The organism is Mycolicibacterium lacusdiani (assembly GCF_021916785.1).
Lineage (GTDB): Bacteria > Actinomycetota > Actinomycetes > Mycobacteriales > Mycobacteriaceae > Mycobacterium > Mycobacterium lacusdiani.
Genome location: NZ_JAKCFC010000005.1, coordinates 1 through 57,671, shown reverse-complemented (window position 1 = coordinate 57,671; position 57,671 = coordinate 1). Strand labels below are relative to the sequence as shown.

The following is a 57,671-nucleotide window of genomic DNA, read 5'->3' as shown; positions in this document are numbered from 1 at the left end:
CGTTCGGCGCCGATGGTGGTCTTCTCGCCGTGCCCGGGCAGCACCACGGTGGAGTCGTCGAGGACCAACAGCTTCTCGACGATCGACGTGTAGAGGTCGCGACCGCTGCCGCCCTCGAGATCCGTGCGGCCGATCGACTTCTTGAACAGCGTGTCGCCGGTGAACGCCATCTCCGCCGGTCCGTTGGCCCACGACATCCCCGAGTCGCTTCGCTCCTGCCCGCCGGCAACCCGGAACGTCACCGACCCCCTGGTGTGCCCCGGGGTGTGGTCGACGGTGACGGTCATGCCGCCGAGTGCGATCTTGTCGCCGTCGCGGTCGAGTTCGACGACCTGCCGCGGCTCGGTGAACATCACTCCGACCGCCAGTTGGGCCAGCCGGGGACCGAAGCCCTTGATCGGGTCGGAGAGCATCGCGCGATCCTCCGGGTGGATGTACGTCGGGCACCCGTAGGTGTCCGCCACCTTCTGCGCAGACCAGACGTGGTCGATGTGGCCGTGGGTGAGCAGCACCGCCGCCGGGGTCAGCCGGTTCTCGTCGAGGATCTTGCGCAGCCGCGGCATGGCCTTCTGACCGGGATCGACGATGATCGCGTCAGCGCCCTGACTGGGGGCCAGGACGTAGCAGTTGCACTGCAGCCATCCCGCAGGGAAACCGGTGATCAACACGGAGTCCAGTTTCCCACCTCGTGGTCAGCTGCCGGTCGTGCGGGTCGCGGGACCCCTTTTCAGGCATTCCTGGCACACTCGGTGCCGAATGCGAGTGAGGTCGCCGTCCCGGCGACACCCCGTTCACCGAAGAACGAAGCGATCACCAGGAGGACAGCGGCGGTGCCGACCAACGAACAGCGGCGAGCAGCGGCCAAGCGCAAGCTCGAACGGCAGCTGGAACGCAGAGAAGCACAGGCCAAGCGGCGACGCCAGTTGACGATCATCGGCTCGGCCGTCGGTGCGGTGGCCCTGGTCGCCGCGGTGGTGGCCACCGTCGTCATCACCAACCGCGACTCCGGCAGCACCACCGCCTCGGCCGCCACGACCACCAGCGGTGCGGCCAGTTCGACGCAGGAGCCGCCCGCCGACGGGTCCACGCTGCCCGCGTTCAAGCCACCCGCCGATCTCGGCGCGGACTGCCAGTACCCCGCGGCGGAAGCGGCGAGCAAGAAGAACAACCCGCCGCGGACGGGCAAGGTGCCGACCGACCCCGCCCAGGTCAGCGCCAGCATGACCACCAGCGAGGGCAACCTCGGCCTGCAGCTCGACAACGGCAAGGCACCGTGCACGGTCAACAGCTTCGCCAGCCTGGCGCAGCAGGACTACTTCAACGACACCCCGTGCCACCGGCTCACCACCGGCGGACTCGCGGTGCTGCAGTGTGGCGACCCGACCGGCAAGGGCACCGGCGGCCCGGGGTACGAGTTCGCCAACGAGTATCCGACCAATCAGTTCCAGCCCGACGACCCCGCGCTGCAGCAGCCGGTGATCTACCCGCGCGGCACGCTGGCTATGGCCAACGCCGGGCCCGGAACCAACGGCAGCCAGTTCTTCCTGGTCTACCAGGACTCGCAATTGCCGCCGAACTACACCGTGTTCGGCACCATCGACGAGACCGGCCTGGCCACGCTCGACAAGATCGCGGCCGCGGGCGTGCAGGGCGGCGGGGGCGACGGACCGCCCGCGAAGCCGGTGCAGATCAAGACCCTCGGGCTGGACTGACACCACCGGTGTCGACCCCGTGACCGTTCCGCCCCCGGCACCACCGGGACCTCCGCAGCCAGCCCCGTACGGCGACCCACAGCCGTACGGGGGTGGCTACGGGTATGGGGCCGGGTATGGCTATCCACCACCACCGCCGACCGGAACCAACGGTCTGGCGATCGCGTCGCTGATCTGTGCGTTCCTGTTCGCGCCGCTCGGCATCCTGTTCGGCCACCTCTCGCTGTCCCAGATCAAGCGCACCGGCGAGCAGGGGCACGGCCTGGCGTTGGCAGGCCTGATCCTCGGGTACGTCCTGACCGCTCTCGGCATCCTGTTCCTGGTCGCGACCATCGTCGTCGCGAGCCTCGCGATCCGGGCAGTCGACGACTACCGAGCCCAGGACCCCGGTTTTCCTGGCACCACGGCCGGCCCGCTCCCGCAGAACGGTCTGCCGCCGTTCAAACCGCCTGCGACGCTGGGCTCCAACTGCCAGTACCCGGCGACCACCGAGGACGCCAGCAGGCCCAATCGGCCGCCGCGCACCGGAAGGGTGCCCACCGCACCCGCGGTCGTGGACGCCACGCTGATCACCGACTCGGGTGCGATCGGCCTGCGGCTCGACAACGCCAAGTCGCCGTGCACGGTCAACAGCTTCGTCAGCCTCGCGCAGCAGGGGTACTTCGACGGCACCCCCTGCCACCGGCTCACCACCTCGGAGTCGCTACGGGTGCTGCAATGCGGTGACCCGTCGGGCACCGGAAGCGGCGGGCCCGGCTACCGCTTCCCCAACGAGTACCCCACGAACCAGTACCGGATGACCGATCCCGCGTTGCAGCAACCCGTGCGCTACCCGCGCGGGACGCTCGCGATGGCCAACAGCGGTCCGGGCACCAACGGCAGTCAGTTCTTCGTCGTCTACGAGGACTCGGCCATGCCCCCGACGTACGCGGTGTTCGGCACGGTCGACGAGACCGGTCTCGCGGTGGTCGACCGGATCGCGGCCGACGGGGTGGAGGACGGGTCGGACGACGGTGCGCCTAATTCGGCAGTGACCGTCGAATCCGTGCGTCTGGATTAGGTGCCCCGTCTCCCCCGCCACCGCCAATTGGGGTCAGCGCTGAGCCGTTTGCATGCGGGTCGATAACCCCGCCAGCTGCTGTTGAACGTCCTACTCTTGGCCAATCGAGGTGGATGCCCCCCGAGATCGGCGGTATTTGGATGACAACGGGACTGGCATGCGGATCATGCGGCACCAGCCTGTGGCAGAAAGCCAAGTTCTGTGGGCAGTGCGGTACCGCGATTCCGAAGCCGGGTGAAGCAGCCGAGTACAAGCAGGTGACGGTGCTGTTCGCCGATGTGGTGCGCTCGATGGACCTCGCGGCCAGCCTCGACATCGAGCGGTTGCGCGAGATCATGAACGCGCTCGTGGAGCGGTTAGCGACAGTGGTACGCCGCTACGGCGGCACCGTCGAATACAACGGCGACGGGGTGATGGCACTGTTTGGCGCCCCAGTTGCACTGGAGGATCACGCTTTCCGCGCTTGTCTGGCCGCGCTGGACATCCAGCAGGAGGCCGAACAGTTGGCCGCCGACGTGCACCGCCGTGATGGTGTGGCTTTGCGGCTGCGGGTGGGCCTAAATTCGGGCCGGGTCATCGCCGGCGAGATCGGCTCGGGGACACTGGGCTACGCCGCGACCGGCCAGCCGGTCGGGTTCGCGCAGCGGATGGAATCGGCGGCTCCCCCAGGCGGCGTCATGCTCTCGGAGTCGACGACACGGTTGGTCGAGCACACGGTAGTGCTCGGTGAACCGGAGTGGGTGGACGTCAAGGGCGCCGACGAACGGGTGCGCGCCCGGCGACTGACCGGCATCAAGCCCCGAGACCCCCTGGCCGGGCGCTCGGAGGCCAGCCTGGTTGGTCGACGTTCGGAGATGGCAGTGCTCGACACGATGTTGGAACGCACGATGGCCCGCCGGGGCGGCGTGGTGAATGTGGTGGGGCCGGTCGGAATCGGTAAGAGCCGGTTGGCAAGGGAGTCCGCGGCCTTGGCCGCCGGTCGCGGGGTGGAGGTGGTGTGGGAGTTCTGCGAGTCGCATACGCGGGACATCCCATTCCACACTGTCACTAGGCTGCTGCGGGCGACCACCGACGTGAGGGACCTCGACGACCAGACCGCACGCGCGAAAGTGCGTCAGCAATATCCGAATGCCGATCCACGAGACCTACTACTGCTCGATGACCTGTTGAGCATCGCCGACCCGAAAGTGCCTCCGCCTCAAATAGACCCTGAAAGGCGGCGGCGCCGGTTGACTGAACTGGTCAACACGAGGGCGCTGACCCGAAACAGGCCGGCGCTGTTCATCATCGAGGATGTGCATTGGATCGATGCGGTCAGCGAGTCGATGTTGGCCGACTTTCTGGCAGTGATCCCGCGTACGGCGTCGATGGTGCTGATCACTTCCCGACCCGAGTATGAGGGCGCGCTGCTGCAGATGAGTGGCGCCCAAGCGATAACGCTTGCCCCATTGGACGACTCGGATAGCACCGCGCTGCTGGATGAGCTGCTGGGGCCGAGTCCATCGGTCGGCGAGCTGGCGCGGGTCATCGCCGAGCGTGCCGCAGGCAACCCGTTCTTCATCGAGGAGATGGTGCGCGAGTTGGTGCAGCGCGGAGTGCTCACCGGCGAGATTGGTGACTATGTCTGCGGGGTGGATGTCGCCGAGGTGAACGTGCCTGCCACGGTGCAGGCCACCATCGCGGCACGCGTCGATCGGCTCAGCGGCCCGGCGAGGCGGACGCTGAATGCCGCGTCTGTGATTGGGAACCGCTTCAGCGCGGACCTGTTGTTCGCATTGGGCATGGACGCGACGTTCGACGAGTTGCTCGGCGCGCAGCTGATCGATCAGGTGCGGTTCACCCCGAGCGCCGAGTACGCGTTCCGACACCCGTTGATTCGCGCGGTGGCGTACGAATCGCAGCTGAAGTCCGATTGCGCCGAGGCCCACCGGCGCCTGGCCTCAGCGATTCAAGAGCAAGCGCCGGACTCGATCGAAGAGAACGCAGCGATGATCGCCGAACATCTGCAGGCCGCCGGCGATCACTACGCGTCGTATGGCTGGCACATGCAAGCCGGCGCGTGGCTGACTAATCGCGATCTCGCCGCCGCCCGGCTCAGTTGGGTGCGGGCAAGCGACATCGCCGATGGGCTACCGGGCGAAGGATCCGACCAACTGTCGATGCGCATCGCCCCGCGCACCATGCTGTGCGCCACCGACATTCAGGCCAGAGAGATCCGAGAGAGCCGGGCCCGCTTCGCGCAATTGCGAGAGTTGTGCAACGCGGCCGGCGACAAGGTCTCGCTGGCCATCGGCATGAGCGCGATCGCCACCGAGGCGTTGTATTTCGGGCGAGCGCGTGAGGCCGCGCGACTGTCATCCCAACAGGTGGTGCTGCTCGAGTCGATTGAGGATCCCACCCCGACGATGGGGTTGGCTGCCGTCGCCTTCTGCAGCTGGCACGGTGTCCTCGACTTCGGCGAAGTCGTGCGCTGGTCGCAGTCGATCGTCGACCTGGCGGACGGTGACCCTGTCAAGGGCGCCGGCTACGGCGTGGGATCACCGCTGGCCATCGCGTTGGCATGGCGCGGCACCGCTCGGTGGTGCCTGGGCTATCCCGGGTGGCGTAGAGACCTCCATGACGCTGTCGCGATGGCTCGTGGCAGCAACGCGGAGACATATTCCAGTGTCATCGCGTGGGCCTACGGTATCGCGATGCAGTACGGAGCGCTCCGCGCTGATCTCTCCCTCCTGGGCGCCAGTGAAGAGGCGCTTCAGACCGCCCGGGGAGCGAGCAACGATCGCGCGCTGGGACTGGCCGGGTACACGTTGGCCGTCTGGCTGCTCAACCAGGACGCTGCGGCCGCTCGTGACCGTGGGCTCGAACTCATGATGCAGACCCGCGACGTATGGCTGCGCAGGAGCGTCCTCTTCCTCATCCCGGTGACCGACGTGTGGGCCGCCCGCGAAACGGCGAGGAGCGGTGACCGCGATGCTGCCATACCAGTGATACGCCAAGCCGTCGGTGAGCTGCGCGAGGGATACCCCTGCTATGGCGTTTGGAGTTCCGGGGTTCTGGTGGAGACGCTCCTGGAGCGCGGCGCCCAGGGCGATCTGGCCGAAGCCCAAGAAGCGATCGAATGGGTGGCGAACCTCCGGGCCGATCAAGATTCTGCGATGCTCGATATCACGCTGCTGCGGCTGCGCGCGCTGCTGGCCGGGGCCCTCGCCGACGACGACGCCTACCGGGGCTTGCTGAGTCGCTATCGCGCGATGGCGAAATCGCTTGGCTTCGAGGGACACATCGCCTGGGCCGAGGCGATGGTCGACGCCCTGCAGTCTGGCGAGAGCCACTAGGAACGGTCGCCGTCCGACGAGCCACCGCTCAAGGGGCTGCTGGCTGACGACGATTTGGCTGATGACGATTCAGTGGCCTTGGAGAATTCACCGGTCGCGGCCTCGTCGCCCGCAGTGGCGATCCGGGTGGTCGATTGGTCGTCTTCGCCGGGCTTGGACCGGGCGGAGAGCGGGTCCGCCCGGCGTGAATCGCGCACCAGCGGCCTCGCCGGTTTGGACGTCGATGCGTTAGACGCCGCACCCTCGGATGCCTCAGCATCGGCGTCTGGTGGCGGTGACGTTGGCAGGTCGGTTTCGGTCACCGATGTCGTCGATGGCGTTGATGGCGTTGATGTCGAAGTCTCGGTGTCCGTCGATGTCTGGCCCGTGTCGACCACAGATTCCCTCGATGGGACCTGTTCGGTTTGGGTCAACGGGTCTGTCGACGTCACCCGGTCGGAGGTGTCGGCGTCGGCCGTGTCTCTGGTCGCCGCCCCAAGTGCGACCGGCGCAGGAATCCTCGGAGGCGGCGAGCTGATGAGGGTCGCGGCGTTGTTGATGCCCTCACCGATCGCCGCGACGAGATCGCTCGTCACAGTCACGGGATTGAGGGTCGGTATCAGCCGTGCCGGGGTGGGTTCCCACGGCGGGATGCTGCGGTCGTACCCCAGTTCAACCAGCACCCGGAAGAACGGCTCGACAACATCGATCAACGCCTCGGGCACCCCAAGACTGCGCAGTGGTGCAAACAACGGCAGGTTCTCGGTCTCAAAGAAGTAATAGCGGGTGTCGCCATGGGTGCCCTGGTACGCCTGCGACGTCGTCGGATCGGCAGGCAGGCTGACGTCGAACGGGTGCGTGTGCAGGTACACGAAACCCAGCAGTGCGTTGAGGGACGCGACCACGTTGAGCGGATACAGGGGAAAGTCGGACGCCCCGTCGTACTGGCGGTTGATTTCGATGGTGTCGAATTGGGTGCCGGTTGGCGCGGGCCCGTCGAAACTGAGGTCGAGGATTGGAATGTAAAGGCCCGGGAACCGCGAACTTAGGCCGCCGTTGGGATGATTCGGGTCACCCTGCAACACGAAGTCGATATCGGGTGCTGGGGTCCCCGCCGGATACTGCTCGGCCAGCTTGCGCTTCTCGGTGTTCGCCACGGTAGCGCCCTGGGAGAGTCCGTAGATCACCAGATGGTCGTTGCCATGCTGGGCCATGGCTTGTTCGAGATCGGCGACCCCGGCCCGGATCGACCGATCGATCGTGAGATCGAACAGCCCGGTGAGTTTCCACCACGGCTCATCCGGCCACCCCGGACCACCCGGCCCCCAGATGGTGGGATCACCGACCGCGAATCCGACGAGGCGAAATAGACCGGTGATGGGCCAGTACTCCTGTGGTGTGGTCACCGCGACCGGCGTGGTGGTCTGGCCCGGATGGGTGGGTGCGATGAACTGGTTCATGATGCGCTCGACCCAGATGGCGTCGGGCGTCGGGCAAGTCGTCCCGCACACGATCAGCGCGGTCGAATCGGCTGACAGTTCGACCGCCTGCGACTGCGTTGATACCGGCGCCGACGCGGCCGTCACCACCAGTGCCGCGACGCCAATCGACACCGTCATCCGAGTCGAGGCGCGCCGAACTTTCCCTACTCCCAGCGCGACCGCGAGCGCCCCGACGCGACCGATGTGCGTTGCGTTGACCATTGTCATTCCTCCATGCCTGTCGTGGCGGAACGATCGCTACCGGTGGTTCGGTCGGGTTCCGCGATCCGAATCGTCGCCCCCGTACCGTTCGACGCGCGCAGTGGCGCGACACTGCATTTCAACCTCATCGGGAGTCGCCGGAGTCCCCGCCCGAGGAGTCCGCGCCCGAGGACCTGCTGTCTGACGAGTCGCCGGCCGCTGCCTCTCCATCGCCGCCACCGGCGGGCTCGCTCGTCGCATCGCCGCCGTTGCCACTATGCGGCCGATCGGTCGGCGAGTTCTCCACGCCGAGCGAATCGCGCACCACGGCACCGGTGGCCGTCCTCGGTTCGGTCTTGTTCACAGGCACGGACGCGGGTTCGGTGGACAACGGCTCGGGGACACCGGCGGCCACCGGACCCGTAGACTGTCGCTCCGCGTCGGGTGTTTCGGTCGCCCGGTGCGTCCCCGTCACCTGATGCGCCGAGGCCACTGTGTCGGTCGACGTCTGTTCATTGCCGGTCGCGGGTTCAGAGGGCGTCACCGCAGGAGAGACCGCCGCCTCGCCCGGCCCGTTTTCCACCGGTCCCCCTGCCACCGGGGTGACGGGCTCAACATCACTCAACGCTGGCTCGCTGGCGAGCGCTGAGCCGGCAATTGCGTTTCCTGCGTTGTAGAAGTAGTTCTGGATTGCCGAAACCACCAAGATGATGCCGAAGAACGCGAAGGCGAACGGTATCAACAGCGCAGTGACAATGGTCTTGTACACGTTCTCGACAACTGCGGCCGCCACGACCTGTGGGGTCGATATCGCCGGAGCGAGGACCGATTCGGCGGTTGCGCGGATCGCTTGCGGCACCGAGCCGGTCGGTTGTGAGACCCGAGACGATGTGAACCGAGCCCTCGCGAACGCGGTGATGATGTCCTCGGCGTCAGCGGAGACCAAGCCCGCGACGGGTGCGAAGGTGTGCCCCTGCTCGCTCGTGAACTTCTCCAGCGCACCCAAGAGTACGGGCGGGGACGGCGCCGCCAACGCCGCCAGTTGTACCTGACGGACTTCAGTCCCCGCGCGACGAACGTCCGGCGGTGCCGTCACGAGACCCAACGCGAGGATGCCAGCGCTGGCAACCGTGACCCCCTTGGCGACAGGGTGGAGGACCGACGGGCAATGCCCAGGTGCGAGTGTCGTGCTTGCGTATCCCATCATCGTTCCTTTCAAGATGCCTATGGCGGAACGCGGAAAATGAGTTTGGTGTCACGCTCCGCGCCTGGAATCGTCGCTCGCGCTCAGTCGCACGAGCGCAGTAGCGCACCACTGCAATCTGACGGGGCAGGCCCCTGCGTCGTACTACCTGTCGCTTTGGCGCGGTAGTAGAGCGGCGAGTTCTTCGCGGCTCCTGGTTCCGGTCTTCGCCATGGCCCGGTAGACGTAGCTCTCGACGGTGCGGGGGGACAGCATCAACCGTGCGGCGATTTCGTTGTTGTGCAACCCATGGCGGATCAGGTTCACGACTTCGAGTTCGCGATCGGTAAGTGGCAAGGGTTCGGCGGCGTGACGGAACGCAGGGGTGCTGATGGCCCAATCTTCGGCGATGGCCGACGCGCGCGCCGAGCAGCTCAATGCCGATCCCCGCCGGCCCTTGCTGCGGTGCACCAGTGCGGCCTGCGCGGCCGCATCGACGGCCGCGACGAGGTCACCCATAGCCTCGTAATCCTCAGAAACGAGAACCAATTGGTCGGCATCACCGTCTCGCATCGCCACGGCGAACCGAGCGGCGAGACCGACGCGCGGTCCCTCGACGACCGCTTCGAGTTCGCACAGCCGAGGTGCACATGACCGATCGCCGAACTGAGTTGCGGTCTGCAGGCACATCACTTCGGCGGCGAATCTGCCTTTGCCGGCGGCTCTTTCGGCCGCCGACAGCAAGACGACGATCGCCTCGCTGACGGCACCTTGGCAGGCAACCACCCATGCCCTGGCAAGGCTGCGCTCATAATCCAGTGATCGAAACGGACGCCGAACCGTGTCGATCACCGACAGTCCAGCGGCGGCCTCGGCGGATGAACCGCGTATCGCGAGCGCGGTCACGCTTGAGACGCGATACCGGAACCCCCAGCCGATGGCGTAGCCGGCAGCGGACAGCGCAAGGGCTGTCTGTTCCAACGACACACTCGCGGTTTCCGTGTCGCCGGCACCGAGTGCGGCGCGGCCCGCGACAGCAGGTCCCAGCAAGTGGGCCGCGCCGGGTAGATCCGCCGCCTGCTGGCGCGTGCGCTCAGCCGCTTTGAGGGCTTCCCCAATCCTTCCGGCCAACAGCAGCGCACTGACGTGCGCGTCGGCGATGTTGAACCGCATGTGCGGTGCGTCGAGTGAGCGAGTCGCCGCGGTGTATCCGGCTTCGGCGATCGCCAATGCCTCGGTGGAGCGCCCTGCGTCCCCTGATATGACGGCGAGCGCGCTGGCCATCTCAGCGCCAACGACTTCGGGCAGCTCGTCCAATGCGAGGCCCTGCGACGCCTGCATCGCCAGATCCGGTTGATCCACTGCGAACCAGTACACCGTGAGGAAGGCGTCGACATAACTGCGGGCGCGAGCTGTCGTGACGGGTGACGCGTCATCGATGATCGCCTTTGCCCGCGAGGGATCGCCGAGCGCCCAGAGCATGTTGCTGGCACGCAAGAATGCGAGCCTGGCACGGTCGTCGACGGTCAGCTGGCCGGTGTCGATTTCGGCGAGAATCGCCTCAGCCTCTTCACCACGACCCACCCAAGAAAGTGCATGTGCGCGAATGAATCTGGAGTCCAACCCTGCTCCTGCACGAATTGCCGCCTCGGCGATCCGGGCGGCGAGAGGGAGATCCGCCAGCCAGACGGCCCCGTTCGCAGCTCTGACCAGCAGGTCGGGTTCCGGGGCGAGGTCGGAGTCCAGGCTCAACGTCGCGCGACGCACGACGACTCGCATGTCGTCGTGATCCCTTGATGCCGCGAGTTCGGCGGCGACCAGTCCGCGCAACCGCCGCAGCCGGGTGGCCGGCGCCCGCCTGCGGCGTACCTCACCGTAGAGCGGATGCGCCACCCGCACCTGCGCCCCGCCAACCGCGGGCTCGACCGTAATGAGGCCACGGCTGTCAGCTTCCTCGACGGCCGCCGGATCGGTGATTCGCTGCAACGCGGCCAACTCGATCGGCTCACCCACAGCTACCGCGTCGATCACCTCGCCGACCGGCATGGGTAGGGCGCCTATGCGGGATTCGATCAACTCGACGAGGCCCGGTGGCATGATCGGGTCGCCGGTCCACCGCCAGAGGCCGAGATGGCGAGCGATCCGGCCATCGGCCAACTCCTGCTCGACGATGTTGCGTAGGTACAGAGTGTTGCCGAGAGTCAGCTGCCACAGCCGTTGCGCGGTGTCCGGATCCACCGCTCCGGCTAGTGTCGCCGACAGCAGGGCGGTCGTCGCCTCGAGCGACAGCGGCTGCACCTCGAGCCGATCGAACCGGCCGCCCTTCCAGATCTCCTGTACTGCTGGGGGCGCCGGCTCACTGTCGCGCACGGTGAGCACGAGCTTGGCCAGGCCGCGGTGCACGATCTGCTGCACGACGAATATCGACAGGTCATCGAGCAGATGCACGTCATCAACACCCACAACCACAGTGGTGCCAGCGGCCGCAGTGGTCAGCGACGCGATCACCCCGCCAAGGAGCTGCACAGAGTCGGTGACGCCCGACTCCGCCCACGCGCTGAAGGCACCCAGTGGAACCGACCGCGCCGACGACGTGCCCACCGCCCACCGGACCTCGCATCCCTGCGACGCCGCTACCGACAAAGCCGCGCGGGCGATCGTGCTCTTCCCCACGCCCGCCGCACCACTAACGACGACCCCAAAGACATCCGAAGTCGAGATGGCGGCTTCAATAGCGCCCATCTCCTGCGAGCGACAAGTCAACGGCCACGTCAACTGCACTTGCAGAGCCTAGAAGCGTCACCCCTGGCGACACGTGATTTTGGCGACGAGCGCATGAAACTGAGCGGCACACAAGCGCAGCGCCAGACCTAGGCCGATTCGACCTCCCGGTTCGCCTTCTCCACGACGGACGCCAGCAGACCGGGGACCGCGCGGTCGACGTCGTCGACCCGCAACCGCTGATGGATCTGGCCGTCGTGCACCAGACGTTCGGTGAGACCGGCCTCGCGCAGGATCTTGAAGTGGTGGGTGGCGGTCGACTTGTTGATGCCGTCGTAGAGCAGCGCGCACGGTGTCGGCTCGCCCGCGTTCATCAGTCTGCGCACCATCTCCAGCCGGACCGGGTCGGCGAGGGCGGACAGGATCCGGTGCACGCCGGCGACGGGCGCGGCGTCGAGGTTCCCACCCGTCACTGCGTGCCCTCCGTCACAACCGGTTTGATGACCATCGAACCCGAGCGTACTCTCGATCGAGTTCGACGTCCGTCAAACCTTGCACAGGAGGCACCGTGACAGTGGCCCCGACCGACCGGCTCGCCGGTGAGTCGCAGCGCTGGGCGTACTCGCTGCTGCTGGTGCTGTCCGGCGTCGCGCTCGGCGTCTCGGGGCTGCCTGCCCCGCTATACCGAATGTACGAAGAGGTCTGGCACCTCTCGCCGCTGTCCACGACCATCGTGTTCGCCGTCTACGCCGTCGCCGCGCTCGGTGCGGTCCTGGTCTCCGGACGTATCTCCGACGTCATCGGCCGCAAGCCGGTGCTGCTCGGCGCACTCGCCGCGATGATCGTCGGCCTCGGCGTGTTCCTCATCGCCGACAACATGGCGCTGCTCATCGTCGCCCGGGCCATCCACGGCGCCGCCGTGGGCTCCATCGTCGTCGCGGGCGCCGCGGCGTTGCTGGACCTGCGACCCGACCACGGCGTGCGCTCGGGGCAGCTCAGCGGCGTCGCCTTCAACATCGGCATGACGGTCGCCATCCTCGGCTCCTCGCTGCTGGCCCAGTACGTGCCCCACCCCATGCGCACCCCGTATGCGGTGGTCGCCGTCGTCTGCGCGGTCGTCGGGGTGGGCGTGATCGCCCTGCGCGAACCGCACTCCGCGCGGTCGTCGGGACCGATCCGCATCGCCAAACCCTCAGTGCCGCGCGAGATCCGCGGCGACTTTTGGTTCTCCGCCCTCGGCGTCATCGCGTCGTGGTCGGTGCTGGGCGTGCTGCTCTCGCTCTACCCCGCGCTGGCATCGGCGCAGACCGGCGTGCACAACCTCGTCTTCGGTGGCGCGGTCGTCGGTGCCACGGCCTTCTCGGCGGCCATCGCGCAGCTGTTCGCGACGCGCGTGCCCGCACGGCGGGCGGCCATCATCGGCGACGTCGGCATGGCGGTGGCGCTGGGGCTGACGATCCCGGCCCTGGCCACCCACCAGTGGCACCTCGTCCTGGGCGCCGCGGCCCTGCTCGGCGCGACGTTCGGGCTCAGCTTCGGCGGCTCGCTGCGACATCTGTCCAACGTCGTGCCCGCCGACCGCCGTGGCGAGACCATGTCGGCGTACTACCTGCTGGCCTACACGGCGATGGCCGTCCCGACGCTCGTCGCGGGCTGGGCGGCCACGCAGTGGGAACTCGGCGCCGTGTTCCCGTGGTTCGCCGGCGCCGTCGGCGTGGCCTGCGTCGCCGCTGCGGTGGTCGGCGCCGTCAGTACGCGACGCGCGGCGAAGGTCGATCCGAGCGGTCAAGCCGCCGACGTCACGCGGTAGACGTCGAACACGCCCTCCACGTTGCGCACCACGTTCAACACGTGGCCGAGGTGCTTGGGGTCGCCCATCTCGAAGGTGAACCGGCTGATCGCCACGCGGTCATTCGACGTGGTGACCGACGCCGAGAGGATGTTGACCTTCTCGTCGGCCAGCACCCGCGTTACGTCCGACAACAGCCGGTGCCGGTCCAGCGCCTCGACCTGAATGGCGACCAGGAACACCGACGACGGGCCCGGCGCCCACTTCACGTCGATGAGGCGTTCCGACTGCTGTTGCAGCGACTCGGCATTCGTGCAGTCGGTGCGGTGCACGCTGACACCACCGCCGCGCGTCACGAACCCCATGATGTTGTCGCCAGGCACCGGCGTACAACACTTGGCCAGCTTGGTCAGCACGCCTGCCGCACCGGGAACCGACACGCCGACGTCGTCGCTGGTGCGCTGGCGCACCGGCATCGTCGCGGGAGTCGACCGCTCGGCGATCTCGTCCTCGGCCTCCTCGTCACCACCGAGCTGGGCCACCAGGCGCTGCACCACGTGCCGCGCGGAGACGTGCCCCTCGCCGACCGCGGTGTAGAGCGCCGAGACGTCGGTGTACCGCAGCTCGCGCGCCAGCGCGGCCATCGATTCGGCATTGACCAACCGCTGCAACGGAAGTCCGCCGCGGCGCACCTCACGCGCGATCGAGTCCTTGCCCGAGTCGAGCGCCTCCTCGCGGCGCTCCTTGGCGAACCACTGCCGGATCTTGGCCTTCGCCCGCGGCGACACCACGAACGTCTGCCAGTCCCGTGACGGACCCGCGTTGGGCGCCTTCGAGGTGAACACCTCGACCGCCTCACCGTTCTCGAGCTTGCGTTCGAGCGCGACGAGCCTGCCGTTCACCCGAGCTCCGATGCAGCGGTGCCCCACCTCGGTGTGCACGGCGTAGGCGAAGTCGACCGGCGTCGAACCCGTGGGCAGCGTAATGACGTCACCCTTGGGGGTGAACACGAAGATCTCTTGGACGGCAAGGTCGTAACGCAGCGACTCGAGGAACTCGCCGGGGTCGGCGGCTTCCCGCTGCCAGTCCAGCAGTTGGCGCATCCACGCCATGTCGTCGATCTCGGCGGCGGCGTTGGTCGCCGGTTGACCGTTGCGGCCCTTGGCCTCCTTGTACCGCCAGTGCGCGGCGATGCCGAACTCGGCGGTCTTGTGCATCTCCTGCGTGCGGAGCTGCACCTCCAGCGGCTTGCCCTCGGGGCCGATCACGGTCGTGTGCAGCGACTGGTAGACGCCGTACCGGGGCTGGGCGATGTAGTCCTTGAACCGGCCCGCCATCGGCTGCCACAGCGAGTGCACGACGCCGACGGCCGCGTAGCAGTCGCGGATCTCGTCGCACAGGATGCGCACGCCGACCAGGTCGTGAATGTCGTCGAAGTCGCGGCCCTTGACGATCATCTTCTGATAGATCGACCAGTAGTGCTTGGGCCTGCCCTCGACGACCGCGCTGATCTTCGAGGCGTTCAGCGAGGCGATGATCTCGCCCCGCACCTTCGCCAGATACGTGTCGCGCGACGGCGCCCGGTCGGCGACCAGGCGCACGATCTCCTCGTACTTCTTCGGGTGCAGGATCGCGAACGACAGGTCCTCGAGTTCCCACTTGACCGTCGCCATCCCGAGCCGGTGGGCCAGCGGAGCGATCACCTCGAGCGTCTCGCGCGCCTTGCGGGCCTGCTTCTCCGGCGGCAGGAATCGCATCGTCCGCATGTTGTGCAACCGGTCGGCGACCTTGATCACCAGCACGCGCGGGTCGCGCGCCATCGCGATGATCATCTTGCGGATGGTCTCGCCCTCGGCGGCCGAACCCAGCGCGACCTTGTCGAGCTTGGTGACGCCGTCGACGAGGTGGCCGACCTCGGTGCCGAACTCGGCGGTCAGCGCTTCCAGCGTGTAGCCGGTGTCCTCGACCGTGTCGTGCAGCAGCGCCGCGATGAGCGTGGTGGTGTCCATGCCCAACTCGGCGAGGATGTTCGCGACGGCCAGCGGATGGGTGATGTACGGGTCGCCCGAGCGGCGCATCTGATCGGCGTGCCGCTGCTCGGCCACCTCGTACGCACGCTGCAGCAGCGTGAGGTCGGCCTTCGGGTAGAACTCCTTATGCACCGCGACCAGCGGCTCGAGCACGGGGTTCACCGCGCTGCGCTGCGCGGTCATGCGTCGTGCCAGCCGGGCCCGCACGCGCCGCGACGCGCTGGAGGTCGACTTGGGCGGGTCGACGGCGTCGGCCGGGATGACCGGCATCGGCTGCGTCTGTGTCAGGGCATGATCGTCAGCCACGTCACCACCTCCTGACCTCTGCCGGCATCTCGAGGATATCCCTCAGTCTGCGCTGCTCTACGCGCGAGCGCTCATCGCACCACCGTCAGGCTCGTCACCTTCAACGCACCCACGACCTCGCGCCCGCCGAGCGCCGCCAACTCGAGCAACACCGCGGCGCCCACGACGACCGCCCCCGCCCGCTCCAGCAGCTTCACCGTCGCCGCGACCGTGCCGCCGGTCGCGAGCACGTCGTCGATCACCAGAACACGCCTGCCGGTCAGTTCGATTCCATCGGCGGGGATCTCCAGCGTGGCGGTGCCGTATTCGAGCGTGTAGGTCTCGCTGAACACCGGCGGCGGCAGCTTGCCGCCCTTGCGCACCGCTAGCACGCCCGTGCCGAGCCTGATCGCCACCGCCGCCCCCAGCAGAAAGCCACGGGCGTCGATTCCTGCCACCATGTCGCAGCCGTCGGCGACCTCGGCGAGCGCGTCGGTGACCGTGGCCAGCCCGGCAGGGTCGGCGAGCACGGGCGTCAGGTCCTTGAACTGGATGCCCGGCTCGGGGAAGTCGGCCACTTCCCGGGTCAGCGACGCGATGGCCTGGGCCGCCGCCGAGGCGCCCGTCCCCTCGTCGCTCACGATTCCAGCGCCCAACGGTCCATGTTCCAGCCGGCGCCCCAACGGGTCGGATTGCTACTCACGGCGTCCATCTTGGTCGACACCAGCAGCATGCGCTGCTGGCGGTACAGCGGAAGCGTCGGAATGCCGTCCCACAGCACGCGACTTCCCTCGCCGAGCAGGCGTGCGGACTCCTTCGGATCGGCGGTGACGGCCAGCGCGCCGATGATGCCGTCGATCTGTTCGTTGGAGTATCCCGAGAGGTTGTTCCCGTTGCCGGTGTGCAACTCATAGGCATCCATCGCCGACGATCCCGTGGAGCCGCTGCCCACTGCTCCCCCGGTGCTCGCCAGCAGCGCGTCGACCTGACCGTCGCGCAGCGCCTGCGGCCCGACCCCGTCGCCCGCGGCGTCCTCCACCACGATCCCTGCCGGCTCGCACGCCTTGGCGATCGTCCCGGCAATCGCGGCCAGGCGGGCGTTGGGAGTCTGGTAGCCCAGACGCACGGTGAGCGGTCTGCCCCCGATGGCGTCGCGTGCGGCACCCGGGTTGGCGACGACGAATTGCTCTGCGCCGCCGCCGTTCTCGGCTGCGGTAATCGAATCCTCGGCCGCGGGGTTGAGCCTGTTGTTGGCGATCGGCACCTCGGCGTTGCGCGCGATCACGTCACGCGGCGTGCACAGCGCCAGCGCCCGCCGCGCCACGGGGTCGGCCACCGATCCCCTTGCGCCGAAGATGATCTGCTCGATGCCGGCGGACGGCGCATCGGTGCGGGCGTAGTCGTCGGACAGCGTGAGCGTGCCCGAGGAACCGGCCGCGACGTCCACGACGTCGTAGAACCCCTCGTTGACGCGGTCCTGGATGTCGGCGCCGCGGGGCCACACCGTGATCTCCGCGGTGACCGGCTTGGCGCCCCACCACTTGTCGTTGGCGACCAGGACCACCGCGCCGTCGTCGGTCACGGCGTCGAGCTTGTACGGACCCGACGAGGGGAACTTCTTCAGGTCGACGTCCGGCGTCAGGTTCCACGTCTGGTTCCAGGCGGTGGCGATGCGGTCGACTGTCGGTTGGTCCCCAGCCTGTAGCGCCGCCGTGACCCCACCGTCGCCGAGACCGAGTTCGTCGGCGAGGACGTGCGACGGCATCATCGACGTCGCGGCGAACAGCTGCCCGTAGTCGACGAAGGCCCGATCCTGGGCGAACGTGACCCTGGCCTTCTTCTGCCCCGGCGCGCAGTCGATGGACGCGATGTCGCCGTAGCCCGCCCGATTGGCGGCGTCGAAGCCCGGGAACCGGCCGGACTGCGCGGCCCAGGCGAGCACCATGTCGTCGCACGTGATCGGCTTGCCGTCGGAGTAGACCGCACTGTCACTGATCTCGTAGTCGAGCACCTGCGGGCTGCGTCCCACCACCGAGATGGACCCGAAGTCGCGGTCACCGACGATCTGGCCTTCTGGCCCGTGGTAGTTGAACCCGGTCAGGACCCGCGAGAACGCCTGCGGCCCACCGGACGCGGCGCCCACCACGGTGTTGGTGTTGTAGGTGACCAGCGTGCCGTCGACGGCGTAGTCGATCTGATCGGCCGTGCTTCCCGAGCACGACGCGGTCAGCCCGGCGACGAGTGACAGCGTGGCTGCGAGGATCGCAGTTCGCCGGAAGCGGGCAGCCATCGCCACCTACCGCCTGGGGCTCCGCTTGCCCGAGGGACGTCCGGTCGGACGAGTCGGCTTGACGCCGGGCGCCGGCTTGTCCGGGGCGATCGCGACCGGTGCGGACACCGCTACCGACGCCGGCTCGACGGCGCCGCCCGACTCCGCCGCCGCAGTTGCCTTGGCCGAGGCGCCCTTCCTGCGGTTCATCACCCGTCGGGTGTGGTTGCGGACCAGTTCGGTGCGCTCCCGCATCGTCACCAGCAGCGGTGTCGCGAAGTAGATCGACGAATACGTGCCGACGATGACGCCGACCAGCTGCACCAACGCGAGGTCCTGGAGCGTGCCGACGCCGAGCAGCCACACCGCGATCACCATGAGCGCGAGGATCGGCAGCACCGAGATGACGCTGGTGTTGATCGACCGCATGAACGTCTGGTTGATCGCAAGGTTCGCCTGCTCGGCGAACGTGCGTCTGGTCGTGTGCTCGAACCCGCTGGTGTTCTCCTCCACCTTGTCGAACACGATCACGGTGTCGTAGAGCGAGAAGCCAAGGATGGTCAGCAGACCGATGACCGTCGCAGGCGTCACCTCGAACCCGACGAGCGAATAGACGCCTGCGGTGATCACGAGGTCGAACACCAGCGCGGCCAGCGCCGCGGCGGCCATGTACCGCTCGTAACGCAGCGTGATGTAGATGGTCACGATCACCAGGAAGACCACCAGCGCGATGAGGGCCTTCTGGGTGATCTGCCCACCCCACGTCTCCGACACCGCGGAGTCGCTGATGACCTGCTTGCTGGGCTGACCGTCGCCGCCCTTGGGCGCGAATGCGTCGAACAGTGCGTTGCGCAGGTCTTCGGTCTGGTTGTTGTCGAGTGTCTCGGAACGGATCTGCACGGTCGCCGATGCGCCGTTGCCCACGACCACGACGGACTCCGGCGGCGTGCCGATGGTGTCGTCGAAGACGGTCTCGACCTGTTCGGTGGTCACCTGCCCCTGGGCGCCCTGGGCCGGCATCGACACCTTGGTGCCACCTTCGAAGTCGATGCCGAAGGTGAAGCCGCGCAGCAGGATGCTGGCCAGGGCGATCGCGACGAGGGCGCCGCTGATGATGAACCACATCTTGCGCTTGCCGACGACGTCGAACGCGCCGGTACCGGTGTAGAGCCGAATGAAGAAGCCGTGCTTGGGGGCAGCTCCCGCAGCGCCCTGCTCGGCTCCGGTGGATGCCACGTCTACGTCGGCGGTGTCGTCGATGGTCTGGTCCTCGGATTTCCCATGCTTGGACATGCTCACTTCACCCCCGCCGTCGCGGCGGCGGCCCGCCGCTCCCTGGCGATCTGCTGGACGGCGCCGAGCCCGTTGTACTTCGGCTTCGAGAGCCACGTGGACTTGGAGCCCAGGTACACCAGCGGCCACGTCACCAGGAAGACCACGACGACGTCGAGGATGGTGGTCAGGCCGAGGGTGAACGCGAAGCCCTTGACCTGGCCGACGGCGAGGACGTAGAGCACCGCGGCGGCGATGAAGCTGACCGCGTTGCCCGACAGGATCGTCTTGCGGGCGCGCGCCCAGCCTCGGGGCACGGCGGAACGGAACGACCTGCCCTCGCGGATTTCGTCCTTGATGCGCTCGAAGAACACCACGAAGGAGTCCGCCGTGGTGCCGATGCCGATGATCAGACCTGCGATGCCCGCGAGGTCCAGGGTGTAGTTGATGTAGCGCCCGAGCAACACGAGGATGGCGAACACCATCGCGCCGGACGCCACCAGCGACAGCGCCGTGAGCACACCGAGCACGCGGTAGTACACCAGCGCGTAGACCAGCACCAGGGCCAGGCCGACGGCGCCTGCGATCAGACCCGCGCGCAGCGAGGTCAATCCCAGTGTCGCCGAGACGGTTTCGGCCTCGGAGGACTCGAACGACAGCGGCAGCGAGCCGTACTTGAGCACGTTGGCCAGCTCGCGTGCCGAGTCGGCGTTGAACGACCCGGTGATCTGGGTCCGGCCGCCGGGGATCGCCTCGTTGATCTGCGGTGCGCTGACCACCTCGGAGTCGAGCGTGAACGCCGTCTGGGTGCCCACGTTGGCGGCGGTGAAGTCGGCCCAGATCGTGGCGGCGTCACCCTTGAACTCGAGGTCGACGACGTACTCACCGCGCTGGGAGTCCAACCCGGACGTCGCGTTTGCGATCTGCTCGCCGTTGATGATCGACTTGTCCAGCAGGTAGACGGTCTTGTGATCCTGCGAGCAGGTCACCAGGGGCAGGTTCGGGTCGTCGTTGCCCGCCAGGACGTCCTCGTCGTTGCAGCGGGTGGCCTGGAACTGCAGCGCCAGGAGCTGAATCTGCTGATCTGCGCTCTGCCGCAGCGCCTTCTCGTCTGAGATGCGCTGGGCCAGGTCGGCGCGCGTGTTGCCCGTGTTCGGCTGCCCCGGCGGCGGCGTGCCACTGGTCGGAGCTGGCGAGGGCGCCGGACTGGACGGAGCGGGCGTCGACGGCGGCGCCGGGCTCGGCGACGGTGCGGGTTCCTCGGGGAACGGCCGCGGCTGTGGAGCCGGCGATGCGGGCGCCGGTCGGGGCGGCTGCCCCGGCGTCGGCGCGACGATCGGCGCCTCGGGCTCGGCGGGCGCGATCAGCGGCGGCTGACCCGGCGCGCCGGGAAGTCCGGCGCCGCCCGGCAACCCCGGCAGGCCGGCGCCGCCCGGCAGCCCGGGCAGGCCCGGTGCTCCCTGGGGTGGCTGTGCGCCGGCGGGCTGCTCGCCCTCGGCGGGAATGGCGTGGATGACGGGACGCACGTACAGCCGAGCGGTCTGGCCGAGATTGCGGGCCTCGCTGCTGTCATTGCCCGGCACCGTGATGACCAGGTTGTCACCGTCGATGACGACCTCGGACCCGGACACGCCGAGGCCGTTCACGCGGTCGCCGATGATTTGTTGGGCCTGCATCAGCGCGTCCCGGGTGGGAGGCGATCCGTCAGGGGTGCGCGCCGTCAGCGTGACACGGGTCCCGCCCTGCAGGTCGATGCCGAGCTTGGGCTCGGGCTGCTTGTTCCCGGTGAGGAAGACGAGCAGATAGGCACCGATCAGGAGGACCAGGAAGAGTGTCAGGTAGCGGTACGGGTGCACCGGCGTTGAAGACGATGCCACGTTGCTCGAATCTCCTCAGGTCAGTACGTCAGCAACCGCACAGGGTACGGGGTCGGGCTGAGTGCCCGGCTGTCAGTCCTTCTTGACCTGGTCGGGGTCGGTTTTCTCGATCTGAACGGCCTCGACGGCACCGTCGTGATCCTCGTACTCGGCGTCCTCGTACTCGTCGTCGTCGAGCTCGTCGGCGGCGTCGATGCGGTCCCGCACGGCGAGCTTCATCCACGTGGTCACGACGCCCGGGGCGATCTCGAGGTCCACGCTGTCGTCGGAGATGCCGGCGATCGTGCCCTCCAGGCCGGAGGTGGTGTGCACCCGGTCGCCGATGGCCAGCGAGTTGTGCAGGTCGATCGTCTGCTGCATCGCCTTCTTCTGGCGGCGCGAGGCGAAGAACATGAACGCGCCGAGGATGATGAGCAGGGGAAGGAAGACGACCAGATCCATCGCAGCACTTGTCTTTCGTGTCGGTCTTGCGTATTTCGGCGCCCGAGCGGGAGTCATCGGGGTCGCCTCGTCAGCCCCTAGTGTGCCATCACGGCCGATTCCGACGAAGGCTGCGTCCGACGGCCCGCCGATCCACCCGAAGCACGAGCCGGGCCCGCGGGCGTCCGACGACCGAAAGCGTGGCGATGGGCCGCTATCGGTACTCGATGCGTGGCGCCGATGCCTTTTCGTCGACCATATCGTTGCTTCGGGCGTGTGCGGGACTAGGCTTGACCGCGCCGACACGGGGTAGTCATCCCGTCGACCGACCCACCACCGCGAACAATCTGGAGTCAGACGTGAGCACCCTCGAACAGAGCCGCTACCTGGCCACTGCGATCCCCGGCCCGAGGTCGGCGGCGCTCATCGACCGCAAGGGCGCCGCGGTGGCCCGCGGCATCGGCAACACCATGCCGGTGTACGCGGCGCGGGCCGCGGGCGGCATCGTCGAGGACGTCGACGGCAACCGCTTCATAGACCTGGGCTCCGGCATCGCCGTCACGACGATCGGCAACGCCTCCCCCCGCGTCGTCGCCGCCGTCTCGGCGCAGGCGGCCGAATTCACCCACACCTGCTTCATGGTGACCCCGTACGAGCAGTACGTCGCGGTCTGCGAGCACCTCAACCGGCTCACCCCCGTGGCGGGCGAGAAGCGCTCGGCACTGTTCAACTCCGGCTCCGAGGCCGTCGAGAACGCGGTGAAGATCGCCAGGGCGTACACCCGCAAGCAGGCGGTGGTGTCGTTCGACCACGCCTATCACGGTCGAACCAACCTGACGATGGCGCTGACGGCCAAGTCGATGCCCTACAAGCACGGGTTCGGGCCGTTCGCCTCCGAGATCTACCGCGCCCCGATGTCCTACCCGTTCCGGGATGCCGAGTTCGGCAAGGAACTGGCCACCGACGGTGAACTGGCGGCCCGGCGCGCGCTGTCGATCATCGACAAGCAGGTGGGCGCCGACAACCTCGCCGCCGTCATCATCGAACCCATCCAGGGCGAGGGCGGCTTCATCGTCCCCGCCGAGGGATTCCTGCCGACGCTGCTGCAGTGGTGCCGGGACAACGGCGTGGTCTTCATCGCCGACGAGGTGCAGACCGGGTTCGCCCGCACGGGCGCGATGTTCGCCTGCGAGCACGAGGGCATCGATCCCGACCTGATCGTGACCGCGAAGGGCATCGCCGACGGTCTCCCGCTGTCCGCGGTGACCGGTCGGGCGGAGATCATGGACTCACCGCACGTCGGCGGGCTCGGCGGCACGTACGGCGGCAACCCGCTCGCGTGCGCCGCGGCCCTGGCCACCATCGACACCATCGAGAGCGACGGACTCGTCGAACGCGCCCGCGAGATCGAGACGCTGATGAAGGACCGGCTGGGACGGTTGCAGGCCGACGACGACCGCATCGGCGACGTCCGCGGGCGGGGCGCCATGATCGCCGTCGAGCTGGTGAAGTCCGGAACCGTCGAGCCAGACGCCGATCTCACCAAGGCCCTGCTGGCAGGCGCGCACGCAGCGGGCGTGATCGTGCTGTCGTGCGGTACCTACGGGAACGTGCTGCGCTTCCTGCCGCCGCTGGCGATCAGCGACGAGCTGCTCGAGGAGGGCCTCGACGTCCTGGCCTCGGTGCTCGCGGACCTGCGCTAGGTAGTCACGAGGGCGACGACGACGGCGCGCAGGTCGTCGGCCGTGAGCCCGTCACCGTCGACGTCGGCGAGGACGAGGTCCGACATCAGATCGTCGGTGAGCTTCCAGCAGCGGTCGGCGATCATCAGGTCGACGTAGGAGTCGAGCGCACGCATCGACTCGGCGTCGTTCACCCACGCCCAGCGCGAGACCAAAGCCCAATCCTTGCGCGGCACACCGAGACTCGCGCACTTCAACCGCATCGACGAGCGAGCGCCGATGTCGTGCATCGCGGTGGCGCCACCGTCTAGCGCTGCGACGACGTCGGTGCGCAGTGCGCGGATGCTCTGCACGGTGAAGGCGTCGGTGTCGGGCCCCGAACGGATCAGGGTGCTCACCGTCGTGCGTCCGTCATGCCGTGCGTCCCATCGTCGAGGTATCCACCGTGTCTACCTCGCACCTACCCCCCGCGGCGATCCACGACCACTACCTGTGACGGAGGGAACAGAACGCAAAACAGGCGCGCGACCCAGGTGACTGGGTCACGCGCCTGCGAGGAGAGCGTCGGTGCTTAGCGATTCACCAGGGTGCCGTCGCGGCGGGTGCCGCGGTTGCGGCGCGAGCCGAACAACTTGTCCTTCAGCCCCGGCCGACGTCCGTCGGTCACCACGGGGGCTCCAGTCGGATCGGTGGTCACGGAGTCCTGCGTGGTGACCATGCCGCGGTCGTGCGCCACCGGGCGATTGACGAACTCGACGTCGCGCACCGAACGGACCGACAGCCTGCCCAGCGCCATCGCACCGAAGAAGATCATGATCGCGCCGAGACCGTAGAAGTACGTCAGCTCGAGCCACACGCGCTTGGTGTCCGTGTCGGCGACCGGCGTACCCACGTTGCCGAGGCCAAGCGGCCCGGCGAATGCCCGCCCGACGACGAACCAGGCTCCGGCGGCGACGGCCAGCCAGCCGCCGAGCATGCCGGTGGCACGGTTGCGCGACGTCAGCAGCAGGAAGCCGCCGATCACTGCGACGACGCCCGGCAGTACCTCCAGCCAGCCGCGTCCGACGGACCACGACTCCTGCAGGCTGTACGCGAAGTCGAAGCTCGGGCCCACGAAGGGCACCGCGGCCCCCCAGATGCCGAGCAGGATCAGGACGATGCCGCTCAGGGCGCCGCGGCTGCGTGGAATCCTCATGCGTCCACCGCGGACGCGGGGTTCGGGTTCGTTCATCGTGGTCATGGAAGCCTCCTCTTTCTCGCAGTTAGGTACCCCCGCCAGGGCGGAACCAACCAGCGCCCGGCGTCCTCCACCATTTCGTGACCAACTGGCACCTCGAGGGGCATGACACATACCCCGGGTATGAGACAGGCGTTGATCAGCAAACTGCTTCGGAGTTTTGTACGATCCGGAGCGGGGACTCGAAAATCGCAGCGGGGCCCGACCATGTCCGATCCCGTGGGGTCGCGGCGGCGTGGTCGACCACCACGAAGAGTGAGCACATCGCAGTGGACTGGATTCGCCAATGGTGGCGACAACCCGATCATTTCGATTGGCTCTCGGCGTACCTCGGGGCGCGCAATCTGCTGCGCTTCACTCGTTTCATCGTCGCGGCAGTCGTGCTCCTCCTCGCTGTTGCACCGTTGCTGATGCTACTGAGTCCGGTCGGGCCGCAAAGCATCACGAGTCGGCTGATCTCGATCTTCGCCGCTGCCGTGTGCGGAATCATGGCGGTCATGTGGGCCACCCAGTGGCCCACCCGGCGCCAGTCGCTGGTCTTCACCGGAGTGCTGGCGGTCTGCATCGCGGCGGGCTGCCTGGTGCAGTCCACCCCCGTGGCCGGGCTGCAGGGTGCAACGGCGTTCGCCGCGCTCGCCGGATACGTGGCGTTCTTCCACACCAGCCGAGCGCTGTTGCTCACCCTGGCGGTGTCAGCGACGACCGCCACGATCTGCGCAGTTCAGATAGCGACGCACCTCGATCCGTTCGCAGCGCTCAGCAAATTGCTGATATTGACCGTCGGCGTTCTGGCGGTGCCCTACTCAGCCCATGTCCTGGTGCACGTCCTCGGCGTCGATGCCCTGAAGTCCGACGTCGACCCGCTGACCGATCTGCCGAACCGCCGCGGCTTCCACCGCTCGATGCGCACGCTGACCGCCGAGTCGATCGGGAGCCGCGCCGCCGAGCTGTCGGCCGTGATGATCGACCTCGACGCGTTCAAGCGCGTCAACGACACCGCCGGCCATGCGGCGGGTGACCAGACGCTGATCGCCGTTGCCGACATCCTGCGCAAGACCCGCCGCGGTGACTCGGTGTTGGGCCGCGTGGGCGGCGAGGAGTTCGTGGTCGGGATCGTCGGCCCCAGGCACCACGCCACCGGCCTCGCCGAGCGTCTGCGCCGCGAGATTGCGGCGATGCCGTGGAACGTCACCGCCAGCGTCGGGGTGGCCACGGTGCCGCTGCGCCGGATGCCGCCCGACGGGATCCGCGGGCTGCTACAGGGTCTGATCGAGTCGGCCGACCGGGCCATGTACACCGCCAAGCGTTCCGGGGGGAACCAGGTCCACGTCTCGGGGACGCCGATGGACGACTACGCGGACGCGCCTGTCGCCAGCCCGATGCCGAGGAGGACGACCGCGACCCCGGGCAAGGTGCCTTGGACGATCGCCGCGCGCCCCTTCGTGGAATCGGAGGCGAACAGGACGAGCGCCGCGGCCAGCATGGAGCCGGCTCCCGCGAAGATCAAGGCCGCCCCGACCGCGGTGCCACCGGAGATCGTGAACCCGACGCCCACGCCGGTGACGATGGCCAAGAAGAGGTTGTAGAACCCCTGATTGAAGGCCAGCAGCCGGGTGGTCTCGGCTTCCTCGGCCGTGGTGCCGAACGTCGCCCTCGTGCGCGGCGACGTCCACTGAAACGACTCGAGTACGAAGACGTAGACGTGCAGCAGTGCCGCAAGGGCTGCGAACGACGATGCCGCGGTGATCATCGAAATCTCCCAGTCATGTTGCGCAAGACGATCATTCAAACAGGCCGGGCTGCCCGAGGCTGGTGACGCCAGCGGGCGGCGTCATGCCGAGATGGTGCCAGGCCTGACTGGTCGCGACCCGGCCGCGTGGCGTGCGGGCGATCATCCCGGCGCGCACCAGGAACGGCTCGCACACCTCTTCGACCGTGGTGGCCTCCTCGCCGACGGCGACGGCGAGCGTCGACACCCCGACCGGTCCCCCGCCGAAACTTCGGGTCAGCGCGGAGAGCACGGCACGGTCGAGCCTGTCGAGGCCGAGTTCGTCGACGTCGTACACCTCCAGTGCGAGCTTGGCGATGTCACGGGTGATGACGCCGTCGGCGCGTACCTCGGCGTAGTCGCGGACCCGCCGCAGCAGCCGGTTGGCGATGCGGGGCGTGCCGCGCGAGCGCCGCGCGATCTCCGAACCGGCGTCGGCGCCGACCTCGATGCCGAGGATGCCCGCCGATCGGGTGAGCACTCGCTCCAGTTCGATCGGATCGTAGAAGTCCATGTGCGCCGTGAAGCCGAACCGGTCGCGCAGCGGGCCGGTCAGCGCGCCCGAGCGCGTGGTGGCGCCGACGAGCGTGAACGGCGCGACTTCCAACGGTATCGACGTGGCGCCGGGCCCCTTGCCGACGACGACGTCGACGCGGAAGTCCTCCATCGCCAGGTACAGCATCTCCTCGGCGGGCCGCGCGATCCGGTGGATCTCGTCGATGAACAGCACGTCACCCTCGACGAGGTTGGACAGCATCGCGGCGAGGTCCCCGGCGCGTTCCAAAGCCGGACCCGACGTAACCCGCAGCGACGTACCGAGTTCGGCAGCGATGATCATGGCCAGCGACGTCTTGCCGAGGCCGGGCGGACCCGACAGCAGGATGTGGTCTGGCGTGCCGCCGCGGTTCTTGGCGCCCTCGAGGACCAGCTGCAGTTGCTCGCGCACCCGGGGCTGACCGATGAACTCCCGCAGGGTCCGCGGGCGCAGGCTGGCATCGACGTCGCCTTCGCCGACGGTCAGTGCGGCCGAGACGTCTCTTTCGTCCTCGGCCGCAGCGCCGTCTTCTGGGTCCAATTCGAACCGCCCCATGTCACCTCACCGCCTACTTCTTGCCCAGCATCGACAACGCGGACCGCAGCGCACTCTGCGTGGTGGCGTCGGGGTCCTCGGCGAGCACCTTGTCGGTGGCCTCCTCGGCCTGCTTGGCCGCGAAGCCCAGCCCGATCAGCGCCTCGACGACCGGGCCGCGGATGGCGTGGCCGCCGACGACCGCTCCGGCACCCGACGTCATCTGCCCGATCTTGTCGCGGAGTTCGAGCACCAGTCGTTCGGCGCCGCGCCTGCCGATGCCCGGCACCCGCGTCAGCGCGGTGACGTCGCCATCGCCGAGGGCCTGACGCAACGTCTGCGGGTCGTACACCGCGAGCGTCGCAAGTGCAATCTTCGGACCGACACCCGACACCCCGAGCAGCGTGGTGAACAGGTCACGCGACTCCGGATCGGCGAACCCGTAGAGCGTCATCGAGTCCTCACGCACGATCATCGCGGTGATCAGCCTGGCCTCGGTGCCTCTGCGCAGCGTGGCGAGCGTCGCCGGCGTGGTCATCACCTTGTACCCGACCCCGGCGGCCTCGATCACGGCGTGGTCGAGTGCGATGTCGAGCACCTCGCCACGTACCGAGGCGATCATCGCACTGCCTTCAGCTTGGCCTGATACTTGCGCTTCTGTTCGGCGGCCATCGCCTCCGCCGCGGCCATCCGCGCGATCATCGGCGCACGCCAGCAGTGACAGATGGCCAGCGCGAGGGCGTCGGCGGCGTCGGCCGGGGTCGGCTTGGACTGCAGCTTGAGGATTCTGGTGACCATCTCGGTGACCTGGGCCTTGTCGGCCCTGCCGTTGCCGGTGACCGCCGCCTTCACCTCGCTGGGCGTGTGGAAGTGCACGTCGATCTCGCGCTTGGCCGCGGCCAGGGCGATCACACCGCCGGCCTGCGCGGTGCCCATCGCCGTGTTGGCGTTCTGGTGGGCGAAGACCCGCTCGATCGCGATGACGTCGGGCAGGTGGGTGTCCATCCAGTGTTCGACGGTGTCGCTGATCACCATGAGGCGCCGCGCCAGCGGTTCGTCGGCCGCCGTCCGCACCACGTCGACGTCGAGCGCGGTGACGTCGCGGCCGCGCCCGGTCTCGATCATGGACAGGCCGCATCGCGTCAAGCCGGGATCCACGCCCATCACCCGCACTCGACTCTCCTACGCGCCTCGTCCCCGAACAGTTGTTCGAGAGCGTAGTCGGTCCCGCGCGGCGCATCGGGTAGGACACGCGCCCCGGTTGAGAGGGCCCGGTTCAGAGGACGAATCGCCCGTACTGATGCCTGCGCCGAGGAATCTCGGCGCCGAGGAACGGCCACCACTTCCGACGCACACTCCACTGCACACACCAGGATCGGATACGACGACGGCCACGGCGCCATCTTCGCTGTCAGAGCACGGTTTTCGCGCGGCAATCACCGACTCGGACACCGAAGGCGATGTGACGGCGTGGGTTTGCGCCGCTACCGTCGAACGGGTCCCGACCCCAACCCCTAAGGCTGTTTTCACACGATGCCCGACGAGAACGAACTCGCTTCCGCAACGAATCTCGCCGTCACGCTCGCCTGGGTCGCAGGTGCCGTGGTGCTCGCCTATCTGCTGGGGGTGGTCCTCACCTGGGTCGTCGGACGCCTGGGTCGACGCAGCGCCATGGTGTGCGACATCGCCGAGCTGACGCGCCTGCCGGTGCGAGCTTCGCTGATCGTCTTCGCCGCGACGGTGGCGGTGCAACGGGCCTCGACGCCTGCCGATTCGTGGCGTGCCTGGGTGGACCACACCCTGCTCATCTTGCTGATCGCGACGCTGACCTGGCTGCTGGCGAGCTTCGTCGAAGTCGCCGAACGGCGGGCGATCGCACTGTACGGCGGTGGTGACGACGAGATCACCGACGCCGACCGCCAGTGGCGCCGGATCCGCACGCAGGTCACCGTGCTCAAGCGGCTGGCAACGGCCATCGTCGTCGTGATGGGCGTCGCGGCGATCCTCATGACCTTCCCCAAGTTCTCCGACATCGGTACGACGCTGTTCGCCTCGGCGGGCGTGCTGTCGGTGGTCGCGGGCCTGGCGGCGCAGACGTCGCTGGGTGCGGTGTTCGCCGGCATGCAGATCGCCTTCTCCGGTGCGATCCGCGTGGGCGACGTCGTCGAACTCGAAGAGGGCCGCTGGTGGGGCCGCATCGAGGAGATCACGCTGACGTACGTCGTGGTCCGCCTGTGGGACGAGCGGCGATTGGTGCTGCCCTGCACGTACTTCACCACCACGCCGTTCGAGAACTGGACGCGCAACGCCACCCAGATCATGGGGACCGTCGAGTTCGACGTCGACTTCTCGGTGCCGTTCGACGACATGCGCGCCGAACTGGACCGGCTACTGGCCGCGAGCGAGCAGTGGGACGGCCGCAGCGGCGTCCTGCAGGTGACCGACGCCGTCGGCGGCGTGGTGCGAGTACGCATCGTGGTGAGCGCCCCGAATGCCGGCGCGCTGTTCGATCTCCGGTGTGCCGTCCGCGAGGGCATGGTCGACTGGGTGCGCCGCACCGGCGGAGTGGTTCCCATCCAGCGCATCGAACCGACTGCGACGCCGCCGGAGCAAGACGATCGTCCCGCGGTGGACGCCGAGGCCGCCCGCCCGTCGGCCCCCGGGCTGTTCTCGGGCAGCGCGGAAGCCGATCAGCGCGCCCGGGACTTCGACGACCGCACGGCCGAGTCGAACGGTGAACTCGTCCGGTCCTCCGGCCGCGGCTGATCGCTGCCCCGGTCGCATAGCCGCTGCCCGCGGTACGCAGGCGCCAGCACCCGCCCCGCCACCAGCAGCGGTTCGGTGCTGCGCAGCGTGCGCGCGAGGACGAAGGCACCCTCGAGCGCACCGACCAGCGCGACGGTGACGTCGCGGGCAGCGGCGTCGGGGATACCGCGCTCGACGAAGTAGGCGGTGCCCCCGTCCAGCCATCCGTCGAAGACTGCGGCGGTCGTCGTGCGGAGTTCCTCGACGGTGTCGGCCACCTCGGAGGCGACGCTGGCGACGGGGCACATGTTGGCGAACCCGGTCGCCGCCATGTCGTCGGCAGCCTGCGCGAACACCGCCTCGATTGCCTCGCCCAGGTCGTCGTGCGGGTCGACGAGGGTGGGGATCAGCATCCCGTAGGCGATGCCGGCGTTGACCAACGCTTCCCGGGCGATCTGCACCTTCCCGCCGGGAAAGTGGTGGTACAGCGAGCCGATCGGCGCGCCGGACGCCTTGACGACGTCCTTCATCCCCACCGCGGCATAGCCCTTGTGCCGCATCAGTTCCGCCGCCGCCGTCAGGATCGTCTCCCGCGTGGACCTTGCCATCGTCGCCTCCTACCGACAGACTAGAGCATACATTCTAGAACCGGCGTTCTAAAGGAGTGGCCAATGCAGTCCATCGACGTCCCGGCAGGCACCATCGAGTACCGCGAGGAGGGCGATCCCCACGGCCCGCCCGTCGTCCTGCTGCACGGCCTGCTGATGAACGACACGGTCTGGGCCCGCGCCCTCGGCCACCTCCCGCCCGGGTTCCGCTACCTGCTGCCCGTGCTGCCGATCGGCGGGCACCGGATCCCGATGCGCGACGACGCAGACCTCACGATGCCGGGCATGGTGAGCGTGGTCGCCGACTTCCTCGACGCCCTCGACCTCACCGACGTCGTCCTGGTGGTGACCGACTGGGGCGGCCCGCTGTTCCTCACAGACCTCGGCCGGGACGGGCGGGTGTCGCGCATGGTGATCTGCCCGGCGGAGGCGTTCGAGAACTTCCCGCCCGGCTTCCCCGGCAAGGTCACCTGGCTGGCCACCCGGACCACGGGCACCGTCAAGCTCGCGCTGAGCCAGATGCGAATCCCGTGGCTGCGCAACCGGTTCTTCATGTTCGGGATGATGGCCGCCACCTCGATCCCCCAGGACGTGATGGAGGCGTGGACCGACCCCGGCATCGCCGACGTGCGAATCCGCAGGGACCTGCTGAAGTACGCCAGGACCAGGTTCTCCAAGCGCGACCTGGTCCGCGCCACCGAGCGGCTCGCCGAGTTCCAGGGCGAGGTCCTGGTGCTGTGGAGCGATCAGCGCGTGATGCCGGTGGCCCATGCCGAGCGGCTCGCCGACCTCACCGGCGGCACGCTGCGGATGATCGACGACGCCAAGGTGCTGATCATGCTGGATCAACCCGAGCAGACCGCGCACGAGATCGGCGCGTTCCTCACTAGGGCGAGCGAAGCGACGGGGACTCAGTCCTCGTCGAGCTGAGCGGCCACCTCGTCGGAGATGTCGACGTTGGTCCAGACGTTCTGCACGTCGTCGCTGTCCTCGAGCGCATCGACGAGCTTGAACACCTTGCGGGCACCCTCGGCGTCGACGGGCACCGACACCGACGGCTGGAAGCTGGCATCGGCCGAGTCGTAGTCGATGCCCGCATCCTGCAGTGCGGTGCGCACGGCCACCAGATCCGTCGGCTCGGAGATGACCTCGAACATCTCGCCAAGGTCGTTGACGTCCTCGGCGCCGGCCTCGAGCACCGCGGTGAGCACGTCGTCCTCGGTGAGCCCGTTCTTCTCCAGCGTCACCACGCCCTTGCGGGAGAAGAGGTAGGACACCGAGCCCGGGTCGGCCATGTTGCCGCCGTTGCGGGTCATTGCCACGCGCACCTCGCCGGCGGCCCGGTTCTTGTTGTCGGTCAGACATTCGACGAGGACCGCGACTCCGTTGGGGCCGTATCCCTCGTACATGATGGTCTGCCAGTCGGCGCCGCCGGCCTCTTCACCTGCGCCGCGCTTGCGGGCGCGCTCGATGTTGTCGTTGGGCACCGACGTCTTCTTCGCCTTCTGGATGGCGTCGTAGAGGGTGGGATTGCCCGACGGGTCACCGCCGCCGGTACGGGCCGCGACCTCGATGTTCTTGATCAGCCGGGCGAATTCCTTGCCGCGACGCGCGTCCTTGACGGCCTTCTGGTGCTTGGTGGTCGCCCACTTGGAATGGCCGCTCATGCAGTGCTACCTCGTTCTCATCTGCTGCTCGTGTGCTGCTGCTGCTCTCTACCGAGAAAGTCCGATCGGCCAGTCTACGTGGGCCTGCTAGAGCGACGACACGAACAGGTGATGCACCCGTCGGTCGCCGGTGATCTCCGGGTGGAAGGCGGTCGCGACGACGCGGCCCTGTCGCACCGCGACGGGATGTCCGGCCGCCTCGGCGAGTACCTCGACGCCCTCGCCGATGCGCTCCACCCACGGGGCGCGGATGAACACGGCGTGCACCGTCCCGTCGAGCCCGGAGAACGTGACGTCCTCCTCGAAGGAGTCGACCTGTCGGCCGAACGCGTTGCGGCGCACGGTCATGTCGATGCCACCCAGTGGCAGCGCCTCGCGCCCGGGAACGCCGGCGTCGACTATCTCGCTGGACAGCAGGATCATCCCTGCACACGAACCGTAGGCGGGTAGGCCCTCGTGCAGCCGCGCGCGCAGCGGCTCGAGCAGGTCGAATTCCCGCAGCAGGTGGCTCATGGTGGTGGACTCGCCGCCAGGGATCACCAGACCGTCGATGGCGTCGAGTTCGGACCGGCGCCGCACGGCGACGGCATCGGCGCCCGCCTCGCGCAGCGCCGCCAGGTGCTCGCGCGTATCACCTTGCAGCGCAAGCACTCCGACTCGCGGAGCCGGGCGGCCGGCGGGCCAGGGCGCGCTCACGTACCGGGCCGCGTGAAGCCGCGCTGGTAGCGGGTCAGACCTTCCTGCATGACCGCAGCCACCATCTCGCCGTACTGGTTGAACAGCTTGCCGTGGGTCAGCGCTCGACCACCGCACGCCGACGGCGACGACTGGTCGTAGAGCAGCCACTCGTCGGCCCGGAACGGCCGCATGAACCACATGGCGTGGTCGAGCGAGGCGATCATGAGGTGCTTGCGCTCATCGGGATGATGCACCTGCGCCGACCCGAGCAGCGTCAGGTCGCTGAGGTAGGCCAGCGCGCAGATGTGCAGCACCGGGTCGTCGGGCAGCGGGTCGGTGTGGCGGAACCACACCTGCTGCTGCGACGCCATGCCAGGGATCTCGACCACCTGGTCGCGCGGAACGATCCGGACGTCCCACTCGGCGAACTGCGCGAAACCCGCATCGTCGAACGCACCGCCGGACCGGAAACTGGGGAGGTCGTCCGGAGGCGGGGCGGCAGGCATCGCGTCCTGGTGTTCGATGCCGCTCTGGTCGGTCTGGAACGACGCGGACATCGAGAAGATCGTCTCGCCGTGCTGGACGGCGTTGACCCGGCGAGTGCTGAACGAGCCGCCGTCGCGCAGGCGTTCCACCAGGTACACCGTTGGCGCCCTGGCGTCGCCGGGACGCAGGAAGTAGCCGTGCAGTGAGTGCACCTGATAGCGCGGCTCCACCGTCCGCACCGCCGACACCAGCGACTGGCCTGCGACGTGACCGCCGAAAGTCCGTTGCAGAAAGCCTGATTCGGGGCTGAACACGCCCCCGCGGAACATGTTGACCTCGAGCTTCTCCAGGTCGAGGATCTCTTCGATCGACACCCGTGAATTACCAGCCGCGCTCGGCGAGCCGATGAGGCTGCGCGATGTCCTCCACGTTGATGCCGACCATGGCCTCGCCCAGCCCGCGCGACACCTTCGCCAACACGTCGGGGTCGTCGTAGAACGTCGTGGCCTTGACGATCGCCGCGCCGCGCTCCTCCGGGTTGCCGGACTTGAAGATGCCCGATCCGACGAACACGCCCTCGGCACCGAGCTGCATCATCATCGCGGCGTCCGCCGGGGTCGCGATGCCGCCCGCGGTGAACAGCGTGACCGGCAGCTTGCCGGCCCTGGCCACCTCGACCACCAGGTCGTACGGCGCCTGCAGTTCCTTCGCCGCGACGTACAGCTCGTCCTCCGACAGCGACGTGAGTCGACGGATCTCGCCGCCGATCTTGCGCATGTGGGTGGTCGCATTCGACACGTCGCCGGTGCCTGCCTCGCCCTTGGAGCGGATCATGGCCGCGCCCTCGCTGATGCGGCGCAGCGCCTCACCGAGGTTCGTCGCACCGCACACGAACGGCACGGTGAACTTCCACTTGTCGATGTGGTTGGCGTAGTCGGCCGGTGTGAGGACCTCGGACTCGTCGACGTAGTCGACGCCGAGGCTCTGCAGGATCTGTGCCTCGACGAAGTGGCCGATGCGGGCCTTCGCCATCACCGGGATGGTGACCGCCGAGATGATGCCCTCGATCATGTCCGGGTCGCTCATCCGGGAGACGCCGCCCTGGGCGCGGATGTCTGCCGGGACGCGTTCGAGCGCCATGACTGCGACGGCGCCAGCGGCTTCGGCGATGCGGGCCTGCTCGGGGGTGACGACGTCCATGATGACGCCACCCTTGAGCATTTCGGCCATGCCGCGCTTCACCCGGGCAGTGCCGGTCTGGCCGTTCACCGACCCGTTCGTTCCAGGTGCGGTATTCACAACTATCTCCTCCAAATGAGTACTGAATCAGTCTAGTGGCCGGGCCAAATCGATTCGATCCGCACGTCAGTGGATCGGCTCGGGTTCGCGTTCCCCCACCGACGCCAGGCCCGTGGCCAGCGCGTTCACCTCGGCGAGCCGTGCCCCGAGCTGCCCCGGGTACACCTGCTCCCCCCCGGCCACCAGCTCGGCGATGACGGCCTCGTCACACCACCGATGGCCGTGGATGTAGCGGCGTTCCAGCGTGGTCCGCCCGGTGGTCGACGGATCGAAGCGGGCCGTGCGGTAGGCGAAGAACATCTCCTCGCTGCGGATGACGGAGCCGTTGAAGTCGATGACGGCGTCGCGTCGCCACACCGGGCCGATCAGGTCGCCGGGGTCGACGGTCAGGCCGGTCTCCTCGGCCAGTTCGCGCACCGCGGCGTCGCGCAGGGACTCACCGGGGTGCACCGCTCCCCCGACCGTGAACCACCAGCGCGGCGCCGTCGCGGAGTCGATCGCGGGGTCCGATCCGCGCAGCAGCAGCACGTAGCCGTCCTCGTCGAGCAGCACGACCCGCGCCGAGGTGCGGCGGCCGGCCTGCCCGACGAGGGTGCGGGTCGCCCGTTCGGCGATCTCGAAGTACGTCGGCATCGCGGCCGTTCCGCCGAGGTGCAGGAAGCGGACGAGCGGGCGTTCGCGAAGGGCCAGCGTGTCGCGGACGGCGTCGTTGTGGAACCGGCGGGCCAGCAGCACGCGCGCCTCTGCGTCGGCGAGTTCGGCGACCAGGGGCAGCGGCACCGACGTCGCGTCCACCAGGGCCAGTTCGGCGGACAGGTCGTTCTCGGCGTCCTCCCGGCTGGACCGCGGGGCGCGTTCGGCGATGTCGGCCAGTGCGGTCAGCCGCTGCCCGGGCGGACTGGACCCGTAGGCGTCGGTCGCCACGGCGCGAGCCACCACGGCGCGGCGGGCGAGGGCACCGTCGAGCGCCTGCCAGGACAGTTCGTAGCGCACGTGCAGCCGGTCCAGTCGGTTGGCGGTCTGGTAGGCCCACACGCCGCCGATCGCCAGCACGATCAGGATCAGTGTCGCGACGACGACGAGGACCCATCCGACCGTCATCCCGCCACCTGGACCTTCACGCCGGCACCGGCGACGGTCTCGTAGACCTGCTGGATCTGACGAGCGACCACCGACCAGTCGTAGCGCCGCACCGCGAGCGCCGCCGCAGCCACGTAGCGCGCCCGGGCCTCGTCGTCGCTCAACATCTCGATCAACGCGGCGGCCAGCGCCGCGGCGTCGTCGACCGGCACTAGTCGGCCTGCCTCGCCGTCCTCGAGCACCCGGCGGAACGCGTCGAGGTCGCTCGCGACCACGGCCGTGCCCGCGGCCATCGCCTCGACCAGGACGATGCCGAAGCTCTCGCCTCCCGTGTTGGGTGCGCAGTAGACGTCGGCGCTACGCATCGCCGAGGCCTTCTCCGCGTCGTCGACGAGGCCGAGGAAGCGCAGATGCCGTGCCAGATCGCCTGCCTCGGAGGCGAGTTCGGCCTCGTCGCCGCGGCCCACGACCATCACCTCGACGTCGGGGAACGCCTCGACAAGCCCGGGCAGGGCGCGCAGCAGCACGCTCATGCCCTTGCGGGGCTCGTCGAACCGGCCGAGGAACAGCACCGAGCGGCCCGGCCGGGGATAGCCGTCGAACGGCGGTGCCGTCGCGAACGAATCGACGTCGACGCCGTTGGGAATCTCGACCGCGTCCGAGCCCAGTGCCTCCATCTGCCAGCGCCGGGCGAGGTCGGACACGGCGATGCGACCGACGATCTTCTCGTGGTACGGCCGCAGGATGCCCTGGAACACCGACAGGGTCAGCGACTTGGTCGTCGAGGTGTGGAACGTCGCCACGATCGGGCCCTCGGCGGCCTGCAGCGCCAGCATCGACAGGCTCGGCGCGTTCGGCTCGTGCAGGTGCAGTACGTCGAATTCGCCGTTCGCCAACCACTTCTTGACCAGACGGTGGGTGGCGGGGCCGAATCGCAGGCGCGCCACCGACCCGTTGTACGGGATGGGCACGGCCTTGCCGCCGGACACCACGTAGTCCGGCAGGTCGACGTGCGGTGACGAAGGGGCCAGCACGCTGACGTGGTGGCCGTAGCCGCGCATCACCTCGGCGAGTTGCAGGACGTGCGCCTGCACGCCGCCCGGTACGTCGAACGAGTAGGGGCACACCATCCCTATCCGCATCAGATCGCGCCTTCGGTCCCCGCGTCCCGTCCTCCGGCCAGCCGCCGCCGGCGCTCCTCGGACAGGTCGGCGATCCACTGCGGCTGCATCATGTGCCAATCGGCGGGGTGGGCGCCGATCCCCGCCGCGAAGCGATCGGCCAGCGCCTGGGTGATGACGCCGACGTCGCCGGACGAGGTGTCCAGCGGCTCGTGCAGACGCGTGCCCCAGTCCTCGCCCTCGAACCAGGTGAAGGCCGGGATCAGCGCGGCGCCGGTCTCGAGCGCCAGCCTCGCGGGCCCCGCGGGCATGCGGGTGCGCTCGCCGAAGAACTCCACCTCGACGCCGGAGCGGGTGAGGTCGCGGTCGGACATCAGGCATACCAGCCCGTTGCCCCGGAGTCGTTCGGAGAGCGCCTCGAACGGCGGTCGCGCCCCACCGGTCAGCGGGAGCACCTCGAATCCGAGGCTCTCGCGGTACGCGACGAAGCGGTTGTAGAGCGACTCCGGCTTCAAGCGTTCGGCGACGGTGGCGAAGGTGCCGAACGTGTTGGTCAGCCACACCCCTGCCATGTCCCAGTTGCCGCTGTGCGGAAGCGCCATCACGGCACCACGCCCGCGCTCGAGGGCCGCGGCGATGTTCCCGCTGCCCTCGACGTGGGCGTCGAGACGCAGGGCCAGCGTCGCGTGATCCATCGACGGCAGCCGGAACGCCTCCCGCCAGTACCGGGCGTAGGAGGCCAGCGAGGCGCGCATCAGGTCTGCGGGCACGTCGGCAGGCGCCACGCCGGTGACGCGGGCCAGGTTCTTGCGCAGCTGGTCGGGACCGCCGCCGCGGGCGGCATAGCGGGCTCCCGCGTCGAACGCGTTGCGGGCCGCTGACTCCGGCATCGCCCGCACGACCCGCCAACCCGCGGCGTAACCGAGGTCGGTGAGGTGATCGGTGAACGGCAGCTTGACGCCGCGGGCGACGGGCACCCCGACGGGTACCGGCGGCGTGCTCACTGGCCGTTCGTCTCCTCGGCCGACCCTGCCGATGTGTCGGTGCGCAACGGTTCCGCCGCACCCGGCGACCGGCGTACCGAGTGCAGGCGCTGCCCGAGCGTGACGAGGCTGGCGACGGCGAGCACCCACATCGCGACGTGGACGAGCCACGGCACGTGCAGGAACCACACGCCCGACAGACCCGTGCCGATGAGCACGATCAGCAGCCGCTCGGGCCGTTCGATCATGCCGCCGTCGCCCTTGAGACCATTGGCCTCCGCGCGTGCCTTGGTGTACGAGATCACCTGCGAGGTGACGAGACAGATCAACGTGGCCACCGCGAGCGACGAGCTGTGAATGCCGAACGCGGCCCACCACAGCAGCCCACAGAACACCGCGCCGTCGGCGAGCCGGTCACACGTCGCGTCCAACACGCCGCCGAAGCGGGTGCCGTACCCGCGTTCCCTGGCCATCGCGCCGTCGAGCATGTCGGCTAGGACGAAGAACGCGACCGCGAAGGAGCCCCACCACAATTGGCCGTGCGGGTAGAGCGTCAGCGCGGCGATGATGGTGCCCGCGGTACCGAGGATGGTGATGCCGTCGGGGGTCAGCCCCAGCCGCAGCGCACCCCTGGCGACCGGCCCGCTCAACTTCGCGTAGGCGGCACGGGTCATCAGGTAGAAGTCGCTCACGGCGTCTTGGTCCACTCGTCGGCGAGCAGTTCGCGAGTGTCGCGCAGCAGCTGCGGGATCACCTTCGCACCGCCGATCACGGTGATGAAGTTCGCGTCACCGCCCCAGCGCGGCACCACGTGCATGTGCAGGTGCTCGGCGAGCGATCCGCCCGCCGACGTGCCGAGGTTGAGCCCGACGTTGAAGCCATGCGGGCGCGAGACCCTCTTCATCACGCGAATCGCCTTCTGCGTGAACGCCATCAACTCCGCGCTCTCGGCCTCGGAGAGGTTCTCGAGTTCGGCGACCCGGCGGTACGGCACCACCATCAGGTGGCCGGGGTTGTACGGGTAGAGGTTGAGGACCGCGTAGACCAGCTCACCGCGTGCGACCACCAGACCGTCCTCGTCGGTCATGGTGGGGATGTCCGTGAACGGTTCGGTCGACTTCGCCGAACCGGACTTGATCGAGTCGGCGATGTAGGACATGCGGTGCGGCGTCCACAGACGTTGCAGATGGTCACCGGCGCCCACGCCGTGGTCGACGACCGTCTGGCTGTCCGTGTTGGTCGACTCCTCGCGCAAGCGCTCGTCGGTGCTATCTATGGGCTCTTCCTCGGCACTCACGCTGAACTACCCACCTCGACGAGTTCTGCCGTCGGCGCGGCGTTCTCGCGTCGCGCGATCCAGTCGGCGATGGCCTCGACCGCGACGTCGCGAGGGACGCCGTTGATCTGCGTGCGATCGCCGAACCGGAAGCTGACCGCGCCCGCCTCGACGTCCCGGTCCCCCGCCAGCAGCATGAACGGCACCTTCTGATTGGTCTGGTTGACGATCTTCTTCGCCATCCGGTCGTCGCTGGCGTCCACCTCGGCGCGGATGCCGCGCTTCTTCAGCTGCGCAACCACGTCGTTCAGGTAGTCGACGTGCCCGTCGGACACCGGGATGCCCACCACCTGCAGCGGCGCCAACCACGCGGGGAAGGCGCCGGCGTAGTGCTCGGTGAGGATGCCGAAGAACCGCTCGATGGACCCGAAGAGCGCGCGGTGGATCATCACGGGCCGCTGGCGGCTGCCGTCGGCCGCGGTGTACTCCAGGTCGAACCGGTCGGGGAAGTTGAAGTCGAGCTGGATGGTCGACATCTGCCAGCTGCGGCCCAGCGCGTCCCGGGCCTGCACCGAGATCTTCGGGCCGTAGAACGCGGCGCCACCGGGATCGGGGACCAGTTCCAGACCCGACGCCGCGGCGACCTCGGCCAGGGTGCTGGTCGCCTCCTCCCAAATCTCGTCGGAGCCGACGAACTTCTTGGGGTCCTTGGTGGACAGCTCGAGATAGAAGTCCTCGAGCCCGTAGTCGCCCAGCAGGTCGAGGATGAACTGGAGCAGCGAGGTCAGCTCGTCGCGCATCTGGTCGCGCGTGCAGAAGATGTGCGCGTCGTCCATGGTGAGGCCGCGCACGCGGGTCAGGCCGTGCACGACACCGGACTTCTCGTACCGGTACACCGCGCCGAACTCGAACGCGCGCAACGGAAGTTCGCGATAGGACCGGCCGCGGGCGCGGAAGATCAGGCAGTGCATCGGGCAGTTCATCGGCTTGAGGTAGTAGTCCTGGCCGGGCTTGCGCACCGTGCCGTCCTCGTTGAACTCCGCGTCGATGTGCATCGGCGGGAACATGCCGTCGGCATACCAGTCCAGGTGCCCGGAGGTGTGGAACAGCTGCGCCTTGGTGATGTGCGGGGTGTTGACGAACTCGTAGCCCGCCTCGATGTGCTTGCGGCGCGAGTAGTCCTCGAGTTCGCGTCGCACGATGCCGCCCTTGGGGTGGAACACCGGTAAGCCGGAACCGATCTCGTCGGGGAAGCTGAACAGGTCGAGTTCGGTGCCGAGCTTGCGGTGATCGCGGCGCTGCGCCTCCTCGAGCAGTTCGAGGTGGCGGTCGAGGGCTTCCTGAGACTCCCACGCGGTGCCGTAGATGCGCTGCAGGCTCGCGTTCTCCTGATCGCCCCGCCAGTACGCGGCGGAACTGCGGGTGAGCTTGAAGGCCGGGATGAACTTCGTGGTGGGGATGTGCGGGCCACGGCACAGATCACCCCAGATGCGTTCCCGCGTGCGGGGATTGAGGTTGTCGTAGGCCGTCAGCTCGTCGCCGCCGACCTCCATGATCTCCGCGTCGCCGGACTTGTCGTCGACCAGTTCCAGTTTGAAGGGCTCGTCGCCCAGCTCTGCGCGCGCCGCGTCCTTGGATTCGTAGACCCGGCGGTCGAACAGTTGACCGTCCTTGACGATCTGACGCATGCGCTTCTCGAGTGCGGTCAGGTCCTCGGGGGTGAAGGCGCGCGGCACGTCGAAGTCGTAGTAGAAGCCGTCGGTGATCGGCGGGCCGATTCCGAGCTTCGCCTCCGGGAAGAGATTCTGCACCGCCTGGGCGAGCACGTGGGCCGCGGAGTGCCGGATGACGCTGCGGCCGTCCTCGGTGTCGGCCGCGACGGGCGTCACCTCGACGTCGACGTCAGGGGTCCACGACAGGTCGCGCAAGCGGCCCTCGGCGTCGCGGACGACGACCACGGCGTCGGGGGCACCGCGGCTGGGCAGTCCCGCCTCGCGCACGGCGGCCGCCGCGGTCGTCCCGGCAGGCACCCGGATCAGGGCTGCGGGGGCGGTGCTGGCGGCGGCGCTCATCGGCGGTACTCCATCGGGTCGGGGGGGTGGTGACCGCGACCATGCTATCGGGGACTCGAGTCAAACACCCCGTCGCTCCGCTCGCCCGTCCTTAGTCGCCGAAGCCGATGGGGCTGTTGAACCAGTGGGGGTTCAGCCCCACGAGTTCCGCGCCCCAATCCAGAGCGCCGAGCAACCAGAGGGTCGCACCGACGAAGAGGGCCGTCAGCAGTCCGCCGACCACCTGCACCCACGCGGGCTGACGGTGGAACCAGTCCATGAACCGGTCGTATCGTTCCTTGGCGTATGCCAGCAGTTTGCGGGCCCAGTCGAACTCGGTGGCCAGGATGCCGAGGCCGACGAACACGATCGCCCAACCGGGCCCCGGGTACGGAATGGCCAGGATCCCGAGCCCGAGCACGACCATGCCGATGACGCCGACGGCGATGCGGTAGAAGAACTCGACCCTGGGGCGTTCCCGCAGCCGGTCGCGCCAACGGCCCCACCGGCGCTTGACGTCCGAGAACCTCGACGGCTCGTCGGTCTCCCGCTGGTCCGAATCGTGCTGGTCGGTGTGTTGCTCGTCCGACGTCACGGTTGCCCCGGTTTCAACATCACGAACAGCGCCTCCGCCTCACACAGCACGTCGTCGCCGTCGAACAGCCGACCGGCGACGAATATCTTCCGTCCCTGTATCCGTTCGATGGTCGATTCAACCCGCAGCTGCCGGTCGATCGGCGCGATCCTGCGGTAGTTCACGTGCAGGTAGGCGGTGCGTTGCTTCTTGCTCTCGCTGAGCTTGAACGCCGTGAAGCCGAGCAGCGAGTCGAATAGATGCGCCAGCGAACCGCCGTGGACGGCGCCGTTGCGGCCGAGGTGGAAGCGCCGGAAGACTGCGGTGCCCTCGACGCGCCTGCCGCGCTCGTCGTCGACGACGTGCAGGTCGACGGGGACCGACAGGATGCTGCCCCGGTTCGGCAGGTCCATCCGCCGTCCCGACGGCGAATGCCATTCGTCGGCGTCGAACGGCTCAAGCAGACGGTTGACGTCGTCGAGGAGGTCGGCAGCCTCGGTGATGACGTCGTCGGGTGCGTCGGCGGCCCTCGCATGGTCCTGCAGCGTCCGCACCGCCTCGATGAACCGGCCGTAGTCCGGGCCGCCACCGGAGGTCGGCACCGGCGGGTTGAACCCGCCACCGGACTGGGCCTCGTCGATCGTCACCGCTCCACCGTATTGGCTCGCCGCCCGGCGCTGGTGGCAAGGTGGCCGGTGTGATCGGCCGACTGTCCCCGCGCGACCTCTCGGGCCTGCCCCTGACCTACCCCGAGGTGGGCGCCACGGCGGGGCCCCTGCCCGCCGGATACCGCCATGTTCACGAGTCGGCGCTGATCGGCCACGGCAGGGCCCGGTTCGAGGAGGCGGCCGCGTCGGTGATGCGCTGGGGCATGCTGCGCGGTGCGGGCGCGCGGGTGCGGGCGACGTCGGAGGTCGCGGCCGTCGGGTCGGAGGTGGTGGTGACCCTCGGGCCGATCCCAGCTCCGTGCCGGGTCGTCTACGTCCTCGCCGAACCCGATCACCGCGGCTTCGCCTACGGCACCCTGCCCGGGCACCCGGAGATCGGCGAGGAACTGTTCGCGGTGCGCTACGACCCGTCGGACGGCGCCGTCTACGCCGAGGTCACGGCATTCTCCCGGCACGGGACCTGGTGGAGCCGGCTCGCAGGCCCGGTCACCTCGCTGGTGCAGCGGATCGTGAGCAAGCGCTACGTCGCAGCCGTCTGAGCCGCGACCGGTGCGGCGGGCAGCAGCGCCCGCGTCGCGACGTCGAGCTGATAGGACAGGATCGCCAGCGCGAACAGCCCGATCGACAGGTTGATCAGGGCGCCGAAACCCTCGGTGGCGAAGTCCACGAGTGCGGTCAGCAGGGTGAAGACGAGCGCGGCGTTGCGCAGCCACCGCAGCGGCCAGATGTCGTCGGTGCGCCTGCGGGCCACCATCGCCGGCAGCGAGATGGCCAGGGTGAGGACGGCGGTCACCAGCAGGATGACCGACGGCACGTTGAGGCCGTCGAGGTCGACCTTCAGGTGATCGTCTTCGTAGAAGTAGCCGCCGAGTGCGACGCCGAGCATGCCGAGTGACACGCCGAGGAAGGAACCGGCGACCAGCAGCCAGCCGACGATCGGGATCCACCGGGGACTGCGCAGGAAGCCGGGGATGAGCGCGATCGCCCGCTTCTGCGCCGCATGCAGGCGGTCGGACGCGGGGTCGGCGGAGAGCAGCAGACCGCGGATGCGGTCGGCGTCGTCGGCGTCGGCTCCGAGTTCGCGGGCCCGCTCGACGAGCACCAGACCGACCTCGCGCCTGCGCCGGGCCAGACCCCTCGCGACCCCGTCGGCGGCGATCGACGCCGCGGACGCCAGGCATTCGACGGCGCCCAGCGGCCGGAAGTCCCGCACCATCCTGGCGCCGAGCAGGATGACGACCACGAGGATGTACATGATCTCGGCGGCAGGGCCGTAGAAGTAGTCGTTGTCCTTGGTGATGAACTTGCCGACCTCGTCGAGGAACAGGCCGAAGCCGATGCCGCCGAGCACTACGCAGAGCACGCGGGTGCCGAAGCCGAGCGTCATCCATCCGATCACCAGGGCCAGCATCATGAACGCCCCGCCCCACAGCGCGTGCGCGATGTGCAGGTTGCCGCCCCCGATTTGCGGATAGCCGGTGAGCTGCAGATAGCCGCGGGTCAGCAGGATCGTCGCGATCGCGATGATGATGAAGGCCTCGGTGGAACCCGGGCCGACCGCGCTGCGGGTGATGACCCCGTGCCGCCCACGACGTGTCACTGCCACCCAACCTCCGGCCGTCGTCGAACGGCTACCCCACCGTTCTCTCGAGCCACTCCAGCACCCCGCCGGCCACTTCGTCCAGTGCCGACTCCGCGACGATCCAGTGCGGCAGCTCCGGATGCACCCGATGTTCGGCGCCGTAGCGCGCCGCAATGCGACGCGAGAGCCAGGGCGCGACGTTGCGATCGGCGCCCGCACTCACGCACAGCACCGGGCACGTGACCCTGGCGGCGTCGACCCGCGTGGCGGGCGCCCCCATCGACATCTCGCGGAACACCCTGCCCGAGTCGCGCACCAGCAGCGGGATCAGAGTGGCCCGCTCGGCGGCGGGCAACGTGGTGAGCGGGACCTCGCGCATGGTGCGCGCGGACGGCAGGAAGGGGCGCCCGGCGAGCACCCTGGGCAGGATCGGCACCAGGTACGGCAGCGACCGCGGTCGGGGCCACAGCACGCCGGGCGGAACCGACGCCAACAACACGGCGGCGAGCGGCGCGCGGGCGGCGGCGATCTTCTGGGTGAGCAGACCGCCCATGCTGTGGCCGATGACGATCGCCGGTTCGCCGATGTGGTCGTAGGCGTCGAGCGCCACCGCGAAGCAGTCCTCGATCCCCATGCGCGCGAGTACGTGATCGTCGGTCGGGTTGCGGCCGGGCAGTGTCGGCGCGTGCACCACGTAGCCCTCCGCCTCGAGCCGGTCGATCCATGGCCGCAGCAGTTCGGGGCGCCCGAAGACGCCGTGCAGCAACAGGATTGGCGGCTTGGGGCGGTCGGTTCGGTCGTCGGCCATGGGCTCAGTATGCCGACGGCAGCGACCGGTTTCGATTACCTCTCGGGTAAGCGGTCCGGCAGCGAAAGCGCCCTAGCGGAAGCCCTGGCCCGGGCCACGAAGCCGAACCAGAAGGACGCGCACCCCGAAGGCAACGGCACTGACCGCAAAGAAGGACGCCGTGAGCCACAACCAACGAGCGAGGAAGGGCTCTTGGGTCTGACCGGTCGCAGCTTGATAGGCCGGTCCGCCCTGCTCGATGATACCCGGGAGGAAGACGAGGAAGGTGAGCGCTGCGGCCATCGCAGGCAGGCGGACGTAGTTGATCGTCGGTACACCTGCCGGGCGGATCCGGCGGGTGCTGCGTGTCAGGATCCGATCGGCCAACGCGTACACGGGGAACGCGATCAAGTCGTGGGCGATGACTGCGACCACGAACCACACGGCGATCGACTGCCACCAGGAGTTCGCATTCCATAGCGAGGTCGGCTTCATCGTCGCGATCACCGCGGCGACGAGGGCGAAACCCGCCAGCATCAGCAGCAGATGACCGGGGCTCGAACCGTACGACTTGGCGAACCGGGCCAGCGCGGATCTCACGTGGCGGCCTCGAAGTCGATGGTGGCGACCCACTTGGTGTTGTGCACGCCGGGCAACGCCGGAACGATGACGCGGGCGGGAAACCCGTGATCCAGAGACAGTTCGGCGCCGTTGACCCGAAGCGCGAGTAGCGCATCCGGGTTACCAATCTGATTGGCCTGCAACGTGGCTCGGTTGAATGCGCCGCGGCGCTCCAGCGAGCCGATCCGCGCCGACTGCGGCGACGGAACCCCTGCCATCGCGGCGAGGTCCCGCAACCTGACCCCCGTCCACGTCTCGGTGGTCGACCAGCCCTCCACGCAGGCGATCGGCAGCCGCGCGGTGTGCTGTGGCATCGCGAGCAGCGCGGCGCGGTCGAGTACCACCGGGGTTGGGCCTCCCCGCAACGTCACCCGCCACTGCGGACCCGTGGCGGCCTGCTCGATCCCCGCTGCGAATGCCGTCCGATTGACCTGGAAGTCGTTGGGTCCCGGCCCCCTGTCGCTGCCCCGCGGAAGCAAAAGCGCGAATTGCCGTGTGACGCCGCCGAGAGTCTGTCCCGCCGTCAGCACCGCGATGAGCAGCGCGCCACCACCGACCACGGCCAACGCGCCTCGGCGACTGATGGTGGCCGGTGCAGGGTCGGCGGACACGAGGCCGTCGATGTCGGTGGGCTCCACCGTGGTGTCACTGGTGTTGGTACGCATCACATCGCGGAACGACATCGTCTTCAGCGCGGCGATCATCCGGGGAATCTTCAGCGTCGTGTGAATGACGAATCCCACGATGAACACCCAGGCACCCCAGTAGTGGGCGGTGTAGAAGCTGAACCCGAATACGTAGTCGTACTGAATGTTCAGGACGCCGGTGACGATCTCGAAGAGGATCCCGCCGACGAGCATCAGCAGGGACACCCGCTCGAGCACCTGCGCGAGCGAACGTGCCGGCGGCCAGGCGAACAACCTGGGTATCACCGACCACAACTTCGCCAGGACGATGGGGATGAGGATCAGGCCAAGCCCGACGTGCAAGCCCTGGTTCAGTCGGTACAGCCATGACGGCCGGGATGGCCAATCGAAGGTCGGCAGCTTGAACCACCCCACGTTGGCCGGAATGGCCTGCCCGAACTGCGGGCCGTAGGCGATGTAGGACAGCAGGCCGGTCAGGATGACCACCGGCAGCGTGACGAGCAGCGTGAGGCCGAGAACGGACGTCAACCACGGTCCGCGCAACGGACTGCGCCATCGTGGACGAGTCGCTCGAGGCAGGCGGAGGGCTCCGAGCCGGCGCCACAGCGCAGCGGGGAAGCCGAACTCGCCCTCGCGAGGGTCCTCGGTGCCGGGAGTGCGAGGCCGCACGTCGGTCGACCGTCCGTCATTGCCGTCGTCGGTCACCTGTAATCCCTCGATTCGCGCGGACGTCTCCGCAAGGCTAGATGCGTGCCAGGCTCGCCACGGCACGATCGCCGATGACGTGCACGTCTTCGATCCGAATGTTGCGCTACGTTGCCTCGTCGCCGATTCTGGTCGAGCCAGCACCACCCCGCCCATGTCATGGAGGACGACGCACACTCGTGAAGGTTCATCACCTCAACTGCGGCAGCATGGACTCCCCCGGCGCGCCGATCGTGTGCCACGTGCTGCTGGTCGAGACCGACGGCGGCCTGGTGCTCGTCGACTCCGGTTTCGGACTTCGGGACTGTGCCGACCCAGCGCGGATCGGCGTGACCCGGCATCTGCTTCGGCCCCGCCTCGATCCCGAGGAGACCGCCGCGCGGCAGATCCAGCGGATGGGTTTCGAGATCGCCGACGTGCGGCACGTCGTCACCACGCACTTCGACATCGACCACATCGGCGGGCTGGCCGACTTCCCCGACGCCCGGATCCACGTCACCGCATCGGAGGTGGAGGGCGCGATGACGTCTCCCGACCGGGTCGAGCGCTTCCGGTACCGGCCCGTCCAGTGGGCGCACGGGCCGGACCTCGTCACCCACGACCCGGACGGTGAGTCGTGGCGCGGCTTCCCGGCGGCCAAGGAACTCGACGAGATCGCACCGGGCATCGTGCTGATCTCGCTGCCGGGGCACAGCCGGGGCCACGCCTGCGTTGCCGTCGATGCGGGACACCGCTGGGTCCTGCACTGCGGTGACGCGTTCTACTACCGCGGCACCCTCGACGGCCACTCACCGGTACCGCTGGCGATCAGGGTGTCCGAGGCGATGGTCGCCCACAACTCGAAGAAGCTGCGCGAGAACCAGGCCCGCCTCGCGCAACTGCACGAGCGCCGCGACCCGGATCTGCTCATCGTGTCCGCGCACGACCCGACCCTGCTCGCCGAGGCCGTGGCCACCAGTGACGTCGCGCGGTAGGTTCCAGCGATGGACGACGCCGCCGCACTGATGGAGATCGAGGCGATCAAGCAGCTGAAGGCACGGTACTGCCGGCTGCTGGACGCCAAGGACTGGCCGGCGTGGCGGCAGCTGTTCACCGACGACTTCGTCAGCGACACCAGCAAGGCCGGCGGTGTCGTCATATCCGGCGCCGACGACTTCGTCGCCTTCCTGCGCAAGACGCTGGGGTCGCCGAACAAGCCGACCGTCCACCAGGTGCACGCGCCCGAGATCGAGCTGACGTCCGCGACGACGGCTCGCGGGGTGTGGGCCCTGCAGGACGTGGTGCGCCTGGCCCCTGCCCTGAACCTGGCGGGCTACGGCCACTATCACGAAACCTACGAGAAGGACGAAACTGGCTGGCGCATAAAGACTTCGACGTTGACCCGGCTGCGCGAAGACGTGTTCAACGCGGTGTTCAGCGTGCGGATCTCCGACCGGATGCGCCGTGGTGGGGCGCGCCTGGCGAAGCGGATGGCCAAGTAGCGCCCGACCGAGGTCAGACCGGAATGGCCGTGCCCGTCTCGCGTTCGGCGAAGTCGACGATGCGGGCGGCGATCTCGTAGTCGCACGCCACCGCGGACCGGCCGATCAGCACTGGACCGCCGCGCAGCCCGAACCGGCCGTCGACCCCGACGTAGCTCCCCGGCGGGATGGGTTCGCTGAGGCAGTACAGCGTGGGCGCCGCGCCTTCCTCGATGTCGTTGGCCAACACGCTGCCGACTGCCTGCACGCCCCGGTGCACCAGCGACATCACGCGGTTGTCGGAGACGTTGGACAGGTTCGACGCGACCCAGCCGGGATGGGTCAGCTGAGTCATGACCGGTGACCCGGCCGCGCGCAGCCGGCGGTCCAGTTCGAGGCCCCACAGCATCACCGCCAGCTTCGACCTGGCGTAGGCACCCATGACGTTCCACTTGGCGTTGCGCAGATGCAGGTCGTCGAGGTCGAGCTTGGCCGAGCGGTGCGCGTCGGAGCCGACGTTGACGATCTTCGACCGCACCCGGTCGAACATCAGGTTCGTCAGCGCGAAGGGTCCCAGGAGGTTGGTGCCGATCGTCATCTCGAATCCGTCGACGGTGTCCCTGCGGTGCTGGGACAACGCGCCTGCGTTGTTGATCAGGACGTCGACGTCGCCGTCGAGCTTGGCGGGAAAGGCTCGCACCGAGGACATGTCGGCGAGGTCCAGTTCGACCACCGACGTCGACCCGCCGATCTCCGCCGCGCGCTGCTCCCCCAGCGTGGTGTTGCGCACGGCGAGGATGACGTGCGCACCCGCACGGGTGAGCGCCCGGGCGGTGCCCAGCCCCACGCCGTTGGTCGCGCCGGTCACGATGATGCGCTGACCGCTCAGGTCGCCGAGTCGGTCCTGGGTCCAGTTCGTCGTCACGGTAGGTGACCCTACCGACGCGGCTGCGGGGTCAGGCGATCGCGCCGGACTCCTTGAGGGCTTCGATGCGGTCCCAGTCCAGCCCGAGTTCCATCAGCACCAGCTCGGTGTGCTCGGATGCCATTGGCGCCCGTGTGGTTTCGAGCGGTTCGTGGTTGAACTGGACGGGCCCGCGCACCACCTTGAACGGCTCGCCGCCGTCGCCTGCCTCGACCTCGACGATCATGTCGTTGGCGATGGCCTGCTCGTCGGCGGCCAGGTCCAGCAGGCTTTGGAACGGTGCCCACTGACCCTTCATGGTCTTGAGGTGCTGACGCCAGTAGTCGAACGGCTTGCTGCGGATCGAGTCGGCGATCATCTCGGCAGCAGCCGCGGCGTTCTCGATGAGCGGCATGACGTCGGAGAATCGCGGGTCGTCGGCGAGTTCCGGCAGACCCAGGTGCTCGAATGCGTCCCGGATGTAGCCGGTGGGGCTGACGATGCACAGGTTGATGGTGCCGCCGTCGGAGGTCAGATAGTTGCCGAGGAACGGATTGAACGTCGGACCAACGGCATTGGGCATCGTCGAGCGCATCGTCTCGCCGACCTCCATGCCCTGGGTCACGCTGGCGCCTGCCGCCCACCAGGCGGTGCTCAGCAGGGAGACGTCGATCTCGGCGGTCTCGCCGGTGCGCTCGCGGTGGAACAGCGCCGCGGAGATGCCACCCGCGATGTTCATCCCGCCGATCGAGTCGCCGAACGCCGGAATGCCCTGCGGCAGTGCGCCACCGAGTTCTTCCGGGGTCAGAGCGTGGCCGACGCCGCTGCGCGTCCAGAACGCCGTTCCGTCGAAGCCACCGACGAGCCGTTCGGGCCCCTTGTCGCCGTACGCGCTGCCGCGGGCGTAGATGATGTCTGGGTTCACCGCGCGGATGTGCTCGACGTCGAACTTGTTCTTCTGCCTGGCCTGCGGCATGTAGTTGGTGAGGAAGACGTCGGCGGTCTTGGCGAGTTCGTAAAGCACCTCCTGACCGTCGGCCGTGGAGACGTCGATGCCGACGCTGCGCTTGCCGCGGTTGGGATGCTCGATCAGCGGGTGCCGGTTCGGGTCGAGTTGGATGCCGCCCATGTAGAGGAAGCCGCGCTGGGTGTCACCGCGCACGGGGTGCTCGATCTTGATGACGTCCGCGCCCCAGTCGGCCAGGATCGCGCCCGCCGCGGGGACGAACGTGAACTGGGCAACCTCGAGGACCCGGACTCCCTCCATCACCTTGATCACGTCAGCGCACTCCTTCGCCTCGTCAGCACCGCCATTACACTTCTGGCTTCGACTGTAACCGGTTCGGCGCCCGCGCCCGGGACTTATCGCGCCCAGATCCGCAGGCTCGCCGCGCCGACGGCGTCGTCGTGGATCCGCTGGAAGTTGCGACCCCCGCGCGCGAAGGTCGCCAGCACCGCTCCGGGCGCTTCGGATGGCGGGACGGGACGGTGCTGCCATTCGCAGCTGCGCACGTGCACCAGATCGACGGCCGTCGCGTCGGCGTCGGCGTCGTAGAACCAGGGGCCGCGCAGCCGGCCGAGCCAGAACAGCCCGTCGGTGTCACGCGTCCAGGCGAAGGCGCCGTCGGGCACGTCGGCGAAGCGGGCGATGCGTCGTGCCAGCCCGTTGCCGTACCGGGCGGCGGCCAGTCGCATGGCGGTGTCGAGGCCGTCGGGCGCCACGTCTAGGACACCGCCGAATCCGCACAACCCGTGGGCCAGACCCCGGCGAATCGACGACTCCGGCGGTACATCGTCGCGGCGGGACCGCATCGGGGCGCGGTAGGCCTCGGGCTCGGTCATACCGCTCAACCCATGACCGACGGGGCGGCGCGGCGCCCGTCGTGCACCAGCAGGGCGACGTGCAGCGAGGTCATCGACTCCGCGTCGTCGAGGTCCACCCCGAGGGTGCGTTCGATGGCGGCAAGCCGCTTGTAGAGCGACGGGCGGCTGATGTGCAGTCGCTGCGCCAGCGCGGCCTTGTTCCCGGCTGCGCTGAGGAATTCGCGCAGGACGGTCAGGTTCGACGGTTGGGCGGTGTCGGGACTCGTGAGCAGTGCGCGCAGTTCGGTCTCGGCGAAGCTCTGCACGCGCGGGTCCTCCCGGAGCAGGGACAGCAGCCCGCGCAGCCGCACGTCGGAGGCGCGGAAGTACGAGCGCCCGTGGGTCGAGGCGCCCATGCCGATGGCGACCTCCGCGACGTGGGCGGCCTCGGCCAGTCCACCGACGGCGTCGATGACGTCGCCACCCGGTGGCCCGACCGCGACGACAGCGGCGACGCCGTGTGCCTGGCGGATCCGTTGCCCTATTACGTCGCCCAGTGCGGTCAGCGCCTTCTCCTCGGTTCCGGCGCGGCCGGTACCCAGCGACAGGACGGCGCCGATCTCGCCGTCACGCCGGATGGCGAACAGCGCGGTGTGGCCTGCTGCGTTGACGGTGTGCGCGACGGTGTCGAGGAGTTCGACGTTGCGTCGTTGCACCGCAACGGGATCGGTGTCATCCGACGTCCGGTCCACCCGCACCGTGACCGGGAGGTACCTCGCGGCCTTGCGCAGTCCGAGCGCGTGGGCCCGGGCTGCCGCCTCGGCGTCGTCGGTGATGCGGCCGCGCACGATGTCGTCGATCAGCCCGCTCTGCGCCTGCTGGTGCAGCCCGGACCGGTCCCGTTCGATCATCCGGTGCAGCGCGAGCGCCGCGGAGGCTCGCTCGAGCACCCGCCGGGCCCGGGCGGTGTCCGCCGGGCGGCTCGGCACGATGAGCCGGCCCCACTCCTCGGCGCGCGGGCCGACCGACGTGACCACCCACTGCTCGTCACCGCCAGGGGGCACTAGCCGCGACCGCCGCTCCCAGTCCTCGAGCAGCGCCGCAGCGGCGCGCCCGCCGGCCGACACCGCTAGCGCCTGGTGCGTCAGGTCCTCGAGTACGACGGGTTCGTCGAGCATCCGCGCGGCCGCGTCGACGATGCCGGGGACCGAAGCGCGCTTCATGCTCAATTCGGTGAACACCTCGTGCACGCGCCGGTCGAAGGCGACCTCGTCGTACTGCTCGGCGACGATGCGGCGGTGCACCGTCTCGGTCACCTCGACGAACTTGATCGGCTCGTGCAGGACCACCAGGGCCAGGTTTAGGTCCCTCGCGGTCGCGGCGACCGAGGCCGGCACCGATCGCAGGGACGCGCCGAGTTCGACGACCACGCCGAGGGCACCGGCGTCGGCGAGACCCCGCAGGTAGGACGTCGGTGCGCGGCGCAGGGGTGCGCCGGTGGTCAGCAGCAGTTCACCGCCCCGCAGGAGTGCCGAGAGGTCGGCGACGTCGCCGACGTGCACCCAGCGGATCTCGTCGTCGAAGCGGCAGTCGCTGAGGACCTCGGGCTCGCCGCGCGCGACGACGTCGAGTGCGACGACGTCGGCGATGGTCACGGGCACTTACACAGTGTAAGCGGATCGGCGGTCATCGAGACGCTTCGTCACCGGTCTTGGTGGTCGCGCTTTGTCAGAATCAACGGTGTCACCGCCAGCACCGCGGCTGGTCCGGCCCCAACCAACCGCAAAGGGCTCCTTACATGCGCACGATCTCCCACTGGCTGAACAACGAGGCCTTCGCGGGCAGCAGCGACTCCACCGCCCCCGTCACCAACCCGGCGTCCGGCGAGGTCACCGGCGAGGTCGCGCTGGCCAGCGTGGCCGATGCGCAGGCCGTGATCGATGCCGCCGCTGCCGCCTTCCCGGCGTGGCGCGACACCAGCCTGGCCAAGCGCACCCAGATCCTGTTCAACTTCCGCGAGCTGCTCAACTCCCGCAAGGGCAAGCTGGCCGCACTGATCACCGCCGAGCACGGCAAGGTGCTCTCCGACGCCCTCGGCGAGGTGAGCCGCGGCCAGGAGGTCGTCGAGTTCGCCTGCGGCATTCCGCATCTGCTCAAGGGCGGCTTCACCGAGAACGCCTCGACCAACGTCGACGTCTACTCGATCCGCCAGCCGCTCGGCGTCGTCGGCATCATCTCGCCGTTCAACTTCCCCGCAATGGTCCCGATGTGGTTCTTCCCCATCGCGATCGCCACCGGCAACACCGTCGTCCTCAAGCCGTCGGAGAAGGATCCGTCGGCGTCGCTGTGGATCGCCGAACTGTGGGCGGAGGCCGGACTGCCGGCCGGCGTATTCAACGTGCTGCAGGGCGACAAGACCGCCGTCGACGAGCTGCTGACCAACCCCAAGGTCAAGTCGGTCAGCTTCGTCGGATCGACCCCGATCGCGCAGTACGTCTACGCCACCGGCACCTCAGCGGGCAAGCGCGTCCAGGCTCTCGGCGGCGCGAAGAACCACGCCGTGGTGCTGCCCGACGCCGACCTCGACCTGGCGGCCGACGCGATGGTCAACGCAGGCTTCGGCTCCGCCGGTGAGCGCTGCATGGCCATCTCGGCCTGCGTCGCCGTCGGCCCGATCGCCGACGACCTGGTCGCCAAGATCGCCGAGCGCACGACGCCGCTGAAGATCGGCGACGGCACCAAGGACTCGGACATGGGCCCGCTGGTGACCAAGGCCCACCGCGACAAGGTGGCCTCCTACATCGACGCCGGCGAGAACGACGGCGCCAAGATCGTCGTCGACGGCCGCAACGTCACCGCCGACGGCGGCGCCGAGGGCTTCTGGCTCGGCCCCACGCTGATCGACCAGGTGACTCCGGAGATGAGCGTCTACACCGACGAGATCTTCGGCCCGGTCCTGTCGGTCGTGCGCGTCGAGACCTACGACGAGGCGATGGAGCTGATCAACGCCAACCCCTACGGCAACGGCACCGCGATCTTCACCAACGACGGCGGCGCGGCCCGGCGCTTCCAGAACGAGGTGCAGGTCGGCATGGTCGGCATCAACGTGCCGATCCCCGTGCCGATGGCGTACTACAGCTTCGGCGGCTGGAAGAACTCGCTGTTCGGCGACTCCCACGCCCACGGCATGGACGGCGTGCAGTTCTTCACCCGCCAGAAGGCCATCACGCAGCGCTGGCTCGACCCCAGCCACGGCGGCATCAACCTCGGCTTCCCCGAGAACGCCTGACCCCCTCCCTCGGCGAGCGTGCGTGTCTGCGGCCGACACGCCGGACTCCGACCGGAGTTCACGCACGCTCGTCGTGGAACTAGTTGCCTGCCGACGCCGACCACAGTGAAAGATGGACCCATGACCACCACCCAGGACACCGCGACCCTGCCCAACGGCTTGTCGGTCGAGGACGCGCGCGCCGAGGCAGCCCGCACTTACGAACTCGACCGCACGCACGTCTTCCATTCGTGGTCGGCGCAGGCGCAGATCAAGCCGATGACTATCGTGGCGTCGGACGGCTCCTACGTGTGGGACGGCGACGGCAACAAGCTGCTCGACTTCTCAGGGCAGTTGGTCTTCACCAACATCGGCCATCAGCACCCCAAGGTCGTCGCAGCGATCCAGGCACAGGCGGCGAAGCTGTGCACGGTCGCGCCGCAGCACGCCAACGACGCACGCTCCGAGGCGGCCCGGCTGATCGCCGAGCGCACGCCGGGCGAGCTGAACAAGATCTTCTTCACCAACGGTGGCGCCGACGCCGTCGAGCACGCCGTGCGCATGGCCCGTTTGCACACCGGCCGGTACAAGGTGCTGTCGCGCTACCGCTCCTACCACGGCGGCACCGACACCGCGATCAACCTGACCGGCGACCCGCGCCGCTACCCCAACGACTACGCGAGCGCCGGCGTCGTGCACTTCAACGGCCCGTTCCTGTACCGCAGTTCGTTCCACGCGGAGAACGAGCAGCAGGAGTCGGATCGCGCACTGGAGTACCTCGAGCGCCTGATCCAGCACGAGGGCGCGTCGTCGTTCGCCGCGATCATCCTCGAGTCGGTGCCGGGCACCGCGGGAATCATGGTTCCCCCGCCCGGCTACCTGGCCGGTGTCCGGGAAATCTGCGACAAGTACGGCATCGTCATGATCGCCGACGAGGTCATGGCCGGATTCGGCCGCACCGGTGAGTGGTTCGCCATCCAGAACTTCGGCGTGACCCCCGACCTGATCACGTTCGCGAAGGGCGTCACGTCGGGCTACGTGCCGCTCGGCGGCGTCGCGATCAGCTCGGAGATCGCCGCGACGTTCGACGACCGCGCCTACCCGGGCGGGCTGACCTACTCCGGTCACCCCCTGGCCTGTGCCGCTGCCGTCGCCACGATCAACGCCATGGAGGACGAGGGCATGGTCGCCAATGCCAAGCGCATCGGCTCCGACGTCCTCGGCCCCGGACTGCGCGACCTGGCCGCCAAGCACCGCTGCGTGGGCGAGGTCCGCGGGCTCGGCGTGTTCTGGGCGGTCGAGTTGGTGGCCGACCAGCAGACGCGGGAACCGTTGGCGCCGTATGGCGGATCGAGCCCCGCGATGAACTCGGTGCTCGCCGAGTGCAAGCAGAACGGTCTGCTGCCGTTCGCGAACTTCAACCGCATCCACGCGGTGCCCGCGTGCAACATCACCGACGACGAGGTAGCCGAGGGCCTGCGGATCCTCGACGCCGCACTCGACGTCGCCGACGCCGCGCTGTAGCAGGTCCGCCGGACTACCGCTCAGAACGGTGGTTCGTCAGGAGTCTGGTCGGGGTCGCGTTCGGGTGGTCGCCAGTCGGCGGAGATGTGTTCGTCTTCGCGGGGGTCGTTGACCCAAGTGCACCACGGGCTGGTGCTCGGTGCGCCGCCCTTGAGGTTGAGCAGGGTGCGGCGCATGTCGTTGCGCCACTTGCGGATGTCGATCTCGGCGAGTCTGGCCCGGTTGAGAGCGAGCGTCGCGTCGTTGGCGGCCCGCTTGGCGTGCATGCCGCGTCGGGCGGCCGCGGTGCGCAACGCCTTCTCCCGCCGCCGGTTTCGTTTGCGGAGGCGAGGGATGCCGCACGCGGCGGCGATCCCGTCGAACAGCTCCGCGCCGTCGGGAGTGGTGCGGTACTCCCGTCCCGTCGGCGAGGTCCACACGATCGTGCCGTCGGCGAGTTGCACGTCGCGCCAGCCGTCGGGCCCGCCGTGGAAGGTCTTGAGCCGATGATGCTGGCGGCAATAGCAACCCAGGTTGGTCCCGAGCGTCGGCCCGCCACCCGCGCGGGGGTCGTCGTGGTCGAAGGGCACGGTGTGGTCGACGTCGGCGCGCCACGCCGGGCGGTCGCAGCCGGGGAACCGGCAGATCAGGTCCCTGCACCGGATCCAGCGTTCCACCGCCGCAGACGGCTGATACCGCAGCGAGGCGGCCAGCTTGGCGTTGGTGGGCGGCGGACCGACCGGCCTCAGGATCGCCTTCCTGGCGGCGATCTGGCGGACCTGGTCGGCGTCGATCACGCCGTAGCCCTCCAGGTGCCCGGGTTCCTCGTCGTCGCCGGTGAGCGTCGCTTCGCCGGCGATCACGTTGATCACGAACCGCACCCCACCCCGAATCTCGGGGTCGACCGGTGCGATCGGGCAGTCCGAGCGCCCGCACGCGCACCCCAATTCGCGGCCCTCGGTGAGCGCCTCGATCGCATCGGCGCGGCGCTGCATCGTGGTGCGCGGATCCTCCGCGCACACCGCGGCCGCCATCTCGGTTACCCGCTTGTCGAACATCGCTGCCGCCGGTGCGGGCACCGACCCGCGGATGTCGGCCATCCCGTTGGGCTTCGCGGTCACCCGCAGATAGCGGTCGGTGTCGGCGGCCTGCCTGCGCTTCTTCGCCGCCTCCGGGTCTAGGCGGGCAATCGCGGCGTCCACGGCGTGGATGACCCGGCGCCGCGACCACGACGGCCACGTCGAGATGGTGCTCGCCAGCCGCTGGTCCAACTCCACCATCGCGTCGTGGTCGACCAGTTCGCAACGGCGGATGACGACCTCGCAGGTGGGCCAGTCAACGCGGCCATCGGCAAGTAGTGCGGCGATCTCGGGCAACCGCTCGAGTGCCTCCGCGTGGGAGACGATGGTGCCTGCCGTGGTGGGCGGCAGGTTCAGCGCTGCGCCGATCTCGGCGGTGGTGCGGGCGAACCCGGTGATCATGGCGTAGCCGGGGTCGTCGTCGATACCCTCGGCTTCGGCCGTGCGGTGCCACAGCAGGCCGGCGATCGCCGCCATGCGCCGCCCAATGGTCGCGGACTCCTCACGACGGCACTGCTCCACCACGGAGAGCAGATCATCGGGCGAGGATTCTTCGAACACGCGTTCGATTCTACGCTCGTGCACTGACTCAGACTTCTTGTCACGGTCGCCGAGTGAAGATTGGTGACATGTCGGAAGGAGTGTCAGATGACCAGGTCGCGGCGGTCGAAGATATCGGCTGAAGACAAGGTTCGGTATGTGTTGG

General features: G+C 68.7%; 51 protein-coding genes and 1 pseudogene (1 of these 52 running past the window's edge). 13 read left to right on the top strand and 39 right to left on the bottom strand.

The annotated features are described in order from the left end of the window. A protein-coding gene (locus LOK44_RS16790) for an MBL fold metallo-hydrolase (protein WP_237571242.1) crosses the window boundary here: on the bottom strand, nt 1-668 show its 5' portion. Its footprint begins 31 nt before the window's first position; the window shows 668 of its 699 coding nt (coding positions 1-668); it begins with the start codon at nt 666-668; its stop codon lies beyond the left edge, outside the window. Nucleotides 669-830: 162 nt separating this feature from the next. Between LOK44_RS16790 and LOK44_RS16785 the strand changes: the two genes are divergently transcribed. From LOK44_RS16785 to LOK44_RS16775, 3 genes are all read left to right on the top strand, one after another. Beyond that, entirely contained in the window at nt 831-1,712 is an 882-nt protein-coding gene (locus LOK44_RS16785) for a peptidylprolyl isomerase (protein ID WP_237571241.1), read from the top strand. 19 nt (nt 1,713-1,731) lie between these two features. Then, entirely contained in the window at nt 1,732-2,772 is a 1,041-nt protein-coding gene (locus tag LOK44_RS16780; RefSeq protein WP_237571240.1) for a peptidylprolyl isomerase, read from the top strand. A gap of 140 nt (nt 2,773-2,912) precedes the next feature. Then, on the top strand, nt 2,913-6,107 hold the full coding sequence (locus tag LOK44_RS16775) for an ATP-binding protein (protein WP_443678107.1): 3,195 nt from the start codon (nt 2,913-2,915) through the stop codon (nt 6,105-6,107). Here LOK44_RS16775 and LOK44_RS16770 read toward each other — a convergent pair. The 4 genes from LOK44_RS16770 to LOK44_RS16755 form a co-directional block, all read right to left on the bottom strand. Then, nucleotides 6,104-7,675: a PE-PPE domain-containing protein gene (locus LOK44_RS16770; RefSeq protein WP_237571238.1), complete on the bottom strand. Its 1,572-nt coding sequence runs from the start codon at nt 7,673-7,675 to the stop codon at nt 6,104-6,106. The two genes, LOK44_RS16775 and LOK44_RS16770, sit on opposite strands and share 4 nt — an antisense overlap. Nucleotides 7,676-7,913: 238 nt before the next feature. Then, the gene (locus LOK44_RS16765) at nt 7,914-8,801 is read right to left on the bottom strand and encodes a hypothetical protein (protein WP_237571237.1); all 888 of its coding nucleotides are present in this window, start codon (nt 8,799-8,801) and stop codon (nt 7,914-7,916) included. Nucleotides 8,802-9,116: 315 nt separating this feature from the next. After that, a complete protein-coding gene (locus LOK44_RS16760; RefSeq protein WP_237571520.1) occupies nt 9,117-11,693 on the bottom strand; it encodes a helix-turn-helix transcriptional regulator in 2,577 nt (858 codons plus the stop codon). 128 nt (nt 11,694-11,821) lie between these two features. Continuing rightward, nucleotides 11,822-12,145, bottom strand: coding sequence for an ArsR/SmtB family transcription factor (locus tag LOK44_RS16755; RefSeq protein WP_308192760.1), 324 nt, complete (start codon nt 12,143-12,145; stop codon nt 11,822-11,824). A 101-nt stretch (nt 12,146-12,246) separates the two neighbouring features. Here LOK44_RS16755 and LOK44_RS16750 point away from each other — a divergent pair, with 101 nt between their 5' ends. Beyond that, on the top strand, nt 12,247-13,482 hold the full coding sequence (locus LOK44_RS16750) for an MFS transporter (protein ID WP_237571518.1): 1,236 nt from the start codon (nt 12,247-12,249) through the stop codon (nt 13,480-13,482). On the opposite strand, the gene LOK44_RS16745 is transcribed toward LOK44_RS16750, so the two are convergent. The 6 genes from LOK44_RS16745 to yajC all read right to left on the bottom strand — a co-directional run bounded on the left by LOK44_RS16745 (nt 13,458) and on the right by yajC (nt 21,635). Next, nucleotides 13,458-15,761, bottom strand: a complete 2,304-nt coding sequence (locus tag LOK44_RS16745) for a RelA/SpoT family protein (RefSeq protein ID WP_237571517.1) — start codon at nt 15,759-15,761, stop codon at nt 13,458-13,460. The genes LOK44_RS16750 and LOK44_RS16745 overlap by 25 nt on opposite strands. A gap of 107 nt (nt 15,762-15,868) precedes the next feature. Further along, on the bottom strand, nt 15,869-16,417 hold the full coding sequence (locus LOK44_RS16740; protein ID WP_237571236.1) for an adenine phosphoribosyltransferase: 549 nt from the start codon (nt 16,415-16,417) through the stop codon (nt 15,869-15,871). Next, on the bottom strand, nt 16,414-18,066 hold the full coding sequence (locus LOK44_RS16735) for an ABC transporter substrate-binding protein (protein ID WP_237571235.1): 1,653 nt from the start codon (nt 18,064-18,066) through the stop codon (nt 16,414-16,416). The genes LOK44_RS16740 and LOK44_RS16735 overlap by 4 nt, the downstream gene beginning before the upstream one ends. A 6-nt stretch (nt 18,067-18,072) precedes the next feature. Then, a complete protein-coding gene (gene secF, locus LOK44_RS16730) occupies nt 18,073-19,338 on the bottom strand; it encodes a protein translocase subunit SecF (RefSeq protein WP_237571234.1) in 1,266 nt (421 codons plus the stop codon). A 2-nt stretch (nt 19,339-19,340) separates the two neighbouring features. Then, nucleotides 19,341-21,194, bottom strand: a complete 1,854-nt coding sequence (gene secD / locus LOK44_RS16725) for a protein translocase subunit SecD (protein ID WP_237571233.1) — start codon at nt 21,192-21,194, stop codon at nt 19,341-19,343. Between the two features lie 72 nt (nt 21,195-21,266). Further along, the gene (gene yajC / locus LOK44_RS16720) at nt 21,267-21,635 is read right to left on the bottom strand and encodes a preprotein translocase subunit YajC (RefSeq protein WP_237571232.1); all 369 of its coding nucleotides are present in this window, start codon (nt 21,633-21,635) and stop codon (nt 21,267-21,269) included. 338 nt (nt 21,636-21,973) lie between these two features. Here yajC and gabT point away from each other — a divergent pair, with 338 nt between their 5' ends. Then, a complete protein-coding gene (gene gabT, locus LOK44_RS16715; protein WP_237571231.1) occupies nt 21,974-23,317 on the top strand; it encodes a 4-aminobutyrate--2-oxoglutarate transaminase in 1,344 nt (447 codons plus the stop codon). On the opposite strand, the gene LOK44_RS16710 is transcribed toward gabT, so the two are convergent. Then, entirely contained in the window at nt 23,314-23,694 is a 381-nt protein-coding gene (locus tag LOK44_RS16710; RefSeq protein ID WP_237571230.1) for a hypothetical protein, read from the bottom strand. The two genes, gabT and LOK44_RS16710, sit on opposite strands and share 4 nt — an antisense overlap. 173 nt (nt 23,695-23,867) lie before the next feature. After that, the gene (locus tag LOK44_RS16705; RefSeq protein WP_237571516.1) at nt 23,868-24,527 is read right to left on the bottom strand and encodes a hypothetical protein; all 660 of its coding nucleotides are present in this window, start codon (nt 24,525-24,527) and stop codon (nt 23,868-23,870) included. A gap of 416 nt (nt 24,528-24,943) precedes the next feature. Here LOK44_RS16705 and LOK44_RS29785 point away from each other — a divergent pair. After that, nucleotides 24,944-25,852 (top strand): annotated as a pseudogene (locus tag LOK44_RS29785) (GGDEF domain-containing protein); the annotation flags it as partial. Nucleotides 25,853-25,884: 32 nt separating this feature from the next. On the opposite strand, the gene LOK44_RS16695 reads toward LOK44_RS29785, so the two are convergent. The 4 genes from LOK44_RS16695 to ruvC are packed head-to-tail and all read right to left on the bottom strand — an operon-like array spanning nt 25,885 to nt 28,543. Then, nucleotides 25,885-26,283, bottom strand: coding sequence for a DUF1304 domain-containing protein (locus LOK44_RS16695; RefSeq protein WP_237571229.1), 399 nt, complete (start codon nt 26,281-26,283; stop codon nt 25,885-25,887). A gap of 31 nt (nt 26,284-26,314) precedes the next feature. Beyond that, on the bottom strand, nt 26,315-27,391 hold the full coding sequence (ruvB, locus tag LOK44_RS16690) for a Holliday junction branch migration DNA helicase RuvB (protein ID WP_237571228.1): 1,077 nt from the start codon (nt 27,389-27,391) through the stop codon (nt 26,315-26,317). Between the two features lie 13 nt (nt 27,392-27,404). Beyond that, nucleotides 27,405-27,992 carry a Holliday junction branch migration protein RuvA gene (gene ruvA, locus LOK44_RS16685; protein ID WP_237571227.1) on the bottom strand — a complete coding sequence of 196 codons (588 nt, stop codon included), beginning with the start codon at nt 27,990-27,992 and terminating at the stop codon, nt 27,405-27,407. Then, nucleotides 27,989-28,543, bottom strand: a complete 555-nt coding sequence (gene ruvC / locus LOK44_RS16680) for a crossover junction endodeoxyribonuclease RuvC (protein ID WP_237571226.1) — start codon at nt 28,541-28,543, stop codon at nt 27,989-27,991. The genes ruvA and ruvC overlap by 4 nt, the downstream gene beginning before the upstream one ends. A 360-nt stretch (nt 28,544-28,903) precedes the next feature. On the opposite strand from ruvC, the gene LOK44_RS16675 reads away from it, so the two are divergent. Next, a complete protein-coding gene (locus tag LOK44_RS16675) occupies nt 28,904-30,136 on the top strand; it encodes a mechanosensitive ion channel family protein (protein WP_237571225.1) in 1,233 nt (410 codons plus the stop codon). Here LOK44_RS16675 and LOK44_RS16670 read toward each other — a convergent pair. Then, entirely contained in the window at nt 30,061-30,723 is a 663-nt protein-coding gene (locus tag LOK44_RS16670) for a TetR/AcrR family transcriptional regulator (protein WP_237571224.1), read from the bottom strand. The two genes, LOK44_RS16675 and LOK44_RS16670, sit on opposite strands and share 76 nt — an antisense overlap. 63 nt (nt 30,724-30,786) lie before the next feature. On the opposite strand from LOK44_RS16670, the gene LOK44_RS16665 reads away from it, so the two are divergent. Then, the gene (locus LOK44_RS16665) at nt 30,787-31,653 is read left to right on the top strand and encodes an alpha/beta fold hydrolase (protein ID WP_237571223.1); all 867 of its coding nucleotides are present in this window, start codon (nt 30,787-30,789) and stop codon (nt 31,651-31,653) included. Here LOK44_RS16665 and LOK44_RS16660 read toward each other — a convergent pair. From LOK44_RS16660 to LOK44_RS16605, 12 genes are all read right to left on the bottom strand, one after another. Then, on the bottom strand, nt 31,635-32,390 hold the full coding sequence (locus LOK44_RS16660; RefSeq protein ID WP_237571222.1) for a YebC/PmpR family DNA-binding transcriptional regulator: 756 nt from the start codon (nt 32,388-32,390) through the stop codon (nt 31,635-31,637). The genes LOK44_RS16665 and LOK44_RS16660 overlap by 19 nt on opposite strands. A gap of 87 nt (nt 32,391-32,477) precedes the next feature. After that, nucleotides 32,478-33,041, bottom strand: a complete 564-nt coding sequence (gene pdxT / locus LOK44_RS16655; protein ID WP_237571221.1) for a pyridoxal 5'-phosphate synthase glutaminase subunit PdxT — start codon at nt 33,039-33,041, stop codon at nt 32,478-32,480. Between the two features lie 41 nt (nt 33,042-33,082). After that, nucleotides 33,083-33,928, bottom strand: coding sequence for an acyl-CoA thioesterase II (tesB, locus tag LOK44_RS16650; RefSeq protein WP_237571220.1), 846 nt, complete (start codon nt 33,926-33,928; stop codon nt 33,083-33,085). A gap of 7 nt (nt 33,929-33,935) precedes the next feature. Further along, nucleotides 33,936-34,853 carry a pyridoxal 5'-phosphate synthase lyase subunit PdxS gene (pdxS, locus tag LOK44_RS16645; protein ID WP_308192759.1) on the bottom strand — a complete coding sequence of 306 codons (918 nt, stop codon included), beginning with the start codon at nt 34,851-34,853 and terminating at the stop codon, nt 33,936-33,938. 66 nt (nt 34,854-34,919) lie between these two features. Beyond that, the gene (locus tag LOK44_RS16640; RefSeq protein ID WP_237571219.1) at nt 34,920-35,954 is read right to left on the bottom strand and encodes an NUDIX domain-containing protein; all 1,035 of its coding nucleotides are present in this window, start codon (nt 35,952-35,954) and stop codon (nt 34,920-34,922) included. Beyond that, complete coding sequence (locus LOK44_RS16635; RefSeq protein ID WP_237571218.1) at nt 35,951-37,075, bottom strand: glycosyltransferase family 4 protein; 1,125 nt, start codon at nt 37,073-37,075, stop codon at nt 35,951-35,953. The genes LOK44_RS16640 and LOK44_RS16635 overlap by 4 nt, the downstream gene beginning before the upstream one ends. Beyond that, nucleotides 37,075-38,031, bottom strand: a complete 957-nt coding sequence (locus LOK44_RS16630) for a phosphatidylinositol mannoside acyltransferase (protein ID WP_372481265.1) — start codon at nt 38,029-38,031, stop codon at nt 37,075-37,077. Before LOK44_RS16630 ends, LOK44_RS16635 begins: the two co-directional genes overlap by 1 nt. Before the next feature lie 23 nt (nt 38,032-38,054). Next, nucleotides 38,055-38,729 carry a phosphatidylinositol phosphate synthase gene (gene pgsA, locus LOK44_RS16625; RefSeq protein WP_308192758.1) on the bottom strand — a complete coding sequence of 225 codons (675 nt, stop codon included), beginning with the start codon at nt 38,727-38,729 and terminating at the stop codon, nt 38,055-38,057. Next, the gene (locus tag LOK44_RS16620; protein WP_237571513.1) at nt 38,726-39,292 is read right to left on the bottom strand and encodes an ATP adenylyltransferase; all 567 of its coding nucleotides are present in this window, start codon (nt 39,290-39,292) and stop codon (nt 38,726-38,728) included. The genes pgsA and LOK44_RS16620 overlap by 4 nt, the downstream gene beginning before the upstream one ends. 38 nt (nt 39,293-39,330) lie before the next feature. Beyond that, nucleotides 39,331-41,385, bottom strand: a complete 2,055-nt coding sequence (gene thrS / locus LOK44_RS16615; protein WP_237571217.1) for a threonine--tRNA ligase — start codon at nt 41,383-41,385, stop codon at nt 39,331-39,333. A gap of 91 nt (nt 41,386-41,476) precedes the next feature. Continuing rightward, nucleotides 41,477-41,959, bottom strand: coding sequence for a TIGR02611 family protein (locus LOK44_RS16610; RefSeq protein WP_237571216.1), 483 nt, complete (start codon nt 41,957-41,959; stop codon nt 41,477-41,479). After that, nucleotides 41,956-42,585 carry a PaaI family thioesterase gene (locus LOK44_RS16605; protein ID WP_237571215.1) on the bottom strand — a complete coding sequence of 210 codons (630 nt, stop codon included), beginning with the start codon at nt 42,583-42,585 and terminating at the stop codon, nt 41,956-41,958. The genes LOK44_RS16610 and LOK44_RS16605 overlap by 4 nt, the downstream gene beginning before the upstream one ends. Before the next feature lie 53 nt (nt 42,586-42,638). On the opposite strand from LOK44_RS16605, the gene LOK44_RS16600 reads away from it, so the two are divergent. Beyond that, entirely contained in the window at nt 42,639-43,145 is a 507-nt protein-coding gene (locus LOK44_RS16600; RefSeq protein ID WP_372481264.1) for a DUF1990 domain-containing protein, read from the top strand. On the opposite strand, the gene LOK44_RS16595 is transcribed toward LOK44_RS16600, so the two are convergent. The 4 genes from LOK44_RS16595 to LOK44_RS16580 all read right to left on the bottom strand — a co-directional run bounded on the left by LOK44_RS16595 (nt 43,127) and on the right by LOK44_RS16580 (nt 46,849). Beyond that, a complete protein-coding gene (locus tag LOK44_RS16595) occupies nt 43,127-44,212 on the bottom strand; it encodes a hypothetical protein (protein ID WP_237571214.1) in 1,086 nt (361 codons plus the stop codon). The genes LOK44_RS16600 and LOK44_RS16595 overlap by 19 nt on opposite strands. 25 nt (nt 44,213-44,237) lie before the next feature. Then, the gene (locus tag LOK44_RS16590) at nt 44,238-44,996 is read right to left on the bottom strand and encodes an alpha/beta hydrolase (RefSeq protein WP_237571213.1); all 759 of its coding nucleotides are present in this window, start codon (nt 44,994-44,996) and stop codon (nt 44,238-44,240) included. A 72-nt stretch (nt 44,997-45,068) separates the two neighbouring features. Continuing rightward, a complete protein-coding gene (locus LOK44_RS16585; RefSeq protein ID WP_372481257.1) occupies nt 45,069-45,575 on the bottom strand; it encodes a hypothetical protein in 507 nt (168 codons plus the stop codon). After that, on the bottom strand, nt 45,572-46,849 hold the full coding sequence (locus tag LOK44_RS16580; RefSeq protein ID WP_237571510.1) for a molybdopterin-dependent oxidoreductase: 1,278 nt from the start codon (nt 46,847-46,849) through the stop codon (nt 45,572-45,574). The genes LOK44_RS16585 and LOK44_RS16580 overlap by 4 nt, the downstream gene beginning before the upstream one ends. Nucleotides 46,850-47,127: 278 nt before the next feature. On the opposite strand from LOK44_RS16580, the gene LOK44_RS16575 reads away from it, so the two are divergent. Beyond that, nucleotides 47,128-47,922, top strand: a complete 795-nt coding sequence (locus LOK44_RS16575; protein WP_237571212.1) for an MBL fold metallo-hydrolase — start codon at nt 47,128-47,130, stop codon at nt 47,920-47,922. Between the two features lie 9 nt (nt 47,923-47,931). Continuing rightward, nucleotides 47,932-48,429, top strand: coding sequence for a nuclear transport factor 2 family protein (locus LOK44_RS16570; protein ID WP_237571211.1), 498 nt, complete (start codon nt 47,932-47,934; stop codon nt 48,427-48,429). A gap of 13 nt (nt 48,430-48,442) precedes the next feature. On the opposite strand, the gene LOK44_RS16565 is transcribed toward LOK44_RS16570, so the two are convergent. The 4 genes from LOK44_RS16565 to LOK44_RS16550 form a co-directional block, all read right to left on the bottom strand. Continuing rightward, nucleotides 48,443-49,333 carry an SDR family NAD(P)-dependent oxidoreductase gene (locus LOK44_RS16565; RefSeq protein ID WP_237571210.1) on the bottom strand — a complete coding sequence of 297 codons (891 nt, stop codon included), beginning with the start codon at nt 49,331-49,333 and terminating at the stop codon, nt 48,443-48,445. Nucleotides 49,334-49,364: 31 nt separating this feature from the next. Then, nucleotides 49,365-50,579 carry a CaiB/BaiF CoA transferase family protein gene (locus LOK44_RS16560; protein ID WP_237571509.1) on the bottom strand — a complete coding sequence of 405 codons (1,215 nt, stop codon included), beginning with the start codon at nt 50,577-50,579 and terminating at the stop codon, nt 49,365-49,367. Between the two features lie 95 nt (nt 50,580-50,674). Continuing rightward, nucleotides 50,675-51,154 carry a GAF domain-containing protein gene (locus LOK44_RS16555; RefSeq protein ID WP_237571209.1) on the bottom strand — a complete coding sequence of 160 codons (480 nt, stop codon included), beginning with the start codon at nt 51,152-51,154 and terminating at the stop codon, nt 50,675-50,677. A 5-nt stretch (nt 51,155-51,159) separates the two neighbouring features. After that, nucleotides 51,160-52,776 carry a PucR family transcriptional regulator gene (locus LOK44_RS16550; protein ID WP_237571208.1) on the bottom strand — a complete coding sequence of 539 codons (1,617 nt, stop codon included), beginning with the start codon at nt 52,774-52,776 and terminating at the stop codon, nt 51,160-51,162. Nucleotides 52,777-52,913: 137 nt separating this feature from the next. On the opposite strand from LOK44_RS16550, the gene LOK44_RS16545 reads away from it, so the two are divergent. Together LOK44_RS16545 and LOK44_RS16540 are read left to right on the top strand one after the other, a co-directional pair. Then, a complete protein-coding gene (locus LOK44_RS16545; protein ID WP_237571207.1) occupies nt 52,914-54,404 on the top strand; it encodes a CoA-acylating methylmalonate-semialdehyde dehydrogenase in 1,491 nt (496 codons plus the stop codon). Nucleotides 54,405-54,524: 120 nt separating this feature from the next. Beyond that, on the top strand, nt 54,525-55,907 hold the full coding sequence (locus tag LOK44_RS16540) for an aspartate aminotransferase family protein (protein WP_237571206.1): 1,383 nt from the start codon (nt 54,525-54,527) through the stop codon (nt 55,905-55,907). 20 nt (nt 55,908-55,927) lie between these two features. Here LOK44_RS16540 and LOK44_RS16535 read toward each other — a convergent pair whose 3' ends face one another. After that, a complete protein-coding gene (locus LOK44_RS16535; RefSeq protein WP_237571205.1) occupies nt 55,928-57,526 on the bottom strand; it encodes an HNH endonuclease signature motif containing protein in 1,599 nt (532 codons plus the stop codon). Nucleotides 57,527-57,671 lie beyond the last annotated feature (145 nt).

Coding starts and splice junctions, on each gene's coding strand:
- LOK44_RS16775 (WP_443678107.1), top strand. CDS start 2,913: ATGACAACGGGACTGGCATGCGGATCATGCGGCACCAGCCTGTGGCAG.
- LOK44_RS16760 (WP_237571520.1), bottom strand. CDS start 11,693: ATGGGCGCTATTGAAGCCGCCATCTCGACTTCGGATGTCTTTGGGGTC.
- LOK44_RS16745 (WP_237571517.1), bottom strand. CDS start 15,761: ATGCCGGTCATCCCGGCCGACGCCGTCGACCCGCCCAAGTCGACCTCC.
- LOK44_RS16735 (WP_237571235.1), bottom strand. CDS start 18,066: ATGGCTGCCCGCTTCCGGCGAACTGCGATCCTCGCAGCCACGCTGTCA.
- secF (WP_237571234.1), bottom strand. CDS start 19,338: ATGTCCAAGCATGGGAAATCCGAGGACCAGACCATCGACGACACCGCC.
- yajC (WP_237571232.1), bottom strand. CDS start 21,635: ATGGATCTGGTCGTCTTCCTTCCCCTGCTCATCATCCTCGGCGCGTTC.
- LOK44_RS16705 (WP_237571516.1), bottom strand. CDS start 24,527: ATGAACGAACCCGAACCCCGCGTCCGCGGTGGACGCATGAGGATTCCA.
- LOK44_RS16695 (WP_237571229.1), bottom strand. CDS start 26,283: ATGATCACCGCGGCATCGTCGTTCGCAGCCCTTGCGGCACTGCTGCAC.
- ruvB (WP_237571228.1), bottom strand. CDS start 27,391: ATGGGGCGGTTCGAATTGGACCCAGAAGACGGCGCTGCGGCCGAGGAC.
- ruvA (WP_237571227.1), bottom strand. CDS start 27,992: ATGATCGCCTCGGTACGTGGCGAGGTGCTCGACATCGCACTCGACCAC.
- LOK44_RS16675 (WP_237571225.1), top strand. CDS start 28,904: ATGCCCGACGAGAACGAACTCGCTTCCGCAACGAATCTCGCCGTCACG.
- LOK44_RS16670 (WP_237571224.1), bottom strand. CDS start 30,723: ATGGCAAGGTCCACGCGGGAGACGATCCTGACGGCGGCGGCGGAACTG.
- LOK44_RS16665 (WP_237571223.1), top strand. CDS start 30,787: ATGCAGTCCATCGACGTCCCGGCAGGCACCATCGAGTACCGCGAGGAG.
- LOK44_RS16660 (WP_237571222.1), bottom strand. CDS start 32,390: ATGAGCGGCCATTCCAAGTGGGCGACCACCAAGCACCAGAAGGCCGTC.
- LOK44_RS16640 (WP_237571219.1), bottom strand. CDS start 35,954: ATGACGGTCGGATGGGTCCTCGTCGTCGTCGCGACACTGATCCTGATC.
- LOK44_RS16635 (WP_237571218.1), bottom strand. CDS start 37,075: ATGCGGATAGGGATGGTGTGCCCCTACTCGTTCGACGTACCGGGCGGC.
- thrS (WP_237571217.1), bottom strand. CDS start 41,385: ATGAGCGCCGCCGCCAGCACCGCCCCCGCAGCCCTGATCCGGGTGCCT.
- LOK44_RS16590 (WP_237571213.1), bottom strand. CDS start 44,996: ATGGCCGACGACCGAACCGACCGCCCCAAGCCGCCAATCCTGTTGCTG.
- LOK44_RS16570 (WP_237571211.1), top strand. CDS start 47,932: ATGGACGACGCCGCCGCACTGATGGAGATCGAGGCGATCAAGCAGCTG.
- LOK44_RS16560 (WP_237571509.1), bottom strand. CDS start 50,579: ATGGAGGGAGTCCGGGTCCTCGAGGTTGCCCAGTTCACGTTCGTCCCC.
- LOK44_RS16555 (WP_237571209.1), bottom strand. CDS start 51,154: ATGACCGAGCCCGAGGCCTACCGCGCCCCGATGCGGTCCCGCCGCGAC.
- LOK44_RS16545 (WP_237571207.1), top strand. CDS start 52,914: ATGCGCACGATCTCCCACTGGCTGAACAACGAGGCCTTCGCGGGCAGC.
- LOK44_RS16540 (WP_237571206.1), top strand. CDS start 54,525: ATGACCACCACCCAGGACACCGCGACCCTGCCCAACGGCTTGTCGGTC.